This window comes from Paenibacillus sp. GM2, assembly GCF_900069005.2.
Lineage (GTDB): Bacteria > Bacillota > Bacilli > Paenibacillales > Paenibacillaceae > Fontibacillus.
Window position 1 is genome coordinate 3,134,400 of the sequence record NZ_LN831279.1, and the last position, 57,671, is coordinate 3,192,070.

Consider the following 57,671-nt stretch of genomic DNA (forward strand, 5'->3'; position numbering starts at 1 on the left):
CCGATACATATAATTGTACGACTTCCGCACCATCCCGATCTCCTGTATTCGTAATGTTCACGTATACATTAGCTTCTCCATCCGGAGCAATGATCGCAGGCTCTATGCGGGCATTACTGTAAGCAAAGTTGGTATAACTCAGCCCGAATCCAAAAGGATACCGCGGTTTAAGATCGGTTTCAAGGTAACGCTTTCCACGCGTTCTTCGCGCATTATAATGGATTGGAAGCTGACCCACCTCCTTTGGAATGGATATCGTTAAGCGGCCCGACGGATTGACATCTCCAAACAAAATATCCGCGACAGCATTGCCGCCTTCTTGACCTGGATACCAGGCCTCTAAAATTGCATCAGCATGCTCATCAATCCAGGGCTCTGCAACGGGTCGGCCATTGATATAAACAACCACGATCGGTTTGCCCAGCTTATGAATCTCCTGAATTAGCTCCAGTTGGACTCCCATCAGCGTCAGCGTACTCCGATCAATGCCTTCGCCACATTCCATATCACTCCAGACGTTGGCGGTGACTACCGAAGCGCCGGTTCTTAAATCGATGGTACCCTCGCCAAAATCACGCGCACTTGATCCGCCAACCACCATCACCACAACTTCAGCAGCTGCAGCTGCTTCCAGAGCAAGCTGGAAACCCTCTCGGGAGTCGCCCTTAATCCGGCAACCGGGAGCATACAAGATACTATTGTTATCTTTTCCCACTCGTCGCGCGATTCCTTCCAGTACCGTGACTATATTTCCCGAAGGCTGAGGAGAGGTATAGTCGCCAAGCTGGTTGTAAGGGGCATTGGCATTGGGCCCGATCACAGCGATTGGGCCAACCTTGTCCGGGTTTAGAGGAAGCACGGACTTTTCATTTTTAAGCATAACGATTCCTTCAGCAGCGATCTGTCTGGCTAATGCGGTATGCTCTTGGCTGCCAATGACTTGACCTGCACGGATGGGATCAACATAGGGGCGATCAAACAATCCCAACCGAAACTTCGCCTCCAGCACTCTGGATACAGCCCGATCCAGCTCCTCTGTGGCGATCAAGCCCTTAGCCAAGGCATTGGCCAAATACTTATTAAACATCTCTCCGGACATTTCCATATCTATACCGGCCCGCAGGGACTGGGCAACGGCCTCCTCACCGCTTCCTGCGGTGTTATGTCCGTCTGCCAGCATGTTTATTGCCCCGCAATCTGTAATCACAAAGCCCTTGAAGCCCCAATCGTTACGGAGTACATCATCCAGCAGGTAACGATGGCTGGTGCAGGGAACACCATCAATTTCATTGTAGGCGGTCATCACGGACCATGCCCCTGCTTCAACGGCCTTTTTAAACGGATACAAATCGACTTCATGTAATTCGCGAAGCCCCATATGAACCGGAGCCCCGTTCCGCCCCCCTTCTGATGCGCCATAACCCGCAAAATGCTTGAGTGTCGCTATCAAGGTATCAGAGGAATCCAGCGTATCTCCCTGCAATCCTTCCATGGCAGCCACCGCAAGCTCGCCAATCAAATAAGGATCTTCTCCAAATGTCTCCTCTGTTCTTCCCCAACGAGGATCACGCACAACATCCAGTACGGGAGAGTAAGTGGCGGCTCCGCCCTGACTGCGAGTTTCCACAGCCACCGCCCTGCACATTTCGCGATACAGATCTGTATTCCAGGTGCTGCCCACCGTTATAGGAACCGGAAAAACCGTTGCCCCAATGGCCATATGTCCATGGGAGCACTCTTCTCCGAATAAAATCGGAATTCCAAGCCGCGTATTCTCAATAACATAACGTTGAATTGCATTTACTGCTGCGGCCCCTTCTGCAGGCGACAGTCCTGTCTCCAGCGTTACTTCTGTCCAGGGATCCGCCCGCAGCGATCCATATAAAGAGCCTATCCCGCCATGCCGAAGCTGCTGCTTGAATGGTTCTGTAATCTGGACCGTGCCATCCCCATTTCTTTGGTAGGCCTTCCAACCATACATTTGCAGCAGCTGTCCTATCTTTTCCTGTTCCGTCATACGTCCCAGAAGATCAGATATCCGCTGATCTATTGGCAATGCGGCATTTTTGTAATCCATACTGTTCTCTCTCCCTTAGGTCCATTGTAATAAAATAAAACCTATTCCAGTCCATTCAAAATTGTTGTTTTTGTATTAATTGCGCAAACTCATCTCATAATTAATCGTAAGGAAACCGTTTCCATCTTTCTAGACAATAAACGTTAGACCGCAGTCCAGAAACGTTAGATGTCCTTGATCGCAAATGGGGATAGCTCCTAAGATTACCGCGTGGAAATACAAAATAAAGTGTTCATCTTATCATGATTATCAAGTGACTTGAGAGACTATCAATAACGGTGCGGTAAAACACAAAACCACCGGAGATATCCCGGTGGTTTTGTGTTTTGTATTTCACAGCAGGCCCGCCTCTTATTTGTCCAGTAATTTGGCTATCATGACATAGGCCTGCTCCTTGGTCAAATTTTCCTGCGGACGGAATTGATTATTGCCCATCCCTTGAATCAATCCAAGATGATAAGCATCATAGGCGTTATCCTTCGCCCAAGCGGCGATATTCGAATCATCAGCAAAAGTAAAGTTTGGCCCCGCCGATGCGGCTATGTCACCGCCAAGCTGCTTGTAGAGATTCATCAGCACGACGACCGCTTCCTGACGGGTCAGCTTCTTATCGGGAGAGAATTGTCCTGCCGCAGTCCCCTTGATCAGCCCAAGCTTCGCCGCATGAGAGATTTTGGCTTGATCAATGTCACTGAACGGACTGTCTATCCCCTGCATTTTATAACCTGATTTATATTTATACAGATTAAAGGCGATATAGGTAAACTCCTTGCGGCTGATTTGGCTTGCATGATTGCTGCCTTCAAGACCATCCAACAGTGAATATTCGCTAAGCTTCAGATAATCCTCCTTAGCCCAAGGGCTGATCTGAACCAAATTCTCTGTTGGGCTGGTTGGCTGCTCTATCAGTGGTTCGGTTCCCGATTTGGCCTTGAAGAACTGAGTATCATACGAGAGCGAGAGAGGCTGCCCGCTTCCCTTGCCGTAAAGTCCTGTCACTTCAACATGGAACTGATCCTCCGCCTGGTATTCCATTGGTAAATCCGGACGGAAAATAATGCAGTAAGGAATCCCGTAGCCACCTTTATCCACGGTAAAATACTTGCCGACTTTATCCTGGTCCTCCGCACTGAAACTCCATACCTTGCCATCGGATTGGCGGGTCATTTTAACGGTGACACTGCTTGTTTTTGTATTATCATAAATATCCGGATTCAGCGAGATCGACCACGGGTCCTTCTCATGCCATACTTCAAGCGGGAACTGTCCTGCCGCTGGCCAAGCGATATATTCATAAGCGACTTCTGCTGCTGGCCGAGACTTATCGAAGGAATACATATTGGAATATGCTACTTCGTATGTTTCCGACTGTCCTAACGCAGCGCCAAACATCGTCTTCTTCATACTCGGATTGAGTATCCAGCGTCGATGCCCAACCCGATCGATATTGCCTGTGCTTGAATCGGACATATATAGATCCACCACGGCTTCCATGAAATTATCCGCCCCATAAGCGATGTTGCTGCTCTTGGCTCCGTTGGCTCCAAGGCTGTACAGAATCGCGCTCATTCCTTGAGGTTGTGCTGGATAATGATTTAATTCCCCATGTATAGCATTGAGCAATGCGGCTGCCTGCTGCTGATCGCCGAGCGTAAGATCCGCTTCGATGTCATCCGGAAGACCAGCCAAATAACGAACCCAGTTTACTGCCTTAACGCCTTCCAATATGTATGCTTCCCGCAGCTTCCCCGGGGAATAAGGAGAATTTATGCTGGGCTTCTCTTCATAAGCTTCTTCCCATAGGTAATCTTCATCAGTCCGTACGGACACATATTCCTTCATCTTCTGCACAATCTCCGCACGCGTATGCTGCTGCACATGTTCATTAACATCATGCTTGGCATAAGCGGCGTTTGCAGACAGCATCGTGGTCATAATTACAGCGGCAGCTACGGCAAACGTCACGATGCCCCTTGTTCCCTTGAGCGGCTTCGCCCACTGCTGCCTGGATGTACTCCTCTTGTTCATTTCTCTAACCTCTCTCCCTGATGGAAATCATATTTCTTTCTTCTTTATGTCGGTTGGAATGAACATATTTTGAAGTAAAAAAGGCATAGTCCCCTTCTCAATGGCGAGAATTGGGACTATGCCTCTATTAAAATGACGGTGAATAAGTCTACGCCAGCTTCACTAAATGATACTTCTTCTTCCCTTTACGGATAATGATGAAGCGGCCTTCAATAGCTTGATCTGCGCTAACTTCAAACTCAAGCTCGCCGATGCGGTCTCCGTTCAGGGTAATAGCACCGCTCGTAATATCCTCACGCGCTTGGCGCTTGGAGGGCTCGATACCAACATCCACAAGCCAATCGACGATATTTTTGGATTCCTTGGCTGCTTCAAAGGTTGGCATTTCCTTGAAGCCTTGTTCGATCTCATCCGCCGTCAGCGATTTAATATCTCCGCTGAACAGCGCCGCTGTGATCCGTTGAGCTTGAGCCAGCATTTCCTCGCCATGCACAAATCTTGTCATCTCTTCCGCAAGCGTAATTTGAGCCTCGCGTTTATGCGGCTCGGTTTGTACCTTCCCGGCCAGACTCTCAATCGTCTCCCTGTCCAGGAAAGTGAAGTACTTCAGGTATTTCACTACGTCGCGGTCATCGGTATTTGCCCAGAACTGGTAGAATTCGTACGGCGTCGTCTTCTTCGGATCGAGCCAGATCGCGCCGCCGGCCGTCTTGCCGAACTTCGTGCCGTCAGCCTTCAGCATTAGCGGGATCGTCAAGCCGAATGCTTTTGCCTCAGAACCTTCTTTTTTGCGAATCAGGTCCAAACCACTAGTGATATTTCCCCATTGATCGGAGCCACCGATTTGCAGCTGCACGTCTTCATTCTGGTAGAGGTGCAGGAAGTCCATGGACTGCAAAATTTGATAGGAGAACTCGGTGAAGGAGATCCCGCTCTCCAGGCGGCTGGCTACGATATCCTTGGCAAGCATCGTATTGATGCTGAAGTTCTTCCCGAAGTCACGCAGGAAATCAATGACGTTCAAATCATGCGTCCAATCGTAGTTATTGACCATGCGCAGTTGGTTGTCCCCATCCGTCAGGAACAGTTTCTTCATTTGCGCGGTTAATGATTCTACATTCGCCTGCACCTGCTCCATCGTCTGCAGAGTCCGCTCCGTCTGGCGTCCGCTTGGATCGCCGATCGTTCCTGTCGCTCCACCGATCAGAATAACCGGGTTATGGCCTGCCAATTGAAATCTTTTTAACATCATAAAAGGAATCAAATGCCCGATATGCATACTGTCTCCAGTCGGGTCAACCCCGCAGTACAAGGAGATCGCCTTCTCTTCAGTCAGCTTGCGAAGCCCTTCCGCATCCGTCTGTTGATTAATCGCATCGCGCCATTGTAGTTCATCAATAATGTTCATGTTCATGTTCCGCCTCTCCTATTAACTCTTATTCTATGAAGCTAGATATACGCAACCTCAGCACCAACTAAAAAATCGCCCCCAGTCTGCACCAGCAGATCCAGGGACGATTGAATAACCGTGTTACCACCCAATTTGTATGAGAGCCTATAACCTCATCATACCACTCACAGCTATGTATCGTTAGCTATTCCGCTTGGCATTACCCAAGATACTCCAGAGTGTAATTCGCCGGTTAAACAGTATGCTGCCAGGTTCCATCAACCCCTGGCTTTCTGAGAACAGTGACTGCCGCTACTTCGCTCTTTCCACGTATATCAAATATAGATTTATGAAAAATTATATTGAATTCAGCGAAAGTTGTCAAATTATCCCCCTTTTAATATTATCCATTCAAAAACCTGTTGATAAAAAGAGGGGCAGGAAGAAAAATATAGAATTTTGTATTATATTAGTAAAAAAAGGGATGAAAGGAGTCCGGATTTGATGCTCAATCGAACCCAAAGGAACTTTAGAGCACAAATGATGAACATACAGAGAGAAGAAAATAAGAAGAAAACTATGTTCTACAGTTACATAGAAGACAAGCATATAACCGGTTATTACGGAGACGCAACCGAAACGGAAATATCTCAGAAACCAGGAATAGCCTTTAGAGTAGTTCGATTTTTTTTGTTTTTGGTCTTTTTAGCAGAGGTGCTTTTTACGTTCCTCGCAATAGCTGTCGTGGAAGAAATAAAACTTGAAATAGGGTTCACATGCTCTACTATCATATTGTTTACTCTTTTTATTTTTAGTTTAATCTCCCCAAGACTTGTATTTATGAACTCGCGTTTTGTTTCGTCTATGTTATTTGGCTTTTTAACTCTCGTTTTTTTCGTTTTTACGTTGCTTATGGCGATTCTGTATCAACCTTAACCGCATAAACTAAGGCTCCTTGGAAGGGAGCCTTGTATTGAGTTCAGCGAAAGTTTTCAAAATTCATGGGAAGGCTGTTCCGCATTCCTGTACTGCTTAGGAGTCATGCCGGTAAATTTTTTGAACACTTTAATAAAATAGCTCTGGTCATGAAAATTAAGCCAGGCGCAAATATCCGATATCGGATATGGGGTAAGCGTCAACAGCTTCATCGCTTCATGGATTCTCTCTTGTTGAATGTATTCACTTAGCGGGATGCCTACCTTTTTCTTGAACAAACTGGATAAATAGTTCGGACTTAGGAAGCTTAGCCCGGACAACTGCTCCAGCGTAATATCTTCATAAAGATGATCACTGATATAGTGCTGACAGGCCTGTATTGGGGCAGAGTATCGCTGCTCGTTCAGATTTGCTACACGATGGGTGAATTCGGTCACGGCCTCTTCCATAACAGCATTTATCCCCGAAATCTGCTCCTCTTCCTCCAACTGCTGAATGTAGAAATCATTTAACGTTAACGCGGTCTCCTCATTGAGGCCTCCTTCAATCGCTGCCCGGCAGATTAAAGCTATGCCAATAATCATAATATTCTTTTCACTTCTAAGCTGGCTTCGCCTCGATAACGTACCTAACTCCTTTTCACCAATAATCGTGGAATGGGATAAATCTCTGATTTTATCAAGCCTTCCCCTCCTGACATAATCAAGCAGCACTCTCTCGTAATACAGGTTGGAATGAAAGATCAGGTTTCTTCTCCCGCTTGAAATTTCAAGATCGGGCTCCGTTTTAGGCTCCATCTCGGGAATGACGTCGTGGCTCATCTTAACGACAAAGGAGGGCTGCAGTTGTACCTGATAGAGCATATAGTATGCCAGCAGGCTAATGGAGAGCAAATGTTCATATCCTACGGCCGGGAATGATTGATAGAACTCGATTAGAAGTCGGATATTAGTGAATCCCTGCTGCGAAAGCTCATTGATGATGTCCACATTCGTACTGTCCAGCTCACTTTTTAGGCAGGGACCCACCACGATTTTTGCCGCTGCCTGCGCTTGATTCTCCAGGTTAATGTAGAAGAACTGCAAATAACTTAGCGTGAAAAAAATCGGACAGTCGCTCTGTTGCTGGGACAAGCAGCCCTTAATTCGGTCTTTCAGCGGTAAATAATACGGACTTCTTTGCATGTTGCCCGCCACATATTCGGCTTTGAATTCCCCTTCACTGACATAAAAGACTGATAGCCCATGGGCTTGATGAAGATGCTGACAAATATAGTTAACTTCTTCGCATGAGAGCGGCTGCATAGGTTTCTCCTTGATGATAATGATTATTAAAGGATAGTCCATTTAATGTGAAAATAATACTATTAATCGTAGAAAAACACAATAATTATAGTTAAATAATAAATATAATTAAATTGAATTAAATTCATTCTAATTTTAGGAGGAATCAAGGATGGAACTTGCCAATAAAATTGTGATTGTTACTGGAGCCGGAAGCGGTATCGGAAGAGCCAGCAGTTTGAAAATGGCTCGCGAGGGAGCTAAATTGGTACTCGTTGATTTTAATAAAACGACCGGTGAAGAAACATTACAGCTGGTTCAGGCACAAGGGGGCGAAGGGATCTTTGTCCAAGCTGACGTCTCCAAGAGCGAGGATGTACAGCGCTATGTCAATACAGCAGTTGAAACTTATGGCCGGATCGATGCATTCTTTAACAATGCCGGAGTTATCCAGAAATTCTCCCTTCTGACTGACATTGAAGAAGCTGAATTTGATCGCGTCGTCGCAATCAATTTGAAGGGCGTATTCCTTGGTTTGAAATATGTACTTAAGGTAATGGAGAAGCAGGGAAGCGGTTCGATCATCAATACAGCGTCAACCGCCGGCGTCCGCAGCGAACATAGTGTAGCCGCCTATTCCGCTACCAAGCACGCCGTCATTGGTCTTACTCAAGGCGCAGCTCTGGAGTATGTGAAGAAAGGCATTCGCGTCAACGCAATTTGCCCTGGCGGCGTGGAAACTACCTTGACCAAGAGCGTGGGAGAGCAGTTCATGACGAGCGGATATGTTCCGGAGGAAGTTGGCAACATGCGTATCGGCCGTTACGCACAGCCTGAGGAAATGGCCGAAGTTGTCTCCTTCCTGGCCTCTGATCGCTCCAGTTACATGGTTGGATCCGTTGTTCTTGTGGATGGCGGCTTGACCTTGTAATTAGTGAGAGGGACAAGCAACGTAGAATAAATAAGCCAGCCATATCAAAATGAAACGGAGTCGTCTCAGGAAGTTGATGTTCCGACCTGGAGACGACCCTTTTCCTTTTGGCTTGATCACTCGGACATTTTTGATCGCATAATAAGTGCGATTACTACAGCCAGCTATTTGAACAACCTATTATCATTACCGATGCCGCTCATAGCGATTTGCTTTGCTAATCTGCTTAATGGCTGCTAACTCCTCTTGGGTCAGATGCGGAGTACGGGCTGCAGCAATATTGGCCAGCAGTTGCTCCCGCGAGCTTGCACCCGGGATCACTGTCGCGACTGCAGGATGACTGAGCGAATAACGAATCGCAAGCTCCGTCATCGTTCGATTACTTTCTTGAGCTACCGCACTTAGCTTTGTACGCAGTTCAATAATTTCTTCTGCTGTGTAGTTCAAATATCCTTTCGTAATCTCACGTTCCGCAACTAGCGCCCCACTGGCCAGCGGTCCTCTGGCAATAACGCCAATCCCTTGCTCATGCAGCAGCGGCAATACCTCTTCCTCGGAACGCGGATCAACAATGCTATATTGATTCATCACGCTAACTATCGATGAACGAGCCGCAAACTCCCGTATCACATTTGGTCTAATCGAAGAGATCCCATAGTAACGTATTAAGCCTTCCTGCTTCAATTCTTCAAAAGCCTCGATCGTCTCGTCGATCGGATCCTCAATCGTTCCCCCGTGCAGCTGATACAGATCGAGATAATCGGTTTGCAGTCGATGCAGGCTATCCTTAATGGCAGATTTGATATAAGCCTTGCTCGGGTCCCAGACCCATCCTTCCCTTCCTTCGATCCGCCGATTGCCAGCTTTGCTGGCAAGAATTACGCGATCACGTCTTCCCTGAATTGCCTTGCCTACCAGTTCTTCATTGCGCCCATTATCGTATAAATCCGCCGTATCCAGAAAATTAACACCTTGATCAAGCGCTTCATGGATAATCCCGATGGCTTTGTGTTCCTCTGTCCCCAGAGACATACAGCCAAGGCCGATTTCGCTAATGAATAGATCAGAGGAGCCAAGTTGATGGAGTCTCATCGATTATCTAATCCTTTCCCTAATTCTGTAATAACTTATTATACCTTAATTCGCCTACCCTCGTTGATAGATAGAAAAACATAAAGAAGCCTCTCATAAATAGTACAATTCATGAGGGGCCTCCGCAAAAATTTTACGTCGTTAAGAAAACTTCTAACTCATTTTACCTACAACCTTAACTCTTAATCGTGTTGCATTTTCCGGATGATAGGCAAGCGGAGTCTCTTCCACTTCAACCAATTTTATCGTAGCGAAATCGGCTCCTGCGATGACCGCTTGCTTCACTGCTTTTTCCTCAGCATCCTTAAGCGACTCCTCTCGCGGTGCCCGCGAATAAATATAGATCTGCTCGTATTGTCCGCTAATCTGAGAGATCGATGCGCCGATGGCATTCGCAACTCCGCCGTTCTCCACTTTCACGATCTCCGCTACTCCTGGAATCTCATCCGGAATAATTACGCTGCCGCCGCCTACGAGTACGATCTGCACATCTTCGGAAGAAGTTTTCATCTTATCGATCGCTTTGGCAATGATCGAAGAAATTACCGATTGAACTTGTTTCGCAAACCCTTCATCGATATGACTGACCAAACTCTTGTCTCCCATATCAGCTAGTCCGAGGCGAACCGCGATGTCCGTCGCAGTCATGGTGTTCCCACCAAATACAAGCGCTTCTTCTCCGATCCTGTAGCCTACACTATCTGGGCCAACCGTTATTTGTCCACCCTCTACACGCACAATGCTTCCACCGCCAAGCCCTACCGAGATGATATCCGGCATTCTGAAATTGGTGCGAATATCACCTATTTCTACCGCTACAGAGGATTCTCTTGGAAATCCATCCTGCAAAACACCGATATCCGATGTCGTACCACCTACGTCGATAACCATCGTATCCTTAATATTTGCCAAATAGGAAGCTCCCCGAATACTATTCGTTGGCCCGCAAGCAATCGTAAGAATCGGGAATTGCTTGGCATATTCAATCGACATGAGCGTACCGTCATTTTGGCATAGGTACACTTCAACATCCTTGATCCCTTCCGCTTCTAACGCATTAGCAAAACCTGTGGCGGTAGTTTCGATAACATGGCATAAAGCCGCGTTCAGAATCGTTGCATTCTCCCTTTCAATCAGACCAACAGATCCGATCAGGGATGAGCAGGAAACCTTGTAGTTTTCCCCATATGCTTCCCAGATGAAGTCACGTACCTTGAGCTCCTGATCATTTTTGATAGAGGAGAATACACCGATAATCGCAATAGCCTCTACTTTATCACGCCACTTCGCAAGCAGCTCATTAATCTCTTGCTTGTCGATCTCACCAAGCAATTGACCATCATACTCATAGCCACCCTGAACCAGAGCATAGTTGCCGGTTAGTTTTTCTACCATATCTTGCGGCCAAGCCGTATATGGAGGAACAGAAGCGGTAGCGGGGAAACCCAAGCGAATTACACCAACTTTGGCCAACTTCTTCCGTTCAACGATCGCATTGGTGCACTGTGTTGTCCCAAGCATGGCATGCGTGATTTTTGTCTTATCAACCTTCGCTTCCTGCAATACTTTTCGCAGCGACGTCACAATCCCTGTCTTTATATCCAGTGTCGTTGGCGATTTCACGCTATGGATTAACCGGTTATGCTCGTCCAGAATAATAGCATCTGTATTCGTGCCGCCTACATCTATTCCAATTCTATACATGGCTAGCCACCGCCTTGCTTATCAGTTCTTCAATCGGCGCATATTCGTAATCATACCCGAAGTATCTCGGTCCCACCGTCTTAATCCCCATTTCGGTTCTCCACTTGGGATGCGCTGGCAACCCGATAACGCGGACGCGTTTTCCATATTTCAAGCTCTCCGTTGTTACGGGCAGCAAGGTTTCGTAGTCAACCAAACAGATTAAATCCGGCGTCATCGCTACAACCTGACCGTTCTTCTCGGCGAGCAGGTTTTCATTCTGAAAATAAACTTTCATCTGCTCGTCTTTGTTCATCTCAATGCCTTCCAGGTTCATTTTGCCAAAATTAAAGCCGCCCTTCGTTTCCCGAATGACATCAGTTATTTTCCCCTGGAACAACTCATATCCGGAGGTCAGGCTTAAAAGCTGCTCAAGCTTGTCTTTGGCATCTCTATTTTTGGCAGAAATGATCTCTCCGATCTGCTCTGATAAAGTCACGATGTGATGGACACCGCTTTTCTTGATCTGGGCTCCCGTCGTTGGATACAGGCTTACTAAAGCACTGGCCCCCATCTCCACTGTTGCTGTACGCGCCAACCGTTCCGTCCATTTATTGTCGATTGTTTCGAAAATACCGATGTTCCCTTTCTCATCTGTAATTGCGATCGGTGCAGCCGAAATGCCGTCGAGGTTGAACGTCACCATTTGCAACTCGGGAAATGCTCTGCCCATGCCATCGCAATCAATCAGCGGTAGATTCAACTGTGCTGCAACGACGATCGGAATCATAGAATTAACTCCGCCCGCCTCCATCGGAAAGGTGCCTGAAATTTTCTCTCTGCCCAAATACTTGGCCAGCTTCTGAAACACCTTGACAAATTCGTCGCCTTTCGGGAATTTCTCTATCAATACGGAGGGCGCGCCCATCATCGCAGACGGAATGAAGAAGTCTTCATCTTCAATTTCATCCACAGAGTAAAGCTTTACAGGTCCGTTTTTTTCTATGGCTGAAAGAGCCATAAGTTTGCCGATATAAGGGTCTCCGCCACCCCCTGTTCCTAAGAATGCAGCGCCGACGGCAATATTCTCAATCGCTTGTTGATCTAAATATCTCATTTAATTTCCCTCCAATAGGACTGACTTTCTGGCCATGATCCGGTAGCAAACCACATACAGAACAAAAGAAATAACGATGCCGATCAATGGCTGATTCGATACTTGGGGCAAGCTTGGGAAGAAGGACAGCACAACGGGCAGGCAAGCAATGATGGAACCGATCAGCCAGGAGATCACTCCCAGACGATTAACCCCCTCTGTTTCCTTCCAACGATTCTTATCCCCCTTGTTCATAACCCAATAAGAAGCGATCATAACCCCTGCTACTGGCGGAACCATTGCTGACAAGACCGACATAACGGGCGTAAAATAATTCAAAATTCCGATTACCGCAAGCACCGTCCCAATGAGTCCCGCCACCCCTACTGCCCATTTCTCCTTATCCTTGGAAATATGCAATACGTTGGTAAGGGCAAATCCACCTGAAATAGCATTAACCATGTTTGTTTTCCATGTAGCCAGGATTAATACTACACCCCCAATAAAAGGCGTCGTAATATTTATAAAGACAGCTGCAATATCACTAGTCTGATAAGCAAAAGATAGAATTGCGCCCACACTAATCATCAATACCCCAGAGGGGACAATACCGATTAATGCTGCCTTCAATACATCGGAACGTTTTCTCGAAAATTGCGAATAATCGCCTGCAATAACGGCCCCTAAGGCAAATGAGCCTATTGTTACAGCTAGTCCATCCATGAAGTTCATTTGCTTCTCAGGCCGGTAGCTCCAAATATGATGAACGGAATCCATCGTGAACGCTTGGATTAAGCCATAGATACAGATCACAATAAGTAGAGGCACTGCTATATAGCTAAGTACTCGAAGTACTTTAATCCCGTACATCGCTGAAAAGACCATAACCAGACCACTAATTAATGAAGCCAGGGGAACTGGGATCGTCATTCCATACCCCGCGAGCAGATTAGCCAGCGCTGCCCCGCATACATTAGCCTGAATCCCGAACCACCCGAGGCAAGCAATGGCGAGAATAATGGATAAAATGGTGCGCGAGCCCTGTTTGCCAAATACCTGAGCTGCGACTTGAACGGTTGATTTACCAAGATCCGTGCTCTGAATGCCCTGAAGAATCATCAGGACAACGATGATGGAATAACCCAAAAAGGCGATCCATAGTGTTTTGGATAAACCCATCCCTGCGATCAGCGTATTCCCCACCAGGAGGCCTGGTATACTGATGACCGCTCCGGCCCAAACCATCCCCAGGGTGAACCAAGATTGATGCTCCCCGTCCTTTCTCATATCATTTCTCCCCCTCATTAAGTGAATTTTTCTTATTATAGAAGGTTTCATAGCATTACGTCTTTTGCTAAAACCCAAAAAAAATCCGCAATTTTTGTCCTTTTGACAAAAGTTACGGATTCAACTAGCTGTGTATCAGCCGATAAATCATACAAGCAATGCAAACATCATAAAATTCGGAATTCACCGTTACATCATAACCAATTAATTCGCTGATCTTTTTAATCCGATATTTCACTGTGTTTTTATGCACGAACAGCATTTTTCCACAGGCATCATAATTCCCTTTGGCATCTAGCAAAAAGGTCATAAGCGTCTTAAGCGAATCCGGATCGCCGAGAATGGGATCAATAACCGCCAGCCATTCCTCAAGGACTTCCTCGCCTTGTGCGCTCAGATCGATCGCCTGTTTCATCGAACGCATCTCAGCAGCCGTATATAATTTACGATGCTCATAAATCAGATGGACCTTCCGTCCCACACTGTTGACCAGCCGGTACATACGCCGAACATCTTGCGTATTTCTCATTCTGGGGGCATAGACCATTTCGGATATAAGCGAGGAAGAATTCGTTGTATCGATATATTCGGCTGCAATCTCATACTCATTGTACTTGCAAGAGCAATTTCCCATAAGCGCAATGATACAATGATCGACGGTTTGGATTACCGCTGTTTTGTAATAGTTGAACAAATACTCTTCCAGCTCTTCGCGAATCTGATTTTCTTTTGTCAAATCCTGAATAAATACGAGCCACATCATCTGAATGGAAGCGACATCGATATGGAGAAGATGAGCCAGCCTTCGCATTTTATCGCTCTCATCATTAATAATCGCTTTTACCAGGGCGTATTCGCTGACCTCGTTGTGCTTATCCCCCCACAGGTTGATGGCCACCTGTACAACCTCGCTGATTTTATCGATGGTCTTCGCGGGTAATTTTGAATTCTCTTTAATTAGAAATAGATACAATACTTCTCCGTTTTTTTGATGAACACTTTTGTATTCCACATAGCAATCGCAATTAGGTTCTGCTTGTTCCTTCACGCCATTTAATAAATAGGGAGCATAGACATCTATAAGATGAGCCACATCTAACGATGAATTACGAGGCCACATCACTTGATTCATAATTTCCATATGCGTATTCGTCAGGATGATGTTCGCCTTCAGCCGATCAGACAAAAATTTAAGTGTAATTTCAACGCTTCGTGAGTGCTCTGGCAGCAAGGACACTTTCTCTAATGCTTCGTTCACAAAATTATCGTTGATCGTCTGATTGTTCAGAACAATCGCTTCCATCACTTCATAGATCACTTCATTATAACGAAGTGAAAAGTCATTTTCAGGCATGCAAATGATGATGAAATTTTTGGACGCTGCTAATTGCAGCACCTCTTCGGGTACTTCGGGAATGATGATTCCCACATAATATAGAATCAGTCCGACTTCACCGAGCCCATACAAATACTCAACCGCTTCACACTGCTTCTCTATACTATCTTTAATGGAGTAAAAAGAACTGATCACCATCTCTTCCGCATACCACTCTTCTTGAACCGAATTGACGATCCGGGAGGAATAATTCGCGTTTGAAACCTCCAGTACGGATAAAGAGGAAATGGTACGGTGAAGATTACTCTTTCCAGTCAGTACCTTTGCTCCTCGAAAGGAAGGCAATTGCAGCATATCTTTTACAGTTATCCCATGTTACTCACCACTTCTTCCAGGTTATCCAAAGTTATTTCACGAAATGAATTACCGATCAATATATCAAATTAAAAGCAACATGTAAATTCAGATTTTATCACCCTTTAGACCACCTGTTAGGCAGCTCCTATTCAACAGCATAAAAACTATTATGTTCCTTTTATTGATCCGCTATACATTCAACTCTAGTAAATTAGCCTTATATTAATTCCAGTAAATGGATTGACTTAATAGGTATATTATCTTATACTCGCAACTAATCACTAGACTTTCTACTTATTAACAGATGAATGGGAGACGTGAGGTATTGATTAAGTCACCAGTTTCAAAGGCTACTCCATTGAAAAGAGCTCTATTCTTCCTATGTTTGTTACTAGTAGCCTCTTTTTTTGAAGCACCGCAATCTGCTAAGGCATCTACAACTATCGTAAATCCTAACCAAATCTATTCTTATTCCATTATGCAAAGAGATATTAAAAAACTCGCAGATGCCTACCCTGATCTAATAGCTTATGAAACAATAGGACAGACGAAATATGGCCGGGAGTTATGGGCTGTCAAATTAGGCCGGGGTAAATCCGTCTTATTTCTTAATGGATCTCATCATGCCAGAGAATGGATAACGACAACTCTTTTAATGAAAATGATTGATACCTATGCTGCTGCCTACGATAACAATACAACAATCTCAAAATATAACGTACGCGAATTGCTGGATCACGTAAGCATTTGGTTTGTTCCGATGGTTAATCCGGATGGTGTGACCCTATCACAGCAAGGAACCGCAGGTCTGCCAGCCAATCTGGCGAAAACCTTAAAGCAATACAATGGCAACAGCGCTAACTTTAATCGCTGGAAAGCCAATATGCAGGGGATCGATCTGAATCGCCAATACCCGGCCCAATGGAACACTATTAAAAATTCCAAAGCGTATCCTTGGCACCAAAATTATAAAGGCACTCAGCCGGCTCAAGCTCTAGAAGTACAAAGTATGATGAATTTTACATACAAGATCGACCCTGAACTTACAATTTCCTATCATAGCTCGGGACAAATCCTATTTTGGCACTTCAACACGCTTAGTAAAAATCTATCTAGAGATAAAGCTATTGCTGCGGAGATAAGCAAGCTTACAGGATATTCTCTGGTTCAGCCTGAGAAAAACCCTTCCGGCGGAGGCTATAAAGACTGGTTCATCCAAGAGTTTGGCCGCCCTGGCTATACGATCGAGGTGGCAGAATATGCTGGAGAACGAAGCGTACCATTAAGTGCTTTTAATGGAATCTGGTCCGAAAATAAAGAAGTTCCGTTATTTACAGCGCAAAAATCCTATAATCTTTGGCTGGAAAAGCAAAAGGTTCAATATCTCCGGCAATCTATGAGTCTATTAGCGGAAACTAAATTGTATAGCAAGATTGGAGCTGCAGACAGCATATCCAATCTGAAGCCACAACAGGTTGAAGTGACAGCTCAGAAGGGCGACTGGTATCAGGTGGTTAGCAACCAGGGGACTGGTTGGGTTCAACCGTCACCAGGTAAGCTAGCCGTTGTTGAGGATATGAATGCCACCGCCGATCTTAAGGATAACGCTTATACCTATAAATATCCGGATGCTTTTTCCCCTAAGGGTTCCACTCTGAGTCCACAAACCGTTCAGGTCATTGGGCGTTGGTCCGATTGGCTCCTTATCAATACTAACAATGGCAACTGGTGGATTGACGGTCGCCATATAGAGCTAAATCCGACTCCTGAGGAAGCCGCTCCTGATGTAGCGCCTGAAAAGCAGTAGTGGGAGCTTCCTGATGCAGAGGTCCAAATAGTTACTGATTAAAAAAACAAAAGCTATCGCATGATTAGAAAATCTATTCATGTGATAGCCTATTTATTTTCAAGTCATATCTTGTTCCCTAGCTTCAACTAATCGATTAAACCCTTCAACAGCTCAACATGCTTTCGGTCCTGCTCCAAAATAGCATGGATCAGCTCGTAGCTTTCTGAATCGAGGTGACCTCTGACGATCTCCTCAGACATTTCAACAGCGTAGTGTTCTTCGCCTTTTAAAGCACTTTGTAGAATACTTTTCGTATCCTCGGGCATTTTCAGCTTGCTCATAAACCCTTGTACAGAACCGACAAACCCTTCATCGTCGGCTGGAACCTCACCAAGATTCTGGATTCTTTCTGCCACCCTCATCGCATGCCGTTTGTGATCCTGTTGAATTTGCTGGAACTGTGTCTTTATATCAGGCTCCTGCAATTTCTCGATAAAATGCTCATACGCATGGATTCCCATATACCGCCCTTTTAGAAAAGTATTCAGCGACCTCACAATATTCTCATCAGTCATGGAGTATCCTCCTATCATCATTTCAATTAGCTCCGATACCCATAGATTCTGCATGATTTCCATCAAATATACCGTGTTATGGATGTGGTCTAGGAATATAAGCAAAGGAGGCTTCTCGTAAAAGAACGAGAAGCCTCCTTTATTTATACTATGTGGTCAACCGACATTCATTCGGATAAGACCCTTGATGCTACAGGCTTTTCAGCCTATATTACATCATACCGCCCATTCCACCCATGCCGCCCATGTCAGGAACAGCTGGTGCAGCCGGTTCTGGCTTATCAGCGACTACCGCTTCAGTAGTCAGGAACAAGCCTGCTACGGATGCTGCATATTGCAGTGCGGAACGCGTTACCTTCGCAGGGTCAACGATACCTGCGTCGAACATGTTCACCCATTCGCCTGTAGCTGCGTTGTAACCTACGCCTACTTCTTCCTTCTTCAGGCGTTCTACGATAACAGAGCCCTCTTCACCCGCATTCGCTGCGATCGTGCGAACTGGCTCTTCCAGAGCGCGAAGAACGATGCTTGCGCCTGTCTTCTCGTCGCCGCTCAGGTCAAGTGCTGCGACTGCGTTATATACGTTCACGAGCGCTACGCCACCGCCCGATACGATCCCTTCTTCAACCGCTGCGCGAGTTGCGTTCAGGGCGTCCTCGATGCGAAGCTTGCGTTCTTTCAATTCCGTTTCTGTAGCTGCGCCAACTTTGATCACCGCTACGCCGCCAGCCAGTTTAGCCAGACGCTCTTGCAGTTTCTCCTTGTCGAACTCGGAAGTGGTCTCTTCCAGCTGCGCACGGATTTGGTTCACTCGAGCATCGATGTCGGCTTTGTTGCCACTGCCGTCCACGATCGTTGTGTTCTCTTTCGTAACGATAACTTGACGTGCATTACCAAGCTGATCGATAGTTGTGCTCTTCAGATCCAGGCCGAGCTTCTCGGTGATTACTTGACCGCCAGTCAGAGCTGCGATATCTTGCAGCATTGCTTCACGACGGTCGCCGAAGCCAGGTGCCTTAACAGCTACCGCGTTGAACGTTCCGCGCAATTTGTTCAAGATCAGCACCGTTTGTGCCTCACCTTCGAGGTCTTCTGCGATCACAAGCAATGGTCTGGATTGTTGTACGATCTTCTCCAGAAGTGGCAAGATTTCTTGCGTGCTGCTGATCTTCTTGTCCGTGATCAAGATATATGGATTGTCGAGGACGGCTTCCATCTTATCGGTATCTGTGATCATGTATGGAGATACATAGCCACGATCGAATTGCATACCTTCTACCACTTCAAGCTCCGTAAAGAAACCGCGGGATTCTTCAACAGTGATCACACCGTCTTTGCCTACCTTTTCCATGGCTTCGGCGATTTGTTCGCCGATTTCTTCGTCTGCTGCAGAGATCGCAGCTACTTGAGCGATCGATTGCTTGCCTTCGATCGACTTGGAGATCTTTTGCAGCTCTTCAACCGCTACTTTCACGGCTTTGTCGATCCCTTTGCGAAGACCGATTGGGCTTGCGCCTGCAGTTACGTTCTTCAGGCCTTCACGAATCAGGGCTTGTGCAAGTACCGTTGCTGTAGTTGTACCGTCACCAGCTACGTCGTTGGTCTTCGTTGCTACTTCTTTGACGAGCTGAGCACCCATGTTCTCGAATGCATCTTCCAGTTCAATCTCTTTCGCGATTGTTACACCATCATTGGTGATCAACGGGCTGCCGAATTTCTTCTCCAATACAACGTTGCGGCCCTTTGGACCAAGTGTTACTTTTACTGCATCTGCCAAAGTATCTACACCACGTAGCATTGCGCGACGTGCTTCTTCACTAAATTTAATTACTTTTGCCATGAATAAATACCTCCCTATATTTTAAATCCAACTGTTCAGCCGTTATATTCAAGCCAAGTGCTTAATTATTCAATAATCGCGTGGATGTCGCTTTCCTTCATAATCAAATATTCCTTGCCATCATACTTCACTTCAGTACCAGCATATTTAGAGAACAATACACGATCGCCTTCCTTCACTTCCAAAGGAACACGAACCCCATCATTCAATGCACCGCTTCCGACTGCGATGATTTTGCCTTCCTGCGGCTTCTCCTTGGACGCATCTGGAAGTACGATTCCTAATGCTGTAGTCTCCTCTTGTTTGATTGGTTCTACCAGTACGCGTTCACCTAATGGTTTGATCATGAAAAAGAGCCTCCTTTAATAATATTAGTTCATTGGCAAGCTTACGCTTCAATGATTAGCACTCGATACGTCACAGTGCTAACAACATCTATAATGATAATAAAATCGCAAAAAAATTTCAAGTTTTCCCATCATCTTTTTTATGCAAAACTTAGAATTAAGTCAGAACCCCCTATAGGGCCCTTATGGCGTAAGGAGAAAAAAGAAAAGAGGCTGCCGATAGACAGCCCTACTCCTCACCCCTTATCCATAGGTATCCTACCAATATGGGGAGGACAAATAGAGCATGACAATGCTCCGCACCGCATGGCCCGTTCATCTTCCACATCCACGTACTCTAGCTGAACTCTTCCGCACGTTTGGCGTCCGCAGCCAACTGCTTCTTATGAACCCGGCTGGATAGCAGCACGCTAATCTCATACAGGATAATAAGTGGGATCAGCACCAGGAAGGCCGAGAACAGGTCCGCAGGGGTGATCATCACCGAGATCACAACCAGTATAAAATAAGCAACGCGACGCATTTTGCGCAGCAAGGTTGGGGTCAGAAGCCGCAGCTGCGTCAGGAACAAGATCACGATCGGCAGCTCAAACAACAGCGAGATGGGAAACACGATATTCATCAAAAACTTGAAATAGTCGGCCATCCCATAGGTCTCGATCAAACCAAGCTCCTTGTTCAGCCCGGCGGTAAATCGCATCGCTAGCGGGAATACTACGAAATAACCGAAGGCAATTCCGATTAAAAAGCAGAGAAATACATAGGGAATATACCTTAGCGTTGCCTTGCGTTCTCTCGGTCTTAGCCCAGGGCTGACGAATGCCCATATTTGGTAGAGCGTAAAAGGCAGAGTAATGCCTAGGGCAACGACCATCGCTATCTTCATATATACGCCGACGCCATCCCAGAAGGAGAAAGCATTCAGCTTGATCTCCACACCGGTTATCGAATTAATCGTCAAATATTGATAGATCGGACGCACGACAAAAAAAGCAGCGACGAGAACAAACGTGAACACGAGAGCCACGTAAATTAACCTCCGCCTTAATTCCGATAAATGCTCCACAATCGTCTCTGACTTCAATTCATCAGCCATACTTGTCCTCCTTAGGCCGATTGTTCGGCTTAACACGCCAGTGGGCGGCAATATTAAAAACAAAATCCCTCCCTAATAACAAGGAAGGGATTCAATATGTATCTTCTATTCTGGCAGACGTCGGTCCTCCTGCTTTGCAGCTTCATTTACAGGAGCCGCTTCCGCTTTCTGAGCTTCGGGACGATCCTCTACAATATCGCGAGTGGCATTCTTGAACTCATTAATCGTGCGCCCGACGGCGCGGCCAAGCTCCGGCAGCTTCTTCGGACCAAACAACACGAGAGCCGCTATAACAATTAACAGAAAAGCACCTGCACTCATGCTCATTCTCCCCCGTTAGCATAAAATAATAGACTCATGATGGGGCGCCATCATGATACGCCCACATCATACCATAACAAAGATCACAGTTACAGCCCGTTCAGCAAATTTATTTGCAGAAACATGAAATTATGCCAACAGCTCTATGCCGTTTAACCAACTCGCAACAGGACAATTTACAGACGGAATTGCCCTGTCACCATAAGCAGCGCTTCCGGAAGCTGATCCATGATCGCTGCCAGGTTCTCGTGCACCCCTTTTGGAGTTCCCGGCAGATTGACGATCAACGTCCGCCCGCGGATTCCGACAATGCCCCGGAACAGCATGCCGGCCGGATTTTTCTGCATTACCTTGCAGCGCATCGCTTCGGCCATTCCCGGCACCTCACGTTCAATGATACGCCGGGTTGCCTCGGGAGTTACATCCCGAATAGCAAGCTCTGTGCCGCCGGTAGTCAAGACAAGATCGGCTTGAAAATAATCGGTCATTTCAATCAGCGCAGCGATAATCTCATCAGGTTCATCAGGAACGATGCGATATTCGATGATTTCGCCTCCCAATTCTTCCTCGACCAGTTCCCTAATCACCTGTGCGCTCGTATCTTCACGTTCGCCCCTGGCTCCTTTGTCGCTTGCCGTAAGAATCGCTGTTTTCCAAACCATGAAGCCATCCTCCTCACCCTTATGGAACTTCTATTTAAGTTGTATTCATCATTTTATTCTGCGCACTACTGTACGCAATTGTTCATCAGATCCGATCAGATCCGCGAATAATCTCCATGGACACCACCGCTCTTGGCCTGCAGCATTGTAGGTCCGATAACGATATCCTTTTGTAACGCTTTGCACATATCGTACACCGTTAGCGCTGCCGCTGATACGGCCGTAAGTGCTTCCATTTCTACCCCTGTTCTTCCTTCCGTTCTGACTGTAGCTTCTATATATAACTCATCCTGGTTGTTATCCGTAAAGACGATGTTCACTCCGGTAAGCATCAACGGGTGACACATCGGAATCCAATCAGACGTGCGCTTGGCCCCTTGAATACCGGCTACCTGGGCGACGGCAAGCACATCTCCCTTGCTGATCTTGCCTTCCTTGATGGCAGTCAGGGTCGCAGGTTCCATAAGCACCGTCGTCCGGGCCACGGCGACCCTCACTGTGGATTCCTTGGCCGAAATATCGACCATCCTCGCCCGGCCCTGTTCATTAAAGTGCGTCAGGGCTTGTCCTGATTCCGTTTCCATAAATGCGCTCACTACTCTCTATCATATATATATTATACCTGATGCTGTAAACAGCATATCCAGTCTAAAATCATGCTCTTCCATCGGAATCCGCCCCGGGATGATCTGCTCCTCAAGCGTCAGCGAGGCCTTAATAGGGATCAAACCCGTGCTCTGGATCGATGATATTTGTTCCATGAAGCCATCATAATACCCGCCCCCGAAGCCAATTCTCCCGCCACAGCGATCATAGGCAAGACCCGGAACGATAATGATGTCGATCTCTGTATAACGCAAGGTCGGCCACTGCGGCATATCCTCTCCCGGCTCGGCGATGCCCCATACTCCCGGGCTAAGATTATTAACATTACTCATTTCATGAAGCGTCAGCTTCCGTTCCTCGCTGATCACTTTAGGGACCAGTACCCGGTCACCCCGCTTCAGGCAAGTTTGAATCAAATGCAGCGTCTCGGGCTCGTCTCGAAATGATACGTAGCAGAACACATTCAGTCTTCCACCGCGGCTTTTTCTTAGGGGGGATAGCACCTCGTTCTCTGCCAGCAGACTGGCAACAATCGACTGTTCTCTGCGGGAAGCTGCAGAGACATTGGAGCGAATCACAGTCATTCTGCGACGCAGTTCTTTCTTTTGTGCGGATATATTTTGAGCTGAAGTATCCCTCACGACGCCTCTTCCCCTTTCTCGTCAAGAAGGATATATTTTATGTTTTGTCAAAAGTATATATTCTTCCTCCTAGTGTATCATTGTTAGCGTAAAATGAAAACCAAGCTTCTTTTCGCAAATAGCATGACAGCGATCATTAAAGTGCGGTGCATTTGCAGGGTTTTTCATGTACACTACAATATATAAGTAGTAGGTTTATTGGAAGAGATTCAAAAATGCGACACATCTCAAATGCTCGCTCAGCTCACTCAAGTACTAACCACAAGTTAATGCTTTCGAGGCCATTTCTACGAAAACGGATAGCTCCGCTCCTTACGCCCTGGCTACATCCCATTGAAGCGTTTGATAAAACGCATATGGGAAGCATAAGCTGCGGACTGAAAAGCGAAATTTTTGAACTCTAATGATTCGCTTAATCACACAAAACCTAATGCAGTAATTTCAGAACATACTTAGTAAATTCGTTGGAGGATCAAATTCATTATGTTGCTTCAAGCTGCAAATATCACGAAATTATTTGGCGTCACTCCGGTATTGGAGGGCATTAACCTGCAGATTCTGGAAAGAGAACGGATCGGGCTGGTCGGTGTTAATGGCGCAGGAAAATCTACATTGCTGCAAATCCTTGCAGAGGAAATATCTTATGATGGCGGGCAAATCTTTAAAGCCAAGGAGACGCGGATCGGTTATCTTGCTCAGAACAGCGGGCTACAATCCGACCGAACGATCTGGGAAGAAATGCTGAACGTGTTTGCCCCTTTATTAGAGACTGAGCGCGAGCTAAGAGACATGGAGGCGCAGATTGCCGACCCGGACGCGGCGGCTGATGAGAAGGCTTACCAGGAACTGCTTAACCGCTATGCGCTTAAATCGGACTGGTTCAAGGATAACGGCGGCTATGAGATTGAGACACGGATCCGCAGCGTATTATATGGGATGGGCTTCAGCAATTTCCCGTCCGATACGGTTATCTCCACCTTGAGCGGTGGACAGAAGACCCGACTTGCATTGGCAAGGATTCTGCTTCAGGCTCCGGACCTGCTAATGCTGGACGAACCTACAAACCATTTGGACATTCAGACCTTAACCTGGCTGGAGGATTACCTCCGGAACTATTCCGGGGCATTGCTGGTGGTCTCTCATGACCGTTATTTCCTGGATCGTCTGGTAACCACCATCGTCGAGATCGAACGGCATCAATCCACCCGATATACAGGCAACTATAGCCGCTATATTGAGCTTAAAGCAGCTGAATATGAGAGTCGCATGAAGCAGTATGAGAAGCAGCAGGACGAGATAGCCCGGATGGAGGATTTCATTCAGAAAAATCTTGTCCGCGCTTCAACAACCAAGCGGGCACAAAGCCGGCGCAAAGCGCTGGAGAAGATGGATCGAATTGAACGTCCGCTCGGCGATTTGAAGCGGGCCAGCTTCTCCTTCGAGGCGGAGATTCTGACGGGCAAGGATGTGCTGTATGTGGATCAACTGTCCTATGGCTATGATGACTCCAAAGCACCGTTATTCCAAAATGTATCCTTCTATCTGAATCGCGGTGAGACAGTAGCTCTAATCGGACCAAATGGGATCGGCAAATCCACCTTGCTGAAAATACTAACCGGCGATCTACGGCCTCGTTCAGGTTCGCTAACCTGGGGCTCCAAAGTCAAGATCGGTTACTACGACCAGGAGCAAACGCATCTTAATCGCGAGAATACTGTGCTGGAGGAAGTCTGGAGCGCATTTCCCCATATTGAAGAGGCTCGTATCCGTAGTGTGCTCGGCAATTTCCTGTTCAGCGGAGAGGACGTTCTGAAGAAAATCACCGCTTTGAGCGGTGGAGAGAAAGCTCGCGTTGCTCTGGCCAAGTTAATGCTGGAGAAAGCCAATGTCCTGATTCTTGACGAACCGACGAACCATCTGGACCTATTTAGCAAAGAGGTGCTGGAGTCGGCTCTGCTCGATTATGACGGTACACTGCTGTTCATTTCCCATGACCGCTACTTCTTAAATAAAATGGCTGAAAGAATCGTTGAACTCCATCCGAATGGAGCGCAGCATTTCCTGGGTAATTACGATGACTATTTAGAGAAGAAGCTGGAGCTGGAGGAAATGGCCGCAGAGAAAGCTGCTCTGGAGGCCGCCAAGCAAAAACCGGCTGAGCGTGCGAGCTTACAGGAGGATGACAACGCCGCAAAAGGAAAATCAGGGGCTGCATCTTATGAAGCGGATAAACAAGCGAAGCGCGAGGAGCGCAACCGGCAGCGCCGGCTTGAGCAGTTGGAAGAGCTCATTTCCAAGCTGGAGGGGGATATCGCCTTGCTTGAGCATGAGCTTACCCTTCCGGAAGTATATCAGGATTATACGGCAGTTCAGGAGCGGCAAACTGCTATCGATGAGCATAAGGCGCAATTGTCGGCTTGCTATGAGGAATGGGAGCAACTGATGGAGAATTAAGCAAAAGGTCGAATGAAAGCTTTGGTACTGAAAATGGGCCTTTTGAGATATGTGCTTTAAGATTTTCATAAAATCGTAAAAATTCCCTGATCACAGCCTTATCCACATGTGAATTGATAATAAATGTAAAAAAACGACCCCTCAGGTCGTTTTTTTACGCTTTAAAATAGGCTTTTCATGCAATTTCCCAAATTATCCACTAAGTTATGCACATTATCCACAGTTTTTCTGAAAAAATTATCCGACTTCCATTAAATAAATCTAATCCGTTGGCGTATAAGACTTTTTTTGATTTTCATTACAAAAATGCCCCATTAAGCCCTTTCCTTGTCCACATCTTGACAGCAACCCCGAAAACATGCTTTCCCTTAAATCGCCAGTACCTGCCATAAACACGTTCTTCGCTTCGCCTCTATTTTTCGCAATCTATCCCTTGAGCCGGATCAATTCTCGATCTTCACTTCGTTCTCCACCCGCTCTTTCAGATACGCTTCATTAACTTGTGGCAATACCGTCACAATCTGAATCGCCAAGCCAAGACCAATGTAGAAAAGATGGACAAGGGCAACGGCGTTCAGGATATAAGTCTCCACTGAGATCCAAATAATTAGAATAATCGAAATATACAAGGAGTAAGCCCAGGACCAATGTGATTTTTTAAATACATTTAAGCGATCGGCCCATTTGCATTCCCGTCTCGTCATTAATCCCCAGGCGACGACTAACGGAAAGATCCCCATGAACACCAAGAGAATGATTCCAGGAATAAGATAGTTGGGAAAAAGCTCAATTTGCATAATATCGGGGGGCATTCCCAGCAAGCTTCCGCTCGGTTCGATCACCAGTACCGCACCCCCAAACACTGCGCCTATTCCCAAAAATAAATGAAGACCAATCAATAGCCAGACTGAAAAAGTACGTTTTGATGCAGCTTTCACGTTCATCATCCCTTCGAATCATTTTTTGGAGGTTAGTATTAATTCTTGAATTCAGCCGGTCCTTCCGGTGCTTAAAGAGGTTTCGCCTATGAGCTCCGCTCCTCAGTCTCTAGCTTCATCCCATTGAAGCATTTAGAATAGAAACCCTAGCAAATCATAAGCTTCGCTGCTGAAAACCAGATTTTTGGAACACATGCTTTTGTAGTAAGCCTCTTCCTATAATTTTGTGACAATTTTCACTTATCAAGTCATTCTGTAGGATGCAGACGATATGTCGCTGCAAGATCCCAAGGATGTTTATTTCAATTTATCATATGTTGCAGATGGTGGGAATTGAAATTCATGCGGTATATGGATATGATAGAAAATTGAATGCAGTACTAACGTAATAATGGAGTCGCAAAATATGAATAAGAAATGGGGAAAATCGAGTGAGTGAAATCATCGGCGGTGTTTCGCATATCGATTGCGATGAATTGCAGCATATACTTCAAAATTCAAATAATAAAACTTTAGTTATTGATGTGCGTGAGCCCGAGGAGTACATCGCCGGGCATATTCCGGGCATCCCGCTGATTCCGATGAATGAGATTCCTGATTATATCGGAGATTTCGATATGGACCGAGAATATGTATTCGTATGCCGCAGCGGAGGAAGGAGCTATCAAGTCGCCAGATACTTCCAACAGAACGGATTTGATAAAGTCCATAACTATAGCGGCGGGATGCTGGAATGGGACTATGATATAGCAGAAGGTCCGGAGAACATCATTCAGGAGTTCGATCCAGCCCGACTTGAGCGAAAATAAATGCAAACATGGATTGGATTGTCTCAAGACCTCGCCCAATTGCGAGGTCTTGAATCGATTAGCATTATCACTTCTTGCGATGAATCGGCAGCCACGCTGCCCCATAATCAACCAGCTGCTTCTGTGGAATCAGCATCGCCTCTGCACCACCGATCATGCCGCGCTTGACCAGGCCGGTCTCCCGCTCAAAATCGTCGCCAATAGCTGCAAAATCTGATGAATCATATTCAATGTCCTTAAACTGAACCCAAAGCCTGCTCCCCTCCCTCTTGATCGGCGCCTGATTGATGATCTCCCTTTTGGTCTCATAATCCGCCCGAATCTCCGATAGATGCAGCGAAGTATTGCTGCCATTCCCCACGCCAAGCAACAGAACATATCCTGCCAGCTCGTAGACCCTTGCCAGAGGTGATTGTTCTCCCAAGCCGTATTCCAAAGAATGGTTTCCGGCAATATACGCGGCTTTGTCTCCCCATGCAGCAAAGGAGGTCTGTGGGTGACTGCTGCGAATAACAGAATCCTGCTTGCGGAACATCTCCGGTATAACCCCCATCCCCCATAACGGTGTAAGATTCACATCATAAGCCGGCATCTGTTCACGAATGGTCTCCCACCATTCCTTCGGAACCGGCGGATTCTCCCATCCGGCAGGATCGCTCAGATCCCCGGAATGAGTTGGCATAACCACGTTCCCTTCCTTGCCAACCGCCGCTTCCAGGGCCAGAATGACCGCAGGCGGGCCTCCGACAACAAAGGGACCTATTGCTTTAAAAGAAGAATGCAGAATCACCGTCATTCCCGGACATACTCCCAGGCGGATAAGATCAGACTTCAGTGTCTCAACCGTAATTAAGCTCCCCTTTACTTCTTCCATACCTTCCAACCTCTTTTCTATACTAACGATCCTAAAGAGCATTTCACTCGACTGCCTTATCAGTACAATCTCTTAATTTAACTTATATACCTGCTCTACTCCCCTATTACAACATAAAATAGCCGACAAAATAACCCCACCTCGTTCAACAAGATGAATAAGATGGAGACCTCCAACAAATGATAAAGGCAAACATCTGACAATTTTCGCACACAGCAGGGATTTGGAAAGTTTTGACGAATGATAACTATAGTTCGTGCTCAAAAAGGTCGATTTGCCGCAGCTTAGGTTTTCGAATGTGCCAAAATGCTTCAGTTAGATGAAGCCAGGGACGTTTTTTTGAATACCTCTATTCGTTTGTCGTCAAGAAATTTAGGTCCCATAGAATGATCATCTATTCGTTCAGGAGGATTTCATGAAATTCAGATTCAAACCGACCAACAAGCGATTTACTATTCTGATCGTGCCGGAAGGCACCAGTCCGGTATTTCGCTTCAAATTAAAATTATCTCTTCTGCTGACCTCAGTCGTAGCAGTTGGAAGCATGGCCGTACTGCTCCTCGTTCTGTTCATCGTGAACCGCAATCACTCCGATCGGATTGCCTCTCTGCAAGCAGAGCTCTCTCTATCCAACGATCAGCTTCAAAGCACGATAGATAATAAGGAACAGAATGTCGATAAGCTATTATCGGAATTGCTCGAATTATCGGAGAAATCCAAAGATATCGAGAGTAAGATCAACGAGCTGGAAAAGATAGAATCCGAACTGAAATCTTTGGGCGGAATGTCCGGATTATCTTCCGATTTGACCGCATTGCTGCCACTTTCTGATGGCGGAATCGGTGGTGAAGACATTCCACTAACAGAGGATGAGATTGTCTCTTTAGCCGCAGAAACGAAGGATAACCTGTCAGCAACCCTGGATAAAATGCCTAATCTGCAAGCCAAGCTTGATCAGACTAAGGGGAATTTGCAGAAGTACAAGCAATGGCTGAAGATTTTACCGACTTATTGGCCGACGACATCTGTGCGAACTACCTCGGATTTTGGCAAAAGAATAGACCCCTTTAACGGCAAGATCACTTTACATAACGGACTCGATATCGGAGGGGATGTAGGCGATCCGATTTACGCGGCTGCCGACGGGAAAGTGACGGATACCGGTTATAGCCCGGCGCGCGGGAATTATGTAACCCTATCGCATCCGTCAGGCACGGAATCGATCTATATGCATCTGAAGCGATCACTGGCTAACAAGGGAGACAATGTGAAGCAAGGCGATCTGATTGGAGAATTGGGCAACACAGGTCGAAGTACCGGACCACATCTTCATTTTCAAGTTATGAAGAATGGAACTGCTGTCGATCCATTGCTCTACTTAAAAATTCCTGGAGAGGATGATAGAAATTAATGCTGCGGAATAAAGCCACAAAAATTGACCCTAACTCAACGGATACGCTAATCGGGGAGGGCAGCGTATTTGAAGGAAAGCTGAAATCCAGCGCCAGCGTGCGCATTGAAGGACAGATGGTCGGGGATGTAGAATGCGGCGGGGACGTTACCATCGGAGAGAAAGGCGTTGTTGAGTCCAGCCTGATCAGCGCCCGGAATGTGACGATCGCCGGTCAAGTGAACGGCAACATCCAGGCCAGCAACAAGCTGACAATCACGTCCAAGGGCAAGCTGTACGGCAACATTGCCGCGGCTTCGCTAGCCATTGAAGAAGGCAGCCTATTCGAGGGAACCAGCCGGATGGGGAACTCGCCGGATATCACCCTGGCCATGAACGAAGCGGCAGCTTCTTCCGAATAGAGCTTGTAACTATAGTAATTATAAAAAAGGCTGCAACCTGGTTACACCGGGTATGCAGCCTTTATCTGTTACACTTCCAGCAGCCATTCCTCCAAAGACAAGGAGGGATCGGCTTTTAATTCAAGATCGGAGAACTTGCTCTCCTTCCACTTCAGATAAGCAGCGGCGCCAATCATAGCGGCATTATCCGTACAATATTTAAACGGCGGAATGATTAGTGAAATCTGCTCACGCTCACAACGCTCCGAGAGGCTTGCCCGCAGACCGCGGTTAGCTGCAACCCCCCCGCAGAGGAGAAGCTGCTTCGCGCCTGTAGAACGAATTGCGCGGATCGCTTTCTCTACCAGCACCTCGATGACCGACTCCTGAAAACCGCGGGCAATCGCGGGCTGATAGCCCTCTTCCCCCCGCATCTTATGCTGATTCACCGCATTAAGCACGGCCGACTTCAACCCGCTGAAGCTGAAATCATAGGAATCCGGCTCCAGCCAGGCTCTTGGCAGCTCCTCGCTCTGTTCAGCCTCGAGCGCCAGCTTATCAACATGCGGCCCGCCTGGATACGGAAAGCCCAGCGCTCGTGCTACCTTGTCATACGCTTCGCCAACGGCATCATCCCGAGTCTGGCCAATCAGCTTGAAGCAGCCCTCCTGCTCCATCAGCACCAGCTCCGTATGACCACCCGACACGACGAGGGCGACGCAAGGATATTCAACCGGCTGGACCAACCGGTTGGCATAAATATGCCCGGCGATATGATGCGTGCCGATCAGCGGCTTGTCGAGAGCGAAGGCCAGGCTTTTCGCAGCCATAATCCCTACGAGTAGAGCACCCACTAATCCGGGTCCTTCGGTCACCGCAATAGCGCTCAGTTCCTCCGGCTTGATATTGGCCTGGCGAATCGCTTCGTCCAGCATTAGCGTAATATTCTCCACATGCTTACGTGAGGCGACCTCAGGTACGACCCCGCCAAACGCCTTATGCGTCTCAATCTGACTGGCGATCAGATTCGACAGAACCTCTGTGCCATTTTTGACAACTGCGGCAGAAGTCTCATCACAGCTTGTCTCTACCGCTAATATATAGCAATCTTGATTTACCAAGTTCCTCTCTTCCTCTCTGTTCCTCGGTTCAGCCCTGCTGTACCCGTACCGGCAAGTCGCACCACATAATCAGTGCATCCTCATGGTTGTCCGAGTAATAATCCTTACGCTTCCCCGTAGGGACAAATCCCATTTTACTGTAGAGCGACTGTGCCACATAATTCGAGACTCTGACTTCCAGCGTCATGCGAACCATCCCCAGCTCAACAGCCCAATCCATCACTTCTCGCAGCAGACGCTCACCGAGATGATGGCCGCGCAGAGCCGTTCTTACAGCTATATTGGTTATATGTGCTTCATCCACGATCGTCCACATACCACAATACCCAACCGGCTTGCCTTCAACCTCCATAACAAGATACCGGGCAAAATGATTCATCGTCATCTCATTGCGGAATGCCGTCTCACTCCAGGGTAAGGAAAAGGACTCGTGTTCAATGATCATAATGTCAGGTATATCATCCAATGTCATAGGGCGAAATACGATATTGCCAAGTTCGGCGTCTTTTATAGACCGCATGAATGGTCTCCTCCTCTATGCATTGCGAAGCCGCTTTGCTTCCGCTTCTGCAAGCTGGGTATAGTTCGGTTCAATGGCATGAACATTATCACCTGCGCCGCTCCGGCTCCGAGCCGTTCCGGCGATTCCCATCCAGATTCCTTCCAATTCATAGGAAACAATATGAAGACGGTCCCCCATCAGAGGGCGCAAAGCTTCGGCAGCCGCTTCATGCAGTGCAATATCCCCAACGATCCAGATCCCTTCCGGTCTGTCCTCCGGCGTGTACGCTTGCAGCAGCTCGGCAATTTGTTCTACCCAGCGGTCCATAAGCCGGATGCCATCCTGCTCCAGTCGGTGAGCCAGCGTGTTGTCTTGAGCTGAGAATAACGCTGTATAGACTTGTCCACGCCGCGCATCTACGAGCGGAATAATCCAATGCTCTCCCGCACCAACGGTGGTCCCTGCAGCCGGGATGGATTCCGCGGCAGCCGCCGCCGCCACTGAACTTTCCCTTAGTGCGTACGCTCCTAGTGCCGCTGTATCTTGTCCTGTCTCCGTGGCCCAGGCTCCCAGCGCCGTCGCCTCCAGACTGGAAATGCCAAACAGCGGGATCTGCAAGGCCCAGGCCAGCGTCTTGGCTGTCGTCACCGCAATCCGAATTCCTGTATAAGAGCCGGGACCTACGCCAACAGCGATGCCATCAAGCTCCTGCTTTGTTATGCCTGCCGCTTTAAGGGCCTTCTCAATTGCAGTGACCAAATAAGCTGAATGATTGCGTTCCGCATGTATATTTTGCTCCGCCAGCAGCTGGCCATTCTCCATAACCGCTACAGCCAGCGAAGAAGTGGAAGTGTCAAACGCCAATAGCCGCTGCTGCGGCCGATTACCGTCTATATTCATGGTTCAAGGACTCCATTCTCTGTCAAAGTGTTAATCCAATCGTCATAGGGCTGACCCTGGGCCTTCAGATATATTCTCCGCTCTGTTCCGGACAAGGTCTCCAAATAAAGGTGCAACAGATTTTGCGGCAAAATATCCGTAATGAGACTGGCCCATTCCACCAAGGTGACGCCCTGCCCATAGAAATATTCGTCCAGGCCAAGCTCCTCGGCTTCGTCCAGCGACAACCGATATACGTCCATATGATAAAAAGGCAGCCGCCCCTTATATTCCTTGATCAAGGTGAAGGTTGGGCTGTTCACCGTTCCCTTGACACCCAGATGCTTCGCGAACAATTGCGAAAAAGCCGTCTTCCCGGCCCCAAGATCCCCGTCGAGGGCGATAACCGTTCCCGCCAAGGCTTGTCCCGCCAGAAAAGCAGCCAGCTTCTCTGTACCGGCAAGGTCTTTTATCTCAAATACGAGCTTTGCCGACAATTTATCGAAATCCATATGTTGACCACCCTCATCTACAGCATTCGCCAGCAAGATTCTTCAAATCAAAAATCTACAGATAACTATATAATTGGACTTTATTGGCCATCCTAAAAGAAAACCGTCAGTTCCTGTCATATAAAATGCGTTCTAAATCATTATATAGGTCTGTCAAGACAGCCGCAACACGGAAGCGATGGGAGTAACAGAATTATCCAAGGCGGATCAAGAGTTGCAGGGGAAGATTCACTGCCGAATGACTCCTGCCGATCTTCGCGTTAGATAGAGAATTTATAAGTCACAGCTACACTGATGAAATGTTATATCGCAAAATCGCAAGTAGACCTGACGATGAATCGCGGTCACCCATCCTTGGATGAACTTCGAATTAGTGTTCTGATCAAATTAGGCTTTGTGCCAACCAACCTCTAATAAAGAAAGGGAGTGCCCAGATGCATACCGTTTGGAAAGGTGCCATCAGCTTCGGCCTGGTCCATGTACCGGTAAAAATGTTTTCGGCTACAGAAGACAAGGATATATCCATGAAATACATTCATAAAGTGTGCGGCAGCCCGATTTCCTATGTGCGCCGTTGTCCCGCCTGTGATGTGGATGTGACTTGGGATGATATTTCCAGAGGTTATGAGTATGAGAAAGGCAAATACGTGCTCTTCTCCAAGGAGGAGCTTGACCAATTATCCGCACAGACGGAGAAGACGATCACCATTCTCGATTTTGTTGATTTAACAGAGATCGATCCGATCTATTTTCAGAAGACCTACTATTTATCGCCCGACCAGGCAGGAGGCAACGCCTATCGGCTGCTGCTCGAAGCGATGCGGGATTCCGGCAAGATCGGAATCGCCAAGATCGCCATTCGCTCCAAGGGCAGCCTGGCAGCCATCCGGGTAATGGAGGATTGCCTGGTCATCGAGACGATTTTCTATCCGGATGAGATCCGTCCTGTATCGCAAGTTCCAAATTTACCGCAGGGCGCCAATGTGAACGACAAGGAGCTGACGATGGCCAAGCTGTTGATCGAGCAGTTGTCCACTCCCTTCGAACCGCAGAAGTATACCGATGATTACCGGGAGAATCTCCTGACCCTGATTCAGCAGAAGATTGCCGGAGAAGAGATCAGCCTGGCTCCAGCTAAGCCGGAGGCCAATGTGATCGATCTGATGGCCGCGCTTCAAGCAAGCATCGAAGCGGTTAAAGCTCCGATCGTCACCGATCCAGGCGAGACCAAGACGAAGCGAAGCTCAACCAGAAAGAAGAAGGAAGCCGCGGCGGAGACAGAAGCGCCAGCCGAGACGAACGAAGCCACGCCTGCCGCAGTAACCAAGCCCAAGCGCAAGACTTCCAGCAAAACAGCCAAGAAGACGATCTCATGAAGCCATTCACCTGTATTAGTCATATTTGCTGAGTGAATACACAGGTCTCCGGCGGAACGTCAGCCCAGCCTTGAAGAACAGGATGCCGCAGCGTTCCACCGGGGGTCCACTCCGCAAATTGCACCTTAACCGTTCGCTGAGGCTCCATCCATACCGCGCCCTTCACCTTCCCTGGAGGTGCGGAAAAGGGGGCGGCAAATGGTTGTTTTGCTATTGCCAATCTGTACGAGTCCTCTGTAATGCGGGAGAGATCCTCTCCCTTCCATTTTCCGGGGCCGACGTTTCCGATATAGATCAGATTTCCTTGCTCGTCATATAAGCCCAGCAGTAAAGAATTAACGATCTCGTCGCGATACGTTACCCCGCCGATCACTGCGTATAAGTCATAGGTCAGCTTCATCTTGCGCCAACGGTCATCCTTGCCGCCAATCGCATAACTGCTGTCAATCTGCTTACAGACGATACCTTCCCATTGACGCTCTTTCATTACAGCATAGAGGCCTTCGGCATGGTCCACATTCGGGACAAGTTGTACGCGTGTACTTGGCAGTACATATTCCTGCAGCAGCTGCTGCCGCTTTACGAGCGGCTGGTCCGTAACCCAGCTGCCGTTGCAATACAAAATATCAAATATCATATAGACGACGGAAATCCTGGGAACTGCAAAAGCAATTTCCTGCTCCCGACGAAGGCTGTCCCGCTTCATAATTTCATGGAAAGAAGGTTTACCCTCTGCAATGGCGATCATCTCTCCATCCAAAATAGCCGATTCCGCCCGGCAATATTCCGACGGGTTCATGAACTCCGGATATTGCAGCGAACGTTCATTTCCGCGGCGATTCATGAGGCGCACCTGCCCTTTATCGATATAGGCCAGCATCCGCACTCCATCCCATTTGACCTGGGCAATCCATTGCTTTCCTTGTGGAAATTCAAAGACGCGGATCGGTTCAAACGGTACGACTGGCGTAAATTCCATGGTCCATCCTTCTCCTATTCACAGCCCGCCATTAACTAGGCACTGGCAAGACTAATATTACGAACTCATCCTCTTATAGTTCTCGTATAACAAGGTTAGCCTAATCTGTAATCAGCTCTTCTCTAATCTCAACTCTTGAAAGGAGTATCCCCAATGGCACGATCGATCAAAGGCACGATCCGGATTGAAGGCGAGGAAGTAACCATTACGAATCCGGACAAGCTGCTCTGGCCGGAATCCGGCATTACCAAACAGCAATATTTACAGCGGCTGGCCGAGCTGGCCCCTTATTTGCTCCGCTATTGCCGCAACCGGTTCTTAACAACAATCCGATATCCCGGCGGCATCCATAGCAAATTTTTCTATCAAAAAAATGCTCCCGAGCCACTGCCGGATTTCGTCAGAACCGCCCAGCATGAGGATATCAACTATATTGTGCTCGACAATCTGCCCACTTTACTCTGGCTTGGCAATTTGGCGGCGATTGAATTCCATCCTTCATTGCATTATGTAGGGGACACTCTGCCTTGCGAATGGATGATTGATCTCGATCCAAGCCAGGATGATGAGCCGCGGATTATGGAAGCTGCCGCTTATGTTGGCGACATCCTCGCTTCTCTTGGCATCTCTTCCGTCCCCAAGACGTCGGGCGCTACTGGCGTTCAGATCATTATTCCAATTGAATACGGCGTTACTTTTGATCAGCTGCGCTCTATCGGTCAATTCGTAGCCCGCTACGCTACGGAGAAATATCCATCCTTCTTCACCATTGAACGGCTGAAAAAGGATCGCGAGGGCAAAATTTATTTCGATTATCTCCAGCATTATAGTGGAAAGACCTTAGCTGCCCCCTACACCCCACGTGCACGGCAAGCTGCCAGTGTATCAACGCCATTAACCTGGGATGAGGTGCGCAAGAATCCCCATCCCTCTGAATTCAATCTGCTGAACATCGGTGAAAGACTGCAGCAGAGAGGAGATTTGCTGCAAGAAGTGAAGCCGCAATCGCTAGAGCTGATCTTGCGGCATTTACAGTCCAAGGCTTAGGAACACTACGGAATACGGCGTTAACCACATTTTCACATAAGAACGCCCATCTTCCACTCAGCCTTTTCCACTTTGCCTCACGTTTATTCGTTACAGAAGGCATTGAGAGGAGAGAGTGAGAGGTAATCGGTGCATGAAAACTGCATTTCTGCAGGAATTACTAGTCTAATACGAGTTCAAAATTTATCTGAACTAACGGAGTCCGGATCGATTTCATCGGGGCTATTCAGCAAATTTAAGGTTTTTCGATATATCAGACAAGGCAGTTTTTTGACATGATTTAAGAGATAAAGGAATAGATAAAGTATATAAGCGCGTTTTCCATATGAGCTCTATTAACCGTGATCAGAACAGAAGTACGTAGTACTACTTCTAGTGTGAGAGGAAAGGAGTTGCCATGAGAAGTGCCACCTTACCGAACCCCAATCGGATGACCTTGCTCGTCCTGCGAGAAGCAGGACAGCCTGCCAAGCAAATGCATATGTCAAAGCCGCTCATCATTGCCGTTCCGCTGGTCGCCATTCTATCGATATCGGGCCTGATTATAAGCCTGCAGCTGCAATCCAACCAGACGATTGCGAGGCTTGAAGACCAATTGCAGTCGCAGAATCTCAAGTTCGAAGCCGTCGTCTCTGACAAAAATGCGGCCATCGAGAGACTTCAGAATGAAGTAATCTCGCTTTCCAGCCAATCACAGGACATGATGAATCGAATGGAGCGAGTTGCCGAGCTGGAGGATCAGCTGCAGAAATTTATTGAGAAGTACGGAGAGTCGGACTCAAGTGCTCTTAGCAATCTATCCGCCCTGTCACTGAAAGGACTTGATGTTGACGACCCTAACGCGCAGATGGGGGTGGGGGGAGAATTTATCGCCGTCCATGAGAATGAGATTGAACAATTGGCGGAGCATACGAAGGATCAATTTCTTGAAATGAACGCCATGCTGGACGAGATGGAGAAGAATGTGCCCCTGACCTTGAAAAAGGCGAAGCAAACCCAGTACTCTCTATCAGGGACTCCATCAGAATGGCCTACTTTATCAAAGCGGCTTACCTCTAATTTCGGCTACCGTACCGATCCGTTCACCGGCCGCGCCTCCTTCCATGCCGGCATCGATATCGGCGCCAAGCAAGGCGATCCGGTATATGCCGCGGCGGCAGGCGAAGTTATTACAACAGCGCAGGACAATTCGCACGGCAAATACATCATTATCCAGCATCCTGGAGGACTGCAAAGCTGGTACCTTCATCTGAGCAAGATCAGCATCTCTGAGGGAGATTTCATCAAGAAGGGGCAGACGATCGGCAAAGTTGGCAGTACCGGGCGCAGCACCGGGCCTCATTTGCATTTCGAGATTGTGAAGAATGGCAAAACGGTGGATCCTTTGCCATATCTGCAATGATTTATTATTAGAGGTTGTTCAAATGGTCCAACCCATCTTTTTGAGCACTCATAATAGCGAACGGAGGAATAAATATGCGGAGGAAAAATGCACGGGCACACGGCCTGACCGACACCCTGATTGGCCAAGGCAGCATGGCCGAGGGGAAGATACAATGCGAATCCAATGTTCGCATTGATGGGGCCTTTCACGGGGAGATCGATTGTAAAGGTCAGGTCATCGTCGGAGAATCGGGCGAAGCCAGATCAAGTATTATAGGGGCAAATATCATCGTAGCGGGCCATGTCGTCGGCGATATATCTACCAAGGGCAAATTGACGATTACGAGCAGCGGGCAGGTCGACGGCAATGTCAGCGTCTCTAAGCTGATTATTCTCGAAGGCGGCCTTCTAAATGGCGTTAGCACCATGGAGAAAATCAAAGCTGTGGCCCCGATCAAGGAAAAAGCGCAAAAAACACCACAGCCCGAAGTGGGGTAATTCATAGTGAAGAATCAAAAATAGTTCCCGTCTGCCTGGCAAACGGGAACTTGTTTTTTTATGCAGCTACATCCCGCTTGTTGAATACCAGCCAGGATATTACCAGAAATAACAGGACGTAACAGGTTAGCACGGTAATGGAGAAACCCAGGGTCATTCCGGCTACCCCTTCTTGTCCGCCTCGATACTGGCTTAGATCCATGTTAACGAACAAGGTATATTTGGCCCATGGATAACGAACGGGATTGAAGAGCATCGTGAAGATGCCTCCGGTGAACAGAATGAACATAGACAAGCCAATCGCGATTCCGCTGGAACGAAACACCGTAGATATCATGAACGAAAACAAGGTAATAACCAGCAGATCTATATATCTGTAGAGCATATCCTCCAGCAAGTATACGAACGGACTTCCGTTATCCGAGAACACCATCGATGTCTTAACCGGGTACATCGCATAAGAGATCAGCAGCGAGCTCAAGAAGAACAGTACCGTAATAAGCAGGGTAAACAGGATTAAGGCCAACAGCTTCGAAGCGAGCACCTTGGTGCGGGTCCATGGGCGGATCAACAACAGCTTGATCGTTCCCCAGGTAAATTCTCCAGCTACAATATCAGCAGCAACAACAGAAGCGAAGATCGTGACTAGATAAAATAGAAAAGAAAGCTGGCCCGTCGCATCCCAAGCGCTTATCGTTGAACCGCCTCCGCCCAAACGGAACAGTATCGCGAAAAACAGCACCATTAGCACAATGATCCCGAACATAATCCAGGTTCGGACACGCCGATATATTTTCATATTTTCGTTCTGAATCAGGTTCATGAAATTATTCAATGCCCACACCCCCTGTCAGCTCGATAAATTGGTCCTCCAGCGTTCGCGTCACGACTCGGATGCGGTATACCAAGATTCCCGCACGCACCAGCTGCTCATTAATGACAGCCGCCGCATTCCGGTCCAGCTCAAGCAGCAGACCGCCATCCACAACCTGGCCCTGGCCGATTAATTCCCAGGCCCGCTGCGGATCGCTAACCTCGAACACCGTCTGCTTCCGCTCATTCTCCAGCTTGTCCTGATCATGCAGCTGTCTTACATCGATCAGCCGCCCCTGTTGAATAACAGCAACGGTATCGCACATCAGCTCCATCTCGGACAACAGGTGACTGGAGACGAATACGGTCGTCCCTTCCTTCTCGGCCAGCTGGCGCAAATAACTGCGCAGCTCGCGAATTCCTTGCGGATCAAGCCCATTCGTTGGCTCATCCAGGACAAGCAGCCTGGGCCGATGCAATATCGCCTGAGCCACGCCGAGACGCTGGCGCATCCCGAGCGAATAGGTTTTCACCTTGTCATGAATCCGCTGCTCCAAGCCCACCAGTTCAACAACCTCAGCAATTCGCTGCTTCGTCACTCCAGGCGACATCCGCGCATAATGCAGCAGATTGTGATAACCGCTTAGAAACTTATACATTTCCGGATTCTCTACAATAGCCCCCACATGGGAGATTGCCAGCTCGAATTGATCCGATACGCTGGCCCCCCGGATTTCAATATCCCCTTCGGTGATTGACATCAATCCAACCATCATCCGAATGGTCGTCGTCTTGCCCGCGCCGTTTGGTCCGAGAAATCCGTACACCTGGCCCGGGGGAATATCAAGTGTTAATTTATCGATAATCGTCTTGCCACCAATTCGTTTGCTGACCTGCTTCAGCCGAACAACCGGCTCAAAATCCAACAAAGCTCTAACCTCCCAACACTCCACGCAGCAATATCCACCTTCGCGAAGTTAAAGATTTCCCTCATTTTACCACAGAATGCAATTTTCATTAAAATAAACGACAAAAGACCTGAACTTGTTACAACATTCAGGTCTTTTGCTCTTGTCGCTTTTCCGGCTTATTCGATTTTGGCACTCCGATTGTCTGCTACAAGCCCTAACTAGATTTACCTGGCTTTACCCGAATTCATCCGGATTCATCTGGATACCTAGCTTTGCTAGCCTTATCTAGGATTTTAGCGATCCATTAGCAACAGTTACACCAGCTCCAGGCCGGGCCATTTCCCGTGAATTCGCTTCGAAAGCGGCCAGCAGCGCTGCTTCTCCCTGCAAGCCCAGCTCCTCCGCCTTGCGGATCTGTTCCAGCATCCGTTTATAGTCCCGGGGAATGACGCGGACGAATCTTGGAAGCATTTCAGGCCAGCAATCCAGTATGCGCCTTCCTACCGTGCTATCCGTGTATAACACATGACGAAGGATCCAGGTGCGCAGCTGCTCAGCTTCTACCTCGGACTCTACCTGCTCCAGCAGCACCATCTCTTGGTTGCATTGCTGCTGGAAGCTGCCGTGTATATCCAGCACATAAGCAATGCCTCCGGACATGCCGGCTGCAAAGTTGCGGCCCGTATCGCCGAGAATAACGACCCGGCCTCCGGTCATATATTCACAGCCATGATCACCGACCCCTTCAACAACCACATGGGCACCGGAATTACGAACTGCAAACCGTTCTCCAGCGATACCACGGATATATGCTTCTCCGCTTGTTGCACCATAAAAGGAAGTGTTGCCGATAATGACGTTCTCCTCTGCGGCAAAGGTCGCGGATCGGGAAGGTTTGACGATAATCTTCCCCCCCGAGAGTCCCTTCCCGGTGTAATCATTCGCATCGCCTTCGACCGTAATAGTAATCCCCCGTGGCATAAATGCCCCCAGACTTTGTCCGGCTGAGCCTTCAAAGTTCAGCGTGATCGTATCGTCCGGCAAGCCGTCCGCGCCATACCGACGCGTAACCTCACTGCCCAATAATGTTCCGGTCGCCCGATTTACATTGCAGATCGGCAGCGAGATGCTTACGGCCTCGCCGCGATCTAAAGCTGGCGCAGCTTGCTTCAGCAGCTCTACAGCATCAAGCGTCTCCTCCAAACCATGATTCTGATCACGTGTATGGCGACGTCTGTTCTCTTCCTCTATCACAGGCGTATGCAATAATGAGCTTAAATCAAGCCCGCTCCTCTTCCAATGCTGATCTGCTTTCCCTGTATCCAGACAGTCCGTACGGCCGATCATCTCATCCAGCCTGCGGAAGCCCAGCTCGGCCATCCACTCGCGCAGATCCTCGGCAATAAAGGTCATGAAGTTCACCACATGCTGCGGATCGCCAGTGAAGTTCTTGCGCAGCTCCGGATTCTGCGTCGCTACCCCAACCGGGCAAGTATCGAGCTGGCAGACGCGCATCATGATACAACCGACGGAGACGAGCGGAGCTGTGGAGAAGCCATACTCCTCTGCGCCAAGCAGCGCAGCGACAGCCAAATCACGGCCGGTCAGCATTTTGCCATCCGTCTCGAGCACGACCCGATCGCGCAAGTGATTCAGCATCAGCGTCTGATGCGTCTCGGCCAGGCCAAGCTCCCACGGCAAGCCTGCATGACGGATCGAGCTTTGCGGCGATGCGCCGGTTCCCCCGTCATAACCACTGACCAGAATAACATCGGCGCGGCCCTTGGCAACCCCCGCAGCGATCGTGCCTACGCCAACCTCAGAGACAAGCTTGACATTAATGCGGGCGCGCGGGTTCGCATTCTTCAGATCATAGATCAGTTCAGCCAGATCCTCGATCGAGTAAATATCGTGATGCGGTGGCGGCGAGATGAGGCCAACGCCCGGCGTTGAGCCGCGAACCTCGGCAACCCATGGATAGACCTTGTTGCCCGGCAGCTGACCACCTTCTCCCGGCTTGGCTCCCTGGGCCATCTTGATCTGGATCTCATCCGCATTAACCAGATATTGCGAAGTAACGCCGAAGCGGCCCGAAGCCACCTGCTTGATTGCACTGCGGCGCGAGTCCCCGTTCGCATCCTTCACATAGCGAGCGGAGTTCTCTCCGCCTTCACCGGAATTGCTCTTGCCCCCGATGCGGTTCATCGCGACAGCGATCGTCTCATGCGCCTCCTTGCTGATCGAGCCAAATGACATCGCTCCGGTCTTGAACCTGCGCATGATCGAGGCCGCGGACTCAACCTCCTCCAGCGGCACCTTTGGTCCAACCGGCTGCAAGCGAAGCAAGGAACGCAGCGTATAACGCTGCTCGTTCTCTCCTTGCACAAGCCCGGCAAATTTCTTATACAGACTATAATCCCCGCTGCGTACAGCCTGCTGCAGCAGATGAATGGTCTGCGGGTTGAACAGATGCTCCTCGCCTTCGTTGCGCCACTGATATTGCCCACCGGAATCCAGCACTTTCTCCTGGTCTTCTTGCGCTGCGGAGAAAGCTTGTTGATGCGAAGCCAGGGTCTCAATAGCGACCTCCTTCAAACCAATCCCCTCAATCCGGGTTGGCGTCCGGGTGAAGTAACGATCGATAAATTGTTGATTCAATCCTACGGCCTCGAAGATTTGCGCACCTCGATAGGACTGAATCGTAGAGATGCCCATTTTGGACAATATTTTGATGACGCCTTTGTTCACAGCTTTCCTATAGTTCACTTCTGCCCGGCTAATAGAAACGCCACGCAACGTGCCCCCGTTGATCATATCCCTTAAGCTGGCCAAGGCGAGATACGGATTTACGGCATTTGCTCCATAGCCTATCAATAACGCGAAATGATGCACCTCTCTGGGCTCGCCGGACTCCAGCACAATGCTGGCCTGCGTACGCGTTCCCTGCAAGATCAGATGATGATGCAGGCAGGATACGGCAAGCAAGGCCGGGATTGCCGCATTGTCAGCGTCCACCTTACGATCTGACAAGATCAGTATCGATTTGCCTTGAGCAATCGCTTGATCCGCCGCGAAGCAGAGATCATCCAGCGCTTGCTCAATTCCGGCAACTCCCTTGGTAGCGGAGAATAAGATCGGCAGCACGGCGGACTTTAATCCCTTCCGCTTCACATAGCGCAGCTTGGCTAGCTCTTCATCGGACAGAAACGGCGATGAGAGAGCAATCTGCCGGCAGCTCTCCGGCCGAGGGTGCAGTAAATCCTGCTCCGGCCCGATCAGCGTCATCGCCGAAGTAACAAGCTCCTCGCGAATGGCATCCATCGGCGGATTTGTCACCTGAGCGAACATTTGCTTGAAGTAATTGTACAAGCGCTGGGGACGCTCCGACAGTACAGCAAGCGGTGCATCATAGCCCATGGACACGAGGCCTTCGCTTCCCGTCAGCGCCATAGGCTCCAGCACTTTACGCAGGTCCTCGTAGGAATACCCGAAGGCTACTTGTCTATTTCTGATCTCTTCATGAGACAGTTCCGACATAGTAGAAGCCTCCGGCAGCTCCTGCAGGGTGATCCGATGCTCGGCAAGCCATCTGTCATAAGGCTGCTCCTGAGCGACCTGTGCCTTTACTTCCTCGTCCGCTATAATTCTTCCTTCCTTTGTATCCACGAGCAGCATCCGACCCGGACGCAGTCGATCTTTATAGAGGATGTCCTCCGCCGGAATATCCAGCACCCCCACCTCGGAAGACAATATAATCAAGTCATCCTTGGTTACATAATAGCGGGATGGTCTCAGTCCATTGCGATCCAGGATTGCCCCGATCTGAATCCCATCCGTGAAGCCCATAGCTGCCGGCCCATCCCAAGGCTCCATCAAGGAGCTATGATAGTCATAAAAGGCCCGGCGCGCCGGCTCCATCTCCGCATGATTGTCCCAAGGTTCCGGAACCATCATCATCGCCACATGCGGCAAAGAACGGCCGCTCAAGTACAGAAATTCAAAGGTGTTATCAAACATTGCTGTGTCCGACCCGTCCGGATTAATGACCGGCTTGATCTTCTCCAGATCGCTGCCGAACACTTCGCTCTCGAACAGCGACTGGCGCGCATGCATCCAGTTCACATTTCCCTGCAGGGTATTAATCTCGCCGTTATGGATCATAAAGCGATATGGATGGGCCCGTTCCCAGCTCGGGAACGTGTTCGTGCTGAAGCGGGAATGCACCAATGCCATCGCCGATTCTACCGTTTCATCCTGTAGGTCCAGGTAGAATTGCCCCACCTGCTCCGTTGTCAGCATCCCTTTATAGACAAGTTTGCGGCATGACAAGCTGGATACATAAAATGAATTCTCCCCCGTATCATCCGCGTAACGAATCGACAGCTCCGCACGGCGACGAATGACATACAATTTACGTTCAAAAGCCAGTTCATCCTCCACATCTGCGCTGCGGCCAATAAACACTTGCCGTACATAAGGCTTGGCGGCCTTAGCTGATTTCCCCAGCATATCGTCATTTGTTGGCACATCGCGAAAGCCCAGAACTCTCTGACCTTCCTCTTCAACGATATGAGTGAGGGCAGCCTCCTGAGCAGCACGCTCTTTAGCAAGCTGTGACAGGAACAGCATCCCGACCCCATATTCCCCGCACCCCGGAAGCTCGAAGCCCAGCTTCAAAGCCTCCCGCGCCAGAAATCGGTGGGGAATTTGCACTAATATACCAGCGCCGTCTCCCGAATTCGGCTCGCTGCCCTGTCCGCCGCGATGCTCCATTTTCGTCAACATGGTGAGCGCCTGAGCAACGATTGAATGCGAGGCTTTTCCCTTGATATGTGCGACAAAGCCCATGCCGCAAGCATCCTTTTCAAATGCGGGATCATATAGTCCCTGCCGAGGCGGTATAACAGTATGTCTATTTGTCATCATCAGCGCAACCTTTCTATATCTTCTCCGTAGGTTTATTCTAACGGAAATCGGCTTCACTGTTTTTGCACTATCTCCTCTTTCTTTTGTACTATCACTTATAAATTTCAAAAAGATTGCAAACGAACCGTTGCCAGGCGCTCCCCTTATGCATAGCGATCATAAAAGCTGTGCATAAATGAGATGAACTTGTGGAACTCCACCAAAATCAGCTTGCATTATGTATACAAAGAAAAGAAGCCTGCTCCCCGGTTTAAATACCGGAGAACGGGCTTCTTGATGATTCTGTATAGATCTTAGGCTTGCAGACTAGCTTCAACACTTACTTCTTCCTCTGCACTCTCTCTATGCGATAGGAAGTAGGTGAGCGTGATGGCCAAGAATACAATAGCAACTGCAATCAGAATGCCTGTTTGATGCCAGGCAACGCTCATTTCTCCCGAAGAGATTACCGCTTTATAACCTTTGACGCTGTATGTCATTGGCATGAACGGATTAAATGCCTTCATCCAGGAAGGAAGCAGTTCCACAGGGAATGTTCCCGCAGATGTTGTCAATTGGAAGATCAAGAGCAAGATCGCCAGGAAGCGGCCTGGATTGTCGAGCCAAGTGACAAGCGCCTGAATGATGAACATGAAGCACAGGCTAGTAACAAATGAGAACAGATAGAACATTGGAACATTCTGTACTTCAAGCTTCAAACCGTAGAGAACCAATATTACCGCAATTACGGATTGGAACAGGCTCATTCCTGTGAAGGAGAGCGCACGGCTTACGAAGCGATTCCATCCGCTTGCTTCCGATACGGAAGAGCTGCGAAGCGGAACAACCAGCGTCGAGATCAAAGCACCGACGAACAATCCGAGGGACAGGAAGTAGGGTGAGAATCCTGTACCATAGTTCGGCACTTCATTCATCTTCTGCTCTTCCACGTCTACCGGCTGAGCAAACATATCAACAAGAGCATCTGTCTTCTTCACGGAAGACGTCTCATCCGCTGCCTCGTTCAGCTTGCTGGCCAATTCTCCCGAACCTTCGCTCAGCTTGCTTGTGCCATCCTTGAGTTCACCGGCACCTTCATCCAATTGCTTCGAACCATCAGCAAGTGTAGCCACACCGCTAGACAATTGACCCATACCGCCTTCAAGCTTCTTAGCTCCTTCGCTAAGTGCGCCAGCACCTGTTGCCAGCTTGCTGCCGCCGGCTGCTGCTTCATTCAGCTTCGCGCCGAACTGCTTCAGACCGCCTACAAGTTGAGCCTGACCTTCCATCAACTTCGCAGCGCCTTGGCCCAATTGTTCTTGACCTTGAACAAGCTGTTCACTGCCCTGTACAAGCTGTTGTTGTGCACCGTGTAAATCCTTGCTGCCTTTCAACAACTGCTGTTGACCTTGCGCTACTTGCTCACTGCCGGTAGCAACTGCTTGGCTGGCTGCCAGAAGCTGCTTCACTGCAGGATTCGCTGCCAGCTCTGGGCTAGCTTGTGTTAATTGTTCAAGACCTTGGGCAACTGACTTCGCACCTTCTGCAACCTTCGTGCTGCCTTGTGCTGAAGATTCCAGCCCGGTTACCAGCGATGCGCTGCCTTGCTCCGACTGCTTCAAGCCTTGAGCCAGTGTGTTAGCACCTTTCAGTGAAGCATCAAGACCTGCCTTCAATTGATTGCCGCCTTCATTTGCGGCCGTGGCCCCGTTCTGAAGCTGCTTATTGGCAGCCGCCAACTGATTTAAACCGGAAGCCAGAGAGGTTGCACCTGTCTTCAAATCGCTGGCTCCTTTACCTAGGGAACCCACGCCATCCGCCAATGGATTGATGCCATCTTGCAGCTTCACTGAACCATCTACCATTTTGGCCAGGTTCTCTTTCAGCTTCTGAGCGCCTTCATCCAGCTTGACGGCTCCGTCATTGATCTCAGTTGCACCCTTGCCAGCGTCGCCAAGACCACTGGAAATTTTCTCAACCTGATCAAACAGGACATCTGTGTAAGCCTCCGTCACTTTCGCGGACACTTTACTCTTAATTTCCTTCACTGCGGTACCGCCGATTTGTGCGGCCAGGAAGTTGTAAGCCTCATTCGGCTCATAGACGATCTCGGCAGGCTGCGGCTGATCATCCATTAAGGTTGTAGCCTTCTCCGAGAAGTTGCTTGGAATGACAAGCGTCATGTAGTAATCGTTATTCTTCATGCCTTCATCCGCTTGCTCGCGGGTGACGAACTTCCAACCAAAAGCTGCGTTCTTCTTCAGCTCTTCGACCAAATCATTACCTGCTTGTAGCTTCGTTCCTTCATATTCAGCACCGCGATCCTCATTGACAACCGCGACAGGAATTTCATCCATTTTCCCGTACGGGTCCCAAAATGCCTTCAGAAACATTCCGCTATATAATACGGGAATGAACATGACGACAAGAATTGGGATAATCACTTTAGGTTTTTTAAAGGAAGCTGCAAGATCCTTAAAAAATACCGACATTGATTTCATAATCATTTCTCTCCTTATATCCCTGAATCTTATCTCTTATCTCTTTCTCTCATTACCGTACGGGTCCTTTCTTATCTTTGACTATGTCTTGGATAACCCGCCTGATAAAAATATTTGAGAAAATTCTCTGATCTGCTCTTTGCTTAGTGGCTCGTGTATTTTTTTCCAATCCGAAGTTAGCGCAATGTACAGCTTCACAAGCACAAATGCAATGACTTTAGGATCAAACTCGCGAATTTCCCCATGTTTGGCCGCACGATCGATTTGACGCTCCAAGTAATCAAGGATAGCCAGCTCGATCTTCTCCAGGCCCTCACGCGCTTNGTTCCAATCCGAAGTTAGCGCAATGTACAGCTTCACAAGCACAAATGCAATGACTTTAGGATCAAACTCGCGAATTTCCCCATGTTTGGCCGCACGATCGATTTGACGCTCCAAGTAATCAAGGATAGCCAGCTCGATCTTCTCCAGGCCCTCACGCGCTTGCGGCGTTCCAAAATCTCTTACCTCCTGAAACAGCTTCACAAGCAGCTCATGTTCTCTTCTGAATTCCAGAAGTTTATCCATGCTCTGGTACAGATTCTCGAAGAAAGGTCTGTCATCGTGAACCTCTTGTTCCGTAATTTTCTTCATCTCTATAATGACGGAACGAAGAATTTCATCAAACAGTTCCTCCTTATTCGCAAAAAACGTGTAAATCGTGCCCTTGGCGACATTTGCAATTTTAGCTACATGATCCATCGTTGTAGCTTTGTAACCAAACAATGCAAATGATTTTTCTGCCGCTTCAACGATTTGTCTTCTGCGATCCACTACAGCCAAATAAAGCACCTCCTTATCTTAGACTTACTTTTTTCTCAAAAATGACTAAAAGTCCGTTTCGGTCATTTGGTCAATTAAACTTTAGCACGTTCCAAAATGCATTGCAAGTTATTTTTTTCAATTATTTTCAGCGTTTTTCACTGCCATTTTTCTTGGTCTGTATGAAATATCACATAATCTGTATGAAAATAAATTTATTTAGCAAAGGGAATCTCGGCAACCTTCTCATACATCGGCTGGTGATGCATACTTGTTCGATAGATCACCAAGGCATCTATAGTCCATGAACCAAACTGAAGATTAGCCCCGGTAATATCCGTTTCCAGCTTGTATCCTGCACGGTACTTGCGAGCCAGCGTAATATGAGGTCGATAAGGACGGTCCTCCGGGATATATCCCAGCTTCCGGTTCTCTTCAATGACGTTATTTTGCAGCTGCTCCAATAGCTCCAGCTCCCCATGGACTCCTGCCCAGAGAACCCTTGGCTGATCTGCACGTCCGAATGTACCGCAGCCAAGGGCTTCCATATGTATAGGCCGTATATTGGCGACAGCCCTTATGGCAGCTGAGCGAAGCTCATCCAACCGTTCCGGAGACGTATCGCCCAGAAACTGCACCGTTATATGATAATCCTCCTTATGCACCCATTTTTGAAAAAAAAGCTGATCCCTCTGTTCCTTACACCAGTCGGCAATCATCTGCTTAACAGAAGATGGAAGCGGGACCGCGATAAATAGACGCCAAGCTTCTGAATTATTGGACATAAAGTCTCACTCCTTGTGATTTTTTGCTCAAATTTCGTTTTTCCGACACAAAGCGACGATATTCCTTATTATTCCGCAAACAATTCCTCATTATAATGTTGAATAGATGTGCCCACGAGTTCCAACATCATCTTACAATAGATAGGAGATTTATATGGGATTTGCAAAAAAAATAACTATGGCTATTGTTACCCTTCTCGGGTTTATCGGTGCCATTATCGGTGTATTCGGCTATCAGACAACCTACCGTCAGGTAGAGAAGTCCGTTGGTGTCGAAACCGTAGGTTGCGCTAATATTACAACTGGCTTAGTCAATCCTGCCGTCATCGAACTGCTCGCGCGTGGCGATAAGTCCAAGTTGGCTGAAGTAGAACAGCAGTTGAACTGGACGGTAGACCATAAACCCTTGTTTAAGGAAGTCTTTATTCTATCCTTGGATGGCACCATTCTTGCCGCCGACCAACATCTGAAGGAGCGCGGTTATAACGCTGGCGATGCCTTCTATTTCAATCCGGCCGATCGGGATATGATGATGGACATGAAGCATTCCGTGTACACCAAGGTCTATACATATGAGGATACGGAGCTGTTGACAGGATATGGCCCCATCTTCCAGGACAATGATCCTGGCAAGCCTATTGTTGGGCTAATGGCCATCAATTTCGATGCATCGATTATTCAGGACAGAACATGGGAGATCATTACCCTACCATTTGCAATCGGCGCTGCAGTCTTCCTGCTGGCCGCTCTAGTTGTCTATTTCATCATTCATCGGATGATTCGTCCGCTGGAGCATTTATCCAGCCAGGTGAACCAAATTGCACAAGGAGATCTTACGATTACACCTATGGTTCTGAAGAGTAAGGATGAAGTTGGCAAGCTGTCCCGGGATTTCAGCAATATGGTGATCAATCTGCGGAGCCTGATCACCGAGGTAAGCGCCACCTCCATCCAGGTGGCCTCCTCTTCCCAACAGCTGTCCGCCAGCGCGGAGCAAACGGGGACTGCCTCTGAGCAGACTGTTAACATCACCCAGGAACTGGCTGAAGGAGCAGAGAGGCAGCTGCATGATTTGGAGCAGAGCTCGAATACGCTGCGCAGCATGTCCACCTCGACGAAGCATATTGCCCATCTTATGAGCGATGTATCCCAGGCTGCCCAGAACTCCTCGGCTGCTGCCGGACAGGGCGTAGCGTCCATTCAGCAGAGCATTCAGCAAATGAACAAAATGCAAGGGAAAATCAACGAGTTGTCTACAAACATTACTGAGCTCTCCAGTCAGTCCAAAGAAATTCAGAACATTCTGGAGATAATCACTGCAATCGCAGACGAGACTAATCTGCTGGCGATCAATGCCTCAATCGAAGCAGCCCGGGCCGGCGAATATGGCAGCGGCTTCGCCGTGGTCGCTTCATCCGTCGGCAAGCTGGCCGATCGTTCAGCAGCATCAGTGAAGCAGATAGCCGCTCTCATAGGCTACATCGTAACGCAGATGGAAGTGACCGGGACGACGATGGTCGAGACCTCGCGGGAGGTTGAGCTAAGCGCCTCATTGGTACACAATGCCGGTGATTCCTTCGGCGAGATCGAGAACCAGTCCCGAGCAACCGCTGCATCGATCAGCGACATAAATGAAGCTGTTCAACAGCTCTCCGACCAGACGGATCTATTGGTGAAATCGCTGGAGAACATCGTGGAAATTGCCAACAACAATGTCGATAGCGCCCAGTCCATGTCTGCTGCATCTCAGGAGCAGCTTGCGACGATGGAGGAAGTAGATGCCTCGGCCAGCTTCCTGGCCAGTTTATCGGATAAGCTGCACACCTTGATCGAGAAATTCAAGGTATAAGACCCGCAACCTCAATTGGTTTTCTTATCCAAGATGGAATTGTTAAACAACCGCTATACGAAAAAAGGGACCTGCCGCTCAGCGTTAAGGCTGTATGCGGCAGGTCCCTTCCTCATCAATTCATAAGTGAGACGGTGATTAGTTGTTCAAAAAGGCATTAAGCATCCAACGATGTTTCTCAAGAGTAGAAACAACGCCTAACAGCAGGTCGCTTGTTGCTTCATCTCCTACTTCCTCAGCGATGGACATACCTTCGCGCAATTCCTTATCCAGTACTTCAAAGTCAGCTACGATAGCAGCTACCATTTGGTCAGGAGTCTCGTTGCCTGTAGCTTCCTTAATCGTTGCCAGCTCCAGGGATTCACGCAAAGTTGCAACCGGTTTGCCGCCAATAGAGAGCAGACGCTCTGCAATATCATCAATATATCCGGCAGCTTCGTCGTATAATTCTTCGAATTTCACATGCAATGTGAAGAAGTTATGTCCTTTAACATACCAGTGGAAGTTATGCAACTTCGTGTACATGGTTGTCCAGTTTGCGATCAGGAGATTCATTTGTCTTTCCAATGCTTGATTTGCCATTTCTCGTTCCTCCATTCATAATTATAACTGGTTAGATAAACGGTGAAATGTTCGCGTTGTGAAACATTTCTTTAAATTTAGACTAAATCTAAATCCTGTTTATATATTACCACTTCCTTCACACAGATGCAATGATTAAAAGATGAATATCAAATGAATTTGCAGAAAACTGCAATAAACACCTGATTTTGACAGCCATCAACCTAGTTCAAGTTTGCGTTGGAACAGCTGCTCTTATTCACAAAAAAAAGGAACCGGCATCTTTCATTGCCAGCTCCTTCATCTCATTTCAATCCACCGTTAACAAATTGCTTAAAATGCTCGAGGCTACGTTCCAATTGACGGATTCCGTCATCCACAAGACGGCGGTCAATGGCATTCTCCGTATCTACTTGCGGCTTGCGGGCAGCCATAGACATCATCTTCTTCTCTTCTTCCCAAGAAGCCTGTCTGCGCTGAATCTCTTTGTATTTGTCCAGCAGATCCGTAATAATATCGTAGAACCGTTCGTAATCGATAATAATATCATCTAGAAACCGGTCTACCTCTTCTTTCTCATAACCCCTCATTTTCACATCAAAATCTTTCTCATGAATGGTTAGCGCATCCAATTTGATGCCAAGCTGCTTGAACAGACTCTTCTGATCCTCCAGCTTGCGCGCGTAATCATCCTGCATCAGTATCCCTCCATGCCAAAGGCTTGCTTATAGCTGACAATTTCTCCTCTTAAGATAACATAATTACGATCATTTATCGACTTCTCCACTCATACTCACCCTCTACTGCGCGTAAACCCAGAATTATTAATGAGTATTCAGGACTTTGAAAATGTATTCATTTGCAGCGATGTTCTTCAAAATAAAAAAAAGAACACCTCCATATCAGGTGCCCTTGTAAGATCTAGGATTTATTTGATTCTTGAACAGGCTTGACTTCTTGCGGAGTCTCCTCTATGAAATCACCACGTGCCCCTTTTCTGAACTCCTTCAGCATCGTACCGAAGCTGCGCCCAAGTTCCGGAAGCTTGCTCGGACCAAACAACAGCAATGCAGCAATGACCAACAAGAGCAGATGAGACGGACGCAATAAATTCTCTATCACATTTATCACTCCTCCGGTATATCTTATTGAAGATTATACTACATATATTCTCCTAAATGGGAACTAATATTGCAAATTATGCAAAGATTTATTCTCGCTCCCCATCCATAGAGGTACAAGAAACCAATACGGACTCCTGGGCATATGCTGTGGCATCAAGCAAATGTAAAGGAGCGAATATCATGGATTCATACAGTCTGGCTGCTATCGTGATCATCGGCCTGGCCTCCAACCTGGATAATGCCGGTGTGGGGATCGCCTACGGTGTCAGGAAAATCCGCATCCCCTGGTATTCCAATCTGACGATTGCCCTCATCTCCTTCCTGGCTACCCTGCTATCGGGTCTGTTCGGAAGCTGGCTGTCAGTGTGGGTTCAGCCCTGGATTGGGCAGATGATCGGAACCGTCGTAATCGTTGGGGTAGGTATCTGGGTACTGCTGCAGCCTTATCTGGAGAAGAAGCCAGCGCAGCAAGACGATGATGCCAATGCACTAACCCGGCTGCTGCGCAACCCGGAGGAAGCCGACAAGGATAGCTCTCAGTCCATCAGCCTAGGTGAATCAATACTGCTTGGGATTGCTCTGGCAATGAATGCGCTAGCCGGGGGATTCAATGCCGGAATTACCCGCCTTAGTATATGGGGAACCTCTCTATCCGTTGGCATATTCAGCTTCATCCTGTTGGCGCTTTGTGCAGGCTTCGGTCAGAAATTCGCCGCTGAAAAATTCGGCAACCGCGCTACCGTAATCTCAGGAGTCTTGCTAATCCTTATCGGCCTTCACCAGCTTTTCTAAGTATGTATGAACAAGCTATATATACACAATGTCTGCTGCTGCCCCTTATAGTTTCTCAGCATTTGCAAAAATGGGCGCAGCAGCATTAGTTCCTCGCAGAACTTGGCTGTTTAAGTTACAATGATTTAGTAAAATGGTCGTGATGCGAAGTTCATATAAAGGAGCGTCGATATTTTGATGTGGCTAACTCGTTTTGAAGAAGATCTAGGCCTTATTTTCGCACGGGCGGAATCGATTCTTGCCGCTATCGCTGAGGAGTTCAGAAGCCCTGCCCTTAATTATCTGGACAAGTTCCATCCGTTAAAGGAACACCGTTCCAAGAACTATATTTGCTATCTGCTTCCCTACTGGCTCAATGAGGAAATACCTATCGATTCGGACCGTGTACACCAGATCTCTACGGCTAACATTATGGGAATGTTGTACTACCACCTGATCGATGAGACGATGGACAACCCTTCTCTGGTATCGCGATTACAGCTTCCTTTAGCCCAGTTAATTCATTCGGAATTCATTAAAATCTACAGCGAACTCTTCCCCAGTTCCTCGGCATTCTGGACATATTATGATAAGTACATAGGAGAATGGGCCGTCGCGGTAACTTATGAGAATGAGCAGGATTATTTTCAGGTGAATTCCGTTCGCATTGCACATAGAGCGGCACCTGTAAAATTATCCGTCGCAGCGATAATGCTTCTATCCGGGCAGGAAACACGGATCCCCCAAATGGAGGAAGCCGTTGATCTCGTGCTGCTTACAATGCAGATGATTGATGATTGGCAGGATTGGGAGAAGGATCTGATCGAGGGCAGCTATAACTGTCTGCTGTCCATGGTTCAAGCAGATCTTCATTTGTCTGATCGGCGACCTAACGTTGAGGAGATCAAACAGGCGGTATATGTAGAGGGCTGCTTAATCCGCTATTCTGAAAGGGCAGAAAAGCACCATCACTCTCTGTCCCAAATCGGTTCCAGCTTCCCATTGCTCTATGATTTTCACGCCTATCTCTGCGGCCAGTTGAAAGAAATAGTTCAGCAGATTGAAGCAGATCGAAGCCTATTGCAGCGTGGCGGGCTAGAATTCTTGCTTTCTCGACAATTAATGAGAGGCAAATAATAGAAGTTAGTTAATAGATTTGTCGAATATTCCGTGGTATACTGATTAGGAAAATTTAACTATCTTTGAAAGGGTGATATCTATGACATCAGGGTCCGTTCTTCAAAGTCAAGTTATCCAAAGAGCGTGGCAAGATCCCGACTTTAAGGCACAGCTTCTCAAAAATCCAAAAGCAGCTATTCAAGAAGTGCTTGGTGTGATTCTCCCGGACCACATTAAGGTGACCACTGTTGAAGAAAATTCAAATGAGCTCTTTCTAGTTCTGCCGCCTAAACCATCGGATGTCATGAAATCAGATGAAATCAAACCGAATGCAATTTGGGGCTCATAAAAAATTGTTAAAAAGAGGGGTTGGACCCCGGGGTGTAAATGGCTTCCTTTAGATGATCACTGAAGGAAAGCTGACACACACCTCGGTTCCAACTCCTTTTGTACTTGTAAAGGAGATTTTCCCCTGCATAACCTCAATAATTCTGAAGGTGACCATCAGACCTAAACCTGTCCCCTTTGTTTTGTTCGAGAAATACGGCTCGCCCAGACGGGCTAGTACCCCAGGATCCATCCCCTCACCATTATCCTTAATGTGAATATAAACCTTTCCATTATCCCCATGGGCCCAAATCTCAATTTCTCCATCAACATCGAGTGCCTCGATGCTGTTCTTGATAATATTAATGAAAGCTTGCTTGAATTTTGAGGAACTTCCCCTAATATGCAAATCACTTGGAATATGCACCGTTATTTTTCCGCCCTGCAGATTCACCAACGGCATGAGAATTCCTTCGATATGAATAAACTCCTCCAATACATTAAGGGTTGTGACCTTCCCAGCTTCTGGCTTAGCAAAGGTCAAAAAATCAGTAATAATCAAAGCTGCCCGATCCAATTCATCAAGAGCCATATTCAAATATAACTGATTCGACGACGAATTTTTCTCAGATAAGAGTTGCAGAAATCCTCGGGTAACCTGAAGCGGGTTACGAACCTCATGTGCCACGGAAGCTGCTAGTTCACTTATGATTTCCATCTTCTCCGAACGCTGGAGCTCATTATTGAACATCTCCAGTTGTCTTGAATATTCAACGATTTGTTCATGATTACGAGCAAAGCGTTTTCCCATAATAACAATCAACGATATTAGGAAGCTAACCACTCCCCATTTCCATAAAAATAAATCATAATATTCCGCCTTCAAGTAGAACCAAAACAACTCACCCAGCCCCAAAACGGCAAAAATAGCAAACCCTACTGAGAATATAAGTGCTTCTTTGCTGCCCCTCTTTGCGTAAAAAATTGCAGTAGTGATCAAAATGATAAACTGTACCATCATTATGAGACCAAGCAGCGTTGCTGAGGCAATTCTATACAGATCGTAAATATGATTATGGGTGAATATATTAATCAACATTAGAGCGGTACATAATAATGAATAACCAATTTGGAAGGTTCGAAATTTACGAATCAATGAGCGATAACCACTGCCTATAACTTTTTCGAAGAAGAAAGAAAAGGAAGGTAGCAATATAAACAAGGATAAATCGAACAAAATCACGTATATACTTCCGTACTCGCCATATGTAGAATACAAAAATGATGAATATGTAATCATGATGAATCCACAAGATAAGATGACTAAACAAAGAGAAACCCAAGTTGCAGCATATTCTGAATTTAAAAAGATAGCGCAAATTAGCATAGTAAATGCAATAAACATTAGGCTACTGCCGATAATAAAATCACTTAAGCTATTTTTGACATACATATTATGTAACTTATAAAAATCACCGACATATACCTCACTCTGAATACCAATTCTAACCGGCGACCTAATGCCAAGATATATCGGATCTTCCTTATTTATACTATCAGATGGCAATAGGACAACATTAACCCCATACTTGTATTCTCTATGGGATTCATAAATCTTGTGATCTCCTTGTTTCGCAATAATATCGTAACCATAAATCTTCTTGAACAGGATTGCTTTTCCCTCTGAATTAACAGGCGCCTTAATCCTGACCCACTGCGAAACCGCGCCTTCTGGTCTAGCCAGAGCCTTATTATCCGACCTTACGTTGATCCAGTCATTCTCCTTCTCCAGCTGCTCGACAGTCATTCCCGGATCAAAATGATCCGTCCATAAAACCTGCCACTCATCAATCGTCTGCTCCGCACTCTTTTTATTATTTGTACTTTCAATAAAGAAGACACTGAAAACCGCTACTACCATAACAAATACAGTGGCTACTACTTTTACCAGACCTTTCATCTCAGCACCTCTAACCCTAAATTCACAAGCTAAGAAGTTACAATATATAATTCGATACTTTCCGCGCTAAACCTTCAATAAAATGGAAAAATTCATAATAAGATCAGTCCGTATCCAATATGTAACAAACAAAACTATTTTAACGTGATTGCCGCATTTAATCCATGAATTCTTTTGGGTATTATACACACAGGTTACCTATATATTGGAAATGACAAATTCCTCCCCGAGTCCCCTCATCTTATCCTTTTCGATATAAGACAGCAACCACCGCTTAAATTTAGCTCACCTTGTTTCCTTGATATGTCTAAGTACCGAGAAAAAAAGCCTCTGACAACGTCAACGCTGCCAGAAGCTATCGGAATATAATCAATTCTATTCTCTCAATATCATTTCCTACCAAGTTCAATACGAATCGCTGCGAATTGACCGTCCCGGACTTGCTCTGCCAGCTTGCCGCTGATGACGGGACCGTCTACTTGGACAGTATCACCGTTCTGCTGTTTCAAGACGATAGACTGAACCGTAACCCCGTCTGGGCCATACGTATTGCCTCTGCCCGGATTATGATAAGTTACTTCCGTCGTTCCCAGGAATTTAAACGCAACTTCAGCCTGTTCATTGAACAGCCAGCCCGGTAGTGATGGTGCGAAGGCGAGCTGCAGCTCTTTCCCTTGCATTCGGAACACATGTGGACCCGCCATCATC

At 47.6% G+C, this 57,671-nt stretch carries 48 protein-coding genes and 1 pseudogene (2 of these 49 cut by a window edge); 14 read left to right on the forward strand and 35 right to left on the reverse strand.

The genetic code is table 11. The features are described 5' to 3' along the window. The 4 genes from BN1360_RS23880 to BN1360_RS23895 form a co-directional block, all read right to left on the reverse strand. Positions 1 to 2,077 carry the 5' portion of a glycoside hydrolase family 3 N-terminal domain-containing protein gene (locus BN1360_RS23880; RefSeq protein ID WP_068782327.1) on the reverse strand. Its footprint begins 236 nt before the window's first position, so the window shows 2,077 of its 2,313 coding nt (coding positions 1-2,077); its start codon is at positions 2,075 to 2,077; its stop codon lies off the left edge, out of view. 351 nt (positions 2,078 to 2,428) lie between these two features. Continuing rightward, positions 2,429 to 4,105, reverse strand: coding sequence for an S-layer homology domain-containing protein (locus tag BN1360_RS23885; protein WP_068782328.1), 1,677 nt, complete (start codon positions 4,103 to 4,105; stop codon positions 2,429 to 2,431). 148 nt (positions 4,106 to 4,253) lie between these two features. Further along, positions 4,254 to 5,513 (reverse strand): tyrosine--tRNA ligase, encoded by a 1,260-nt coding sequence (tyrS, locus tag BN1360_RS23890; RefSeq protein ID WP_068782555.1) that lies wholly within the window; start codon positions 5,511 to 5,513, stop codon positions 4,254 to 4,256. A 974-nt stretch (positions 5,514 to 6,487) separates the two neighbouring features. Continuing rightward, positions 6,488 to 7,735: a helix-turn-helix domain-containing protein gene (locus BN1360_RS23895; protein ID WP_068782330.1), complete on the reverse strand. Its 1,248-nt coding sequence runs from the start codon at positions 7,733 to 7,735 to the stop codon at positions 6,488 to 6,490. A 151-nt stretch (positions 7,736 to 7,886) separates the two neighbouring features. On the opposite strand from BN1360_RS23895, the gene BN1360_RS23900 reads away from it, so the two are divergent. Continuing rightward, positions 7,887 to 8,645: an SDR family NAD(P)-dependent oxidoreductase gene (locus BN1360_RS23900; protein WP_068782331.1), complete on the forward strand. Its 759-nt coding sequence runs from the start codon at positions 7,887 to 7,889 to the stop codon at positions 8,643 to 8,645. Between the two features lie 186 nt (positions 8,646 to 8,831). Here the strand turns inward: BN1360_RS23900 and BN1360_RS23905 are convergent, their stop codons facing one another. From BN1360_RS23905 to BN1360_RS23925, 5 genes are all read right to left on the reverse strand, one after another. Further along, positions 8,832 to 9,737 (reverse strand): aldo/keto reductase, encoded by a 906-nt coding sequence (locus BN1360_RS23905; protein ID WP_068782332.1) that lies wholly within the window; start codon positions 9,735 to 9,737, stop codon positions 8,832 to 8,834. A 153-nt stretch (positions 9,738 to 9,890) separates the two neighbouring features. After that, positions 9,891 to 11,441, reverse strand: coding sequence for a hydantoinase/oxoprolinase N-terminal domain-containing protein (locus tag BN1360_RS23910; RefSeq protein ID WP_068782333.1), 1,551 nt, complete (start codon positions 11,439 to 11,441; stop codon positions 9,891 to 9,893). Then, entirely contained in the window at positions 11,434 to 12,537 is a 1,104-nt protein-coding gene (locus BN1360_RS23915) for a DUF917 domain-containing protein (protein ID WP_068782334.1), read from the reverse strand. The genes BN1360_RS23910 and BN1360_RS23915 overlap by 8 nt, the downstream gene beginning before the upstream one ends. Continuing rightward, positions 12,538 to 13,803 (reverse strand): cytosine permease, encoded by a 1,266-nt coding sequence (locus tag BN1360_RS23920; protein ID WP_068782335.1) that lies wholly within the window; start codon positions 13,801 to 13,803, stop codon positions 12,538 to 12,540. It lies immediately after the preceding gene. Positions 13,804 to 13,927: 124 nt separating this feature from the next. Further along, on the reverse strand, positions 13,928 to 15,493 hold the full coding sequence (locus BN1360_RS23925) for a PucR family transcriptional regulator (protein WP_068782336.1): 1,566 nt from the start codon (positions 15,491 to 15,493) through the stop codon (positions 13,928 to 13,930). Positions 15,494 to 15,821: 328 nt separating this feature from the next. On the opposite strand from BN1360_RS23925, the gene BN1360_RS23930 reads away from it, so the two are divergent. Then, positions 15,822 to 17,303, forward strand: coding sequence for a M14 family metallopeptidase (locus BN1360_RS23930; protein WP_069188408.1), 1,482 nt, complete (start codon positions 15,822 to 15,824; stop codon positions 17,301 to 17,303). A gap of 128 nt (positions 17,304 to 17,431) precedes the next feature. Here BN1360_RS23930 and BN1360_RS23935 read toward each other — a convergent pair whose 3' ends face one another. From BN1360_RS23935 to BN1360_RS23970, 8 genes are all read right to left on the reverse strand, one after another. Next, positions 17,432 to 17,860: a DUF2383 domain-containing protein gene (locus BN1360_RS23935; protein WP_068782556.1), complete on the reverse strand. Its 429-nt coding sequence runs from the start codon at positions 17,858 to 17,860 to the stop codon at positions 17,432 to 17,434. A gap of 211 nt (positions 17,861 to 18,071) precedes the next feature. Next, positions 18,072 to 19,700, reverse strand: coding sequence for a chaperonin GroEL (gene groL / locus BN1360_RS23940; RefSeq protein ID WP_068782337.1), 1,629 nt, complete (start codon positions 19,698 to 19,700; stop codon positions 18,072 to 18,074). Positions 19,701 to 19,765: 65 nt separating this feature from the next. Next, complete coding sequence (gene groES, locus BN1360_RS23945) at positions 19,766 to 20,047, reverse strand: co-chaperone GroES (RefSeq protein WP_068782338.1); 282 nt, start codon at positions 20,045 to 20,047, stop codon at positions 19,766 to 19,768. A 337-nt stretch (positions 20,048 to 20,384) separates the two neighbouring features. After that, the gene (tatC, locus tag BN1360_RS23950) at positions 20,385 to 21,143 is read right to left on the reverse strand and encodes a twin-arginine translocase subunit TatC (RefSeq protein ID WP_068782339.1); all 759 of its coding nucleotides are present in this window, start codon (positions 21,141 to 21,143) and stop codon (positions 20,385 to 20,387) included. A gap of 105 nt (positions 21,144 to 21,248) precedes the next feature. After that, positions 21,249 to 21,464 carry a twin-arginine translocase TatA/TatE family subunit gene (locus BN1360_RS23955; protein WP_082790186.1) on the reverse strand — a complete coding sequence of 72 codons (216 nt, stop codon included), beginning with the start codon at positions 21,462 to 21,464 and terminating at the stop codon, positions 21,249 to 21,251. 176 nt (positions 21,465 to 21,640) lie between these two features. Further along, entirely contained in the window at positions 21,641 to 22,126 is a 486-nt protein-coding gene (locus BN1360_RS23960) for a MogA/MoaB family molybdenum cofactor biosynthesis protein (protein ID WP_068782341.1), read from the reverse strand. Between the two features lie 95 nt (positions 22,127 to 22,221). Beyond that, on the reverse strand, positions 22,222 to 22,710 hold the full coding sequence (gene moaC, locus BN1360_RS23965; RefSeq protein WP_068782342.1) for a cyclic pyranopterin monophosphate synthase MoaC: 489 nt from the start codon (positions 22,708 to 22,710) through the stop codon (positions 22,222 to 22,224). A 21-nt stretch (positions 22,711 to 22,731) separates the two neighbouring features. Next, positions 22,732 to 23,373, reverse strand: a complete 642-nt coding sequence (locus BN1360_RS23970) for a 5-formyltetrahydrofolate cyclo-ligase (protein WP_229521096.1) — start codon at positions 23,371 to 23,373, stop codon at positions 22,732 to 22,734. Positions 23,374 to 23,856: 483 nt separating this feature from the next. On the opposite strand from BN1360_RS23970, the gene BN1360_RS23975 reads away from it, so the two are divergent. After that, the gene (locus BN1360_RS23975; RefSeq protein ID WP_068782343.1) at positions 23,857 to 25,827 is read left to right on the forward strand and encodes an ABC-F family ATP-binding cassette domain-containing protein; all 1,971 of its coding nucleotides are present in this window, start codon (positions 23,857 to 23,859) and stop codon (positions 25,825 to 25,827) included. Positions 25,828 to 26,270: 443 nt separating this feature from the next. Here BN1360_RS23975 and BN1360_RS23980 read toward each other — a convergent pair whose 3' ends face one another. Further along, complete coding sequence (locus tag BN1360_RS23980) at positions 26,271 to 26,771, reverse strand: hypothetical protein (protein WP_229521149.1); 501 nt, start codon at positions 26,769 to 26,771, stop codon at positions 26,271 to 26,273. A 425-nt stretch (positions 26,772 to 27,196) separates the two neighbouring features. Between BN1360_RS23980 and BN1360_RS23985 the strand changes: the two genes are divergently transcribed. Beyond that, positions 27,197 to 27,574 (forward strand): rhodanese-like domain-containing protein, encoded by a 378-nt coding sequence (locus BN1360_RS23985; protein ID WP_068782345.1) that lies wholly within the window; start codon positions 27,197 to 27,199, stop codon positions 27,572 to 27,574. A gap of 67 nt (positions 27,575 to 27,641) precedes the next feature. Here the strand turns inward: BN1360_RS23985 and BN1360_RS23990 are convergent, their stop codons facing one another. Next, a complete protein-coding gene (locus BN1360_RS23990) occupies positions 27,642 to 28,448 on the reverse strand; it encodes an AAC(3) family N-acetyltransferase (RefSeq protein ID WP_068782346.1) in 807 nt (268 codons plus the stop codon). Positions 28,449 to 28,863: 415 nt separating this feature from the next. Between BN1360_RS23990 and BN1360_RS23995 the strand changes: the two genes are divergently transcribed. After that, a complete protein-coding gene (locus BN1360_RS23995) occupies positions 28,864 to 29,859 on the forward strand; it encodes a M23 family metallopeptidase (RefSeq protein WP_068782347.1) in 996 nt (331 codons plus the stop codon). Beyond that, a complete protein-coding gene (locus tag BN1360_RS24000) occupies positions 29,859 to 30,260 on the forward strand; it encodes a bactofilin family protein (RefSeq protein ID WP_068782348.1) in 402 nt (133 codons plus the stop codon). Before BN1360_RS23995 ends, BN1360_RS24000 begins: the two co-directional genes overlap by 1 nt. Before the next feature lie 68 nt (positions 30,261 to 30,328). On the opposite strand, the gene tsaD is transcribed toward BN1360_RS24000, so the two are convergent. The 4 genes from tsaD to tsaE are packed head-to-tail and all read right to left on the reverse strand — an operon-like array spanning position 30,329 to position 33,253. Continuing rightward, entirely contained in the window at positions 30,329 to 31,360 is a 1,032-nt protein-coding gene (tsaD, locus tag BN1360_RS24005) for a tRNA (adenosine(37)-N6)-threonylcarbamoyltransferase complex transferase subunit TsaD (RefSeq protein WP_068782349.1), read from the reverse strand. Between the two features lie 28 nt (positions 31,361 to 31,388). Then, positions 31,389 to 31,880 carry a ribosomal protein S18-alanine N-acetyltransferase gene (gene rimI / locus BN1360_RS24010; RefSeq protein WP_068782350.1) on the reverse strand — a complete coding sequence of 164 codons (492 nt, stop codon included), beginning with the start codon at positions 31,878 to 31,880 and terminating at the stop codon, positions 31,389 to 31,391. A 15-nt stretch (positions 31,881 to 31,895) separates the two neighbouring features. Further along, the gene (tsaB, locus tag BN1360_RS24015) at positions 31,896 to 32,762 is read right to left on the reverse strand and encodes a tRNA (adenosine(37)-N6)-threonylcarbamoyltransferase complex dimerization subunit type 1 TsaB (protein ID WP_068782351.1); all 867 of its coding nucleotides are present in this window, start codon (positions 32,760 to 32,762) and stop codon (positions 31,896 to 31,898) included. After that, on the reverse strand, positions 32,759 to 33,253 hold the full coding sequence (gene tsaE, locus BN1360_RS24020) for a tRNA (adenosine(37)-N6)-threonylcarbamoyltransferase complex ATPase subunit type 1 TsaE (RefSeq protein ID WP_068782352.1): 495 nt from the start codon (positions 33,251 to 33,253) through the stop codon (positions 32,759 to 32,761). The genes tsaB and tsaE overlap by 4 nt, the downstream gene beginning before the upstream one ends. Positions 33,254 to 33,687: 434 nt before the next feature. On the opposite strand from tsaE, the gene ku reads away from it, so the two are divergent. Further along, entirely contained in the window at positions 33,688 to 34,629 is a 942-nt protein-coding gene (gene ku, locus BN1360_RS24025) for a non-homologous end joining protein Ku (RefSeq protein WP_068782353.1), read from the forward strand. Between the two features lie 19 nt (positions 34,630 to 34,648). Here ku and BN1360_RS24030 read toward each other — a convergent pair whose 3' ends face one another. Beyond that, positions 34,649 to 35,608 (reverse strand): ATP-dependent DNA ligase, encoded by a 960-nt coding sequence (locus BN1360_RS24030; RefSeq protein WP_068782354.1) that lies wholly within the window; start codon positions 35,606 to 35,608, stop codon positions 34,649 to 34,651. Between the two features lie 153 nt (positions 35,609 to 35,761). Here BN1360_RS24030 and ligD point away from each other — a divergent pair, with 153 nt between their 5' ends. From ligD to BN1360_RS24045, 3 genes are all read left to right on the forward strand, one after another. Then, positions 35,762 to 36,655 (forward strand): non-homologous end-joining DNA ligase, encoded by an 894-nt coding sequence (ligD, locus tag BN1360_RS24035; protein WP_068782355.1) that lies wholly within the window; start codon positions 35,762 to 35,764, stop codon positions 36,653 to 36,655. Positions 36,656 to 37,052: 397 nt separating this feature from the next. Continuing rightward, positions 37,053 to 38,057, forward strand: coding sequence for a M23 family metallopeptidase (locus tag BN1360_RS24040; RefSeq protein WP_068782356.1), 1,005 nt, complete (start codon positions 37,053 to 37,055; stop codon positions 38,055 to 38,057). A 74-nt stretch (positions 38,058 to 38,131) separates the two neighbouring features. After that, positions 38,132 to 38,536: a bactofilin family protein gene (locus tag BN1360_RS24045; protein WP_068782357.1), complete on the forward strand. Its 405-nt coding sequence runs from the start codon at positions 38,132 to 38,134 to the stop codon at positions 38,534 to 38,536. Positions 38,537 to 38,594: 58 nt separating this feature from the next. Here the strand turns inward: BN1360_RS24045 and BN1360_RS24050 are convergent, their stop codons facing one another. From BN1360_RS24050 to thpR, 6 genes and pseudogenes are all read right to left on the reverse strand, one after another. Further along, positions 38,595 to 39,371, reverse strand: a complete 777-nt coding sequence (locus BN1360_RS24050; protein WP_068782358.1) for an ABC transporter permease — start codon at positions 39,369 to 39,371, stop codon at positions 38,595 to 38,597. Beyond that, the gene (locus BN1360_RS24055; RefSeq protein WP_148466651.1) at positions 39,364 to 40,275 is read right to left on the reverse strand and encodes an ABC transporter ATP-binding protein; all 912 of its coding nucleotides are present in this window, start codon (positions 40,273 to 40,275) and stop codon (positions 39,364 to 39,366) included. The genes BN1360_RS24050 and BN1360_RS24055 overlap by 8 nt, the downstream gene beginning before the upstream one ends. Positions 40,276 to 40,545: 270 nt before the next feature. Further along, positions 40,546 to 45,183 (reverse strand): glutamate synthase large subunit, encoded by a 4,638-nt coding sequence (gltB, locus tag BN1360_RS24060; protein ID WP_420707924.1) that lies wholly within the window; start codon positions 45,181 to 45,183, stop codon positions 40,546 to 40,548. A gap of 296 nt (positions 45,184 to 45,479) precedes the next feature. After that, positions 45,480 to 47,666, reverse strand: a complete 2,187-nt coding sequence (locus BN1360_RS24065) for a YhgE/Pip family protein (RefSeq protein ID WP_068782361.1) — start codon at positions 47,664 to 47,666, stop codon at positions 45,480 to 45,482. A 291-nt stretch (positions 47,667 to 47,957) separates the two neighbouring features. Next, positions 47,958 to 48,488 (reverse strand): annotated as a pseudogene (locus BN1360_RS24070) (TetR/AcrR family transcriptional regulator); the annotation flags it as partial. A gap of 194 nt (positions 48,489 to 48,682) precedes the next feature. Next, complete coding sequence (gene thpR / locus BN1360_RS24075) at positions 48,683 to 49,252, reverse strand: RNA 2',3'-cyclic phosphodiesterase (RefSeq protein WP_068782362.1); 570 nt, start codon at positions 49,250 to 49,252, stop codon at positions 48,683 to 48,685. A gap of 154 nt (positions 49,253 to 49,406) precedes the next feature. Between thpR and BN1360_RS24080 the strand changes: the two genes are divergently transcribed. Further along, positions 49,407 to 51,101, forward strand: a complete 1,695-nt coding sequence (locus BN1360_RS24080; RefSeq protein WP_068782363.1) for a methyl-accepting chemotaxis protein — start codon at positions 49,407 to 49,409, stop codon at positions 51,099 to 51,101. A gap of 138 nt (positions 51,102 to 51,239) precedes the next feature. On the opposite strand, the gene BN1360_RS24085 is transcribed toward BN1360_RS24080, so the two are convergent. From BN1360_RS24085 to BN1360_RS24095, 3 genes are all read right to left on the reverse strand, one after another. Continuing rightward, on the reverse strand, positions 51,240 to 51,683 hold the full coding sequence (locus BN1360_RS24085; RefSeq protein ID WP_068782364.1) for a Dps family protein: 444 nt from the start codon (positions 51,681 to 51,683) through the stop codon (positions 51,240 to 51,242). A 284-nt stretch (positions 51,684 to 51,967) separates the two neighbouring features. Continuing rightward, entirely contained in the window at positions 51,968 to 52,360 is a 393-nt protein-coding gene (locus BN1360_RS24090) for a DivIVA domain-containing protein (protein ID WP_068782365.1), read from the reverse strand. Between the two features lie 223 nt (positions 52,361 to 52,583). Beyond that, entirely contained in the window at positions 52,584 to 52,784 is a 201-nt protein-coding gene (locus BN1360_RS24095) for a twin-arginine translocase TatA/TatE family subunit (protein WP_068782366.1), read from the reverse strand. A 182-nt stretch (positions 52,785 to 52,966) separates the two neighbouring features. Here BN1360_RS24095 and ytaF point away from each other — a divergent pair, with 182 nt between their 5' ends. The 3 genes from ytaF (at position 52,967) to BN1360_RS24110 (ending at position 55,025) form a co-directional block, all read left to right on the forward strand. After that, positions 52,967 to 53,578 carry a sporulation membrane protein YtaF gene (ytaF, locus tag BN1360_RS24100; RefSeq protein ID WP_068782367.1) on the forward strand — a complete coding sequence of 204 codons (612 nt, stop codon included), beginning with the start codon at positions 52,967 to 52,969 and terminating at the stop codon, positions 53,576 to 53,578. A 177-nt stretch (positions 53,579 to 53,755) separates the two neighbouring features. Further along, positions 53,756 to 54,694, forward strand: a complete 939-nt coding sequence (locus BN1360_RS24105) for a hypothetical protein (protein ID WP_229521150.1) — start codon at positions 53,756 to 53,758, stop codon at positions 54,692 to 54,694. Between the two features lie 82 nt (positions 54,695 to 54,776). Next, on the forward strand, positions 54,777 to 55,025 hold the full coding sequence (locus BN1360_RS24110; protein WP_068782369.1) for an NHLP leader peptide family RiPP precursor: 249 nt from the start codon (positions 54,777 to 54,779) through the stop codon (positions 55,023 to 55,025). A 48-nt stretch (positions 55,026 to 55,073) separates the two neighbouring features. Here BN1360_RS24110 and BN1360_RS24115 read toward each other — a convergent pair whose 3' ends face one another. Together BN1360_RS24115 and BN1360_RS24120 are read right to left on the reverse strand one after the other, a co-directional pair. Then, positions 55,074 to 56,963 carry a sensor histidine kinase gene (locus BN1360_RS24115; RefSeq protein ID WP_068782370.1) on the reverse strand — a complete coding sequence of 630 codons (1,890 nt, stop codon included), beginning with the start codon at positions 56,961 to 56,963 and terminating at the stop codon, positions 55,074 to 55,076. Positions 56,964 to 57,352: 389 nt separating this feature from the next. Beyond that, a protein-coding gene (locus tag BN1360_RS24120) for a cellobiose phosphorylase (protein WP_068782371.1) crosses the window boundary here: on the reverse strand, positions 57,353 to 57,671 show its final stretch. It continues 2,909 nt past the right edge of the window; 319 of the gene's 3,228 nt are visible here — the last part of the coding sequence; the start codon falls outside the window, past its right edge; the stop codon is at positions 57,353 to 57,355.

Coding starts and splice junctions, on each gene's coding strand:
- BN1360_RS23885 (WP_068782328.1), bottom strand. CDS start 4,105: ATGAACAAGAGGAGTACATCCAGGCAGCAGTGGGCGAAGCCGCTCAAG.
- tyrS (WP_068782555.1), bottom strand. CDS start 5,513: ATGAACATTATTGATGAACTACAATGGCGCGATGCGATTAATCAACAG.
- BN1360_RS23895 (WP_068782330.1), bottom strand. CDS start 7,735: ATGCAGCCGCTCTCATGCGAAGAAGTTAACTATATTTGTCAGCATCTT.
- BN1360_RS23900 (WP_068782331.1), top strand. CDS start 7,887: ATGGAACTTGCCAATAAAATTGTGATTGTTACTGGAGCCGGAAGCGGT.
- BN1360_RS23905 (WP_068782332.1), bottom strand. CDS start 9,737: ATGAGACTCCATCAACTTGGCTCCTCTGATCTATTCATTAGCGAAATC.
- BN1360_RS23910 (WP_068782333.1), bottom strand. CDS start 11,441: ATGTATAGAATTGGAATAGATGTAGGCGGCACGAATACAGATGCTATT.
- BN1360_RS23915 (WP_068782334.1), bottom strand. CDS start 12,537: ATGAGATATTTAGATCAACAAGCGATTGAGAATATTGCCGTCGGCGCT.
- BN1360_RS23920 (WP_068782335.1), bottom strand. CDS start 13,803: ATGAGAAAGGACGGGGAGCATCAATCTTGGTTCACCCTGGGGATGGTT.
- BN1360_RS23925 (WP_068782336.1), bottom strand. CDS start 15,493: ATGCTGCAATTGCCTTCCTTTCGAGGAGCAAAGGTACTGACTGGAAAG.
- BN1360_RS23935 (WP_068782556.1), bottom strand. CDS start 17,860: ATGACTGATGAGAATATTGTGAGGTCGCTGAATACTTTTCTAAAAGGG.
- groL (WP_068782337.1), bottom strand. CDS start 19,700: ATGGCAAAAGTAATTAAATTTAGTGAAGAAGCACGTCGCGCAATGCTA.
- groES (WP_068782338.1), bottom strand. CDS start 20,047: ATGATCAAACCATTAGGTGAACGCGTACTGGTAGAACCAATCAAACAA.
- tatC (WP_068782339.1), bottom strand. CDS start 21,143: ATGGCTGATGAATTGAAGTCAGAGACGATTGTGGAGCATTTATCGGAA.
- BN1360_RS23955 (WP_082790186.1), bottom strand. CDS start 21,464: ATGAGTGCAGGTGCTTTTCTGTTAATTGTTATAGCGGCTCTCGTGTTG.
- BN1360_RS23960 (WP_068782341.1), bottom strand. CDS start 22,126: ATGGTTTGGAAAACAGCGATTCTTACGGCAAGCGACAAAGGAGCCAGG.
- moaC (WP_068782342.1), bottom strand. CDS start 22,710: ATGGAAACGGAATCAGGACAAGCCCTGACGCACTTTAATGAACAGGGC.
- BN1360_RS23975 (WP_068782343.1), top strand. CDS start 23,857: ATGTTGCTTCAAGCTGCAAATATCACGAAATTATTTGGCGTCACTCCG.
- BN1360_RS23980 (WP_229521149.1), bottom strand. CDS start 26,771: ATGAACGTGAAAGCTGCATCAAAACGTACTTTTTCAGTCTGGCTATTG.
- BN1360_RS23990 (WP_068782346.1), bottom strand. CDS start 28,448: ATGGAAGAAGTAAAGGGGAGCTTAATTACGGTTGAGACACTGAAGTCT.
- BN1360_RS23995 (WP_068782347.1), top strand. CDS start 28,864: ATGAAATTCAGATTCAAACCGACCAACAAGCGATTTACTATTCTGATC.
- BN1360_RS24000 (WP_068782348.1), top strand. CDS start 29,859: ATGCTGCGGAATAAAGCCACAAAAATTGACCCTAACTCAACGGATACG.
- rimI (WP_068782350.1), bottom strand. CDS start 31,880: ATGCGGTCTATAAAAGACGCCGAACTTGGCAATATCGTATTTCGCCCT.
- tsaB (WP_068782351.1), bottom strand. CDS start 32,762: ATGAATATAGACGGTAATCGGCCGCAGCAGCGGCTATTGGCGTTTGAC.
- tsaE (WP_068782352.1), bottom strand. CDS start 33,253: ATGGATTTCGATAAATTGTCGGCAAAGCTCGTATTTGAGATAAAAGAC.
- ku (WP_068782353.1), top strand. CDS start 33,688: ATGCATACCGTTTGGAAAGGTGCCATCAGCTTCGGCCTGGTCCATGTA.
- BN1360_RS24030 (WP_068782354.1), bottom strand. CDS start 35,608: ATGGAATTTACGCCAGTCGTACCGTTTGAACCGATCCGCGTCTTTGAA.
- ligD (WP_068782355.1), top strand. CDS start 35,762: ATGGCACGATCGATCAAAGGCACGATCCGGATTGAAGGCGAGGAAGTA.
- BN1360_RS24040 (WP_068782356.1), top strand. CDS start 37,053: ATGAGAAGTGCCACCTTACCGAACCCCAATCGGATGACCTTGCTCGTC.
- BN1360_RS24045 (WP_068782357.1), top strand. CDS start 38,132: ATGCGGAGGAAAAATGCACGGGCACACGGCCTGACCGACACCCTGATT.
- gltB (WP_420707924.1), bottom strand. CDS start 45,183: ATGACAAATAGACATACTGTTATACCGCCTCGGCAGGGACTATATGAT.
- BN1360_RS24065 (WP_068782361.1), bottom strand. CDS start 47,666: ATGAAATCAATGTCGGTATTTTTTAAGGATCTTGCAGCTTCCTTTAAA.
- thpR (WP_068782362.1), bottom strand. CDS start 49,252: ATGTCCAATAATTCAGAAGCTTGGCGTCTATTTATCGCGGTCCCGCTT.
- BN1360_RS24080 (WP_068782363.1), top strand. CDS start 49,407: ATGGGATTTGCAAAAAAAATAACTATGGCTATTGTTACCCTTCTCGGG.
- BN1360_RS24085 (WP_068782364.1), bottom strand. CDS start 51,683: ATGGCAAATCAAGCATTGGAAAGACAAATGAATCTCCTGATCGCAAAC.
- BN1360_RS24090 (WP_068782365.1), bottom strand. CDS start 52,360: ATGCAGGATGATTACGCGCGCAAGCTGGAGGATCAGAAGAGTCTGTTC.
- ytaF (WP_068782367.1), top strand. CDS start 52,967: ATGGATTCATACAGTCTGGCTGCTATCGTGATCATCGGCCTGGCCTCC.
- BN1360_RS24105 (WP_229521150.1), top strand. CDS start 53,756: ATGTGGCTAACTCGTTTTGAAGAAGATCTAGGCCTTATTTTCGCACGG.
- BN1360_RS24110 (WP_068782369.1), top strand. CDS start 54,777: ATGACATCAGGGTCCGTTCTTCAAAGTCAAGTTATCCAAAGAGCGTGG.
- BN1360_RS24115 (WP_068782370.1), bottom strand. CDS start 56,963: ATGAAAGGTCTGGTAAAAGTAGTAGCCACTGTATTTGTTATGGTAGTA.